At 73.1% G+C, this 55,684-nt stretch carries 50 protein-coding genes and 1 pseudogene (1 of these 51 running past the window's edge); 27 read left to right on the forward strand and 24 right to left on the reverse strand.

Annotation, left to right across the window (positions count from 1 at the left end; genetic code table 11):
- The 4 genes from BM242_RS06980 to BM242_RS06995 form a co-directional block, all read right to left on the reverse strand.
- Positions 1 to 14, reverse strand: partial view of an MMPL family transporter gene (locus BM242_RS06980; protein WP_245833874.1) — the beginning only. 2,197 nt of this gene lie to the left of the window's left edge; the window shows 14 of its 2,211 coding nt (coding positions 1-14); its start codon is at positions 12 to 14; its stop codon lies off the left edge, out of view.
- Positions 15 to 290: 276 nt separating this feature from the next.
- Positions 291 to 1,358: a 2-oxoglutarate and iron-dependent oxygenase domain-containing protein gene (locus tag BM242_RS06985; protein ID WP_093837763.1), complete on the reverse strand. Its 1,068-nt coding sequence runs from the start codon at positions 1,356 to 1,358 to the stop codon at positions 291 to 293.
- A 216-nt stretch (positions 1,359 to 1,574) separates the two neighbouring features.
- A complete protein-coding gene (locus BM242_RS06990; protein WP_093837764.1) occupies positions 1,575 to 2,255 on the reverse strand; it encodes a response regulator in 681 nt (226 codons plus the stop codon).
- Positions 2,252 to 3,526, reverse strand: coding sequence for a sensor histidine kinase (locus tag BM242_RS06995; RefSeq protein ID WP_093837765.1), 1,275 nt, complete (start codon positions 3,524 to 3,526; stop codon positions 2,252 to 2,254). Before BM242_RS06995 ends, BM242_RS06990 begins: the two co-directional genes overlap by 4 nt.
- A 117-nt stretch (positions 3,527 to 3,643) precedes the next feature.
- Between BM242_RS06995 and BM242_RS07000 the strand changes: the two genes are divergently transcribed.
- Complete coding sequence (locus BM242_RS07000) at positions 3,644 to 4,060, forward strand: ankyrin repeat domain-containing protein (protein WP_093837766.1); 417 nt, start codon at positions 3,644 to 3,646, stop codon at positions 4,058 to 4,060.
- Between the two features lie 37 nt (positions 4,061 to 4,097).
- On the opposite strand, the gene BM242_RS07005 is transcribed toward BM242_RS07000, so the two are convergent.
- Entirely contained in the window at positions 4,098 to 5,171 is a 1,074-nt protein-coding gene (locus tag BM242_RS07005; RefSeq protein ID WP_093837767.1) for a DMT family transporter, read from the reverse strand.
- Between BM242_RS07005 and BM242_RS07010 the strand changes: the two genes are divergently transcribed.
- The 7 genes and pseudogenes from BM242_RS07010 to pdxR form a co-directional block, all read left to right on the forward strand.
- On the forward strand, positions 5,170 to 6,621 hold the full coding sequence (locus BM242_RS07010) for an aminotransferase-like domain-containing protein (RefSeq protein WP_093837768.1): 1,452 nt from the start codon (positions 5,170 to 5,172) through the stop codon (positions 6,619 to 6,621). The genes BM242_RS07005 and BM242_RS07010 overlap by 2 nt on opposite strands.
- 338 nt (positions 6,622 to 6,959) lie before the next feature.
- Positions 6,960 to 7,379 carry a helix-turn-helix domain-containing protein gene (locus BM242_RS07015; protein ID WP_093837769.1) on the forward strand — a complete coding sequence of 140 codons (420 nt, stop codon included), beginning with the start codon at positions 6,960 to 6,962 and terminating at the stop codon, positions 7,377 to 7,379.
- A 24-nt stretch (positions 7,380 to 7,403) separates the two neighbouring features.
- Complete coding sequence (locus BM242_RS07020; RefSeq protein ID WP_093837770.1) at positions 7,404 to 7,859, forward strand: hypothetical protein; 456 nt, start codon at positions 7,404 to 7,406, stop codon at positions 7,857 to 7,859.
- A 121-nt stretch (positions 7,860 to 7,980) separates the two neighbouring features.
- The gene (locus BM242_RS07025; protein WP_093837868.1) at positions 7,981 to 8,313 is read left to right on the forward strand and encodes a DUF2516 family protein; all 333 of its coding nucleotides are present in this window, start codon (positions 7,981 to 7,983) and stop codon (positions 8,311 to 8,313) included.
- Positions 8,314 to 8,442: 129 nt separating this feature from the next.
- Positions 8,443 to 9,066, forward strand: coding sequence for a DUF47 domain-containing protein (locus tag BM242_RS07030; protein ID WP_093837771.1), 624 nt, complete (start codon positions 8,443 to 8,445; stop codon positions 9,064 to 9,066).
- 4 nt (positions 9,067 to 9,070) lie between these two features.
- The gene (locus BM242_RS07035) at positions 9,071 to 10,069 is read left to right on the forward strand and encodes an inorganic phosphate transporter (RefSeq protein WP_093837772.1); all 999 of its coding nucleotides are present in this window, start codon (positions 9,071 to 9,073) and stop codon (positions 10,067 to 10,069) included.
- A gap of 233 nt (positions 10,070 to 10,302) precedes the next feature.
- Positions 10,303 to 11,685: pseudogene (gene pdxR / locus BM242_RS31110) on the forward strand (MocR-like pyridoxine biosynthesis transcription factor PdxR); the annotation flags it as partial.
- 95 nt (positions 11,686 to 11,780) lie between these two features.
- Here pdxR and BM242_RS31115 read toward each other — a convergent pair.
- Positions 11,781 to 12,413, reverse strand: a complete 633-nt coding sequence (locus BM242_RS31115; RefSeq protein ID WP_425443818.1) for a B3/B4 domain-containing protein — start codon at positions 12,411 to 12,413, stop codon at positions 11,781 to 11,783.
- On the opposite strand from BM242_RS31115, the gene BM242_RS29815 reads away from it, so the two are divergent.
- Positions 12,355 to 12,537 (forward strand): hypothetical protein, encoded by a 183-nt coding sequence (locus BM242_RS29815; RefSeq protein WP_217652391.1) that lies wholly within the window; start codon positions 12,355 to 12,357, stop codon positions 12,535 to 12,537. The two genes, BM242_RS31115 and BM242_RS29815, sit on opposite strands and share 59 nt — an antisense overlap.
- 173 nt (positions 12,538 to 12,710) lie before the next feature.
- On the opposite strand, the gene pstB is transcribed toward BM242_RS29815, so the two are convergent.
- The 4 genes from pstB to pstS form a co-directional block, all read right to left on the reverse strand.
- A complete protein-coding gene (gene pstB / locus BM242_RS07050) occupies positions 12,711 to 13,490 on the reverse strand; it encodes a phosphate ABC transporter ATP-binding protein PstB (RefSeq protein WP_093837774.1) in 780 nt (259 codons plus the stop codon).
- Positions 13,491 to 13,564: 74 nt separating this feature from the next.
- On the reverse strand, positions 13,565 to 14,590 hold the full coding sequence (pstA, locus tag BM242_RS07055) for a phosphate ABC transporter permease PstA (RefSeq protein ID WP_093837869.1): 1,026 nt from the start codon (positions 14,588 to 14,590) through the stop codon (positions 13,565 to 13,567).
- A 266-nt stretch (positions 14,591 to 14,856) separates the two neighbouring features.
- A complete protein-coding gene (gene pstC / locus BM242_RS07060) occupies positions 14,857 to 15,813 on the reverse strand; it encodes a phosphate ABC transporter permease subunit PstC (protein WP_093837775.1) in 957 nt (318 codons plus the stop codon).
- A gap of 67 nt (positions 15,814 to 15,880) precedes the next feature.
- Positions 15,881 to 17,005: a phosphate ABC transporter substrate-binding protein PstS gene (gene pstS, locus BM242_RS07065; RefSeq protein ID WP_093837776.1), complete on the reverse strand. Its 1,125-nt coding sequence runs from the start codon at positions 17,003 to 17,005 to the stop codon at positions 15,881 to 15,883.
- A gap of 355 nt (positions 17,006 to 17,360) precedes the next feature.
- Here pstS and BM242_RS07070 point away from each other — a divergent pair, with 355 nt between their 5' ends.
- Entirely contained in the window at positions 17,361 to 17,699 is a 339-nt protein-coding gene (locus BM242_RS07070; RefSeq protein ID WP_093837777.1) for a metal-sensitive transcriptional regulator, read from the forward strand.
- 51 nt (positions 17,700 to 17,750) lie between these two features.
- Here the strand turns inward: BM242_RS07070 and BM242_RS07075 are convergent, their stop codons facing one another.
- Positions 17,751 to 18,545 carry an SCO4651 family lipoprotein gene (locus BM242_RS07075; RefSeq protein WP_245833875.1) on the reverse strand — a complete coding sequence of 265 codons (795 nt, stop codon included), beginning with the start codon at positions 18,543 to 18,545 and terminating at the stop codon, positions 17,751 to 17,753.
- A gap of 245 nt (positions 18,546 to 18,790) precedes the next feature.
- Between BM242_RS07075 and BM242_RS07080 the strand changes: the two genes are divergently transcribed.
- Complete coding sequence (locus BM242_RS07080) at positions 18,791 to 19,102, forward strand: hypothetical protein (RefSeq protein ID WP_093837778.1); 312 nt, start codon at positions 18,791 to 18,793, stop codon at positions 19,100 to 19,102.
- Positions 19,103 to 19,110: 8 nt separating this feature from the next.
- Here BM242_RS07080 and BM242_RS07085 read toward each other — a convergent pair whose 3' ends face one another.
- Together BM242_RS07085 and BM242_RS07090 are read right to left on the reverse strand one after the other, a co-directional pair.
- Complete coding sequence (locus tag BM242_RS07085) at positions 19,111 to 19,785, reverse strand: phosphatase PAP2 family protein (RefSeq protein ID WP_093837779.1); 675 nt, start codon at positions 19,783 to 19,785, stop codon at positions 19,111 to 19,113.
- 172 nt (positions 19,786 to 19,957) lie between these two features.
- Positions 19,958 to 20,953: a C40 family peptidase gene (locus tag BM242_RS07090; RefSeq protein WP_093837780.1), complete on the reverse strand. Its 996-nt coding sequence runs from the start codon at positions 20,951 to 20,953 to the stop codon at positions 19,958 to 19,960.
- Positions 20,954 to 21,347: 394 nt separating this feature from the next.
- On the opposite strand from BM242_RS07090, the gene BM242_RS07095 reads away from it, so the two are divergent.
- Positions 21,348 to 21,656, forward strand: coding sequence for a hypothetical protein (locus BM242_RS07095; RefSeq protein ID WP_093837781.1), 309 nt, complete (start codon positions 21,348 to 21,350; stop codon positions 21,654 to 21,656).
- On the opposite strand, the gene BM242_RS07100 is transcribed toward BM242_RS07095, so the two are convergent.
- Entirely contained in the window at positions 21,653 to 22,789 is a 1,137-nt protein-coding gene (locus tag BM242_RS07100; RefSeq protein WP_175541296.1) for a PQQ-dependent sugar dehydrogenase, read from the reverse strand. The two genes, BM242_RS07095 and BM242_RS07100, sit on opposite strands and share 4 nt — an antisense overlap.
- A 528-nt stretch (positions 22,790 to 23,317) precedes the next feature.
- Between BM242_RS07100 and BM242_RS07115 the strand changes: the two genes are divergently transcribed.
- Positions 23,318 to 23,917 carry a hypothetical protein gene (locus BM242_RS07115; RefSeq protein ID WP_093837785.1) on the forward strand — a complete coding sequence of 200 codons (600 nt, stop codon included), beginning with the start codon at positions 23,318 to 23,320 and terminating at the stop codon, positions 23,915 to 23,917.
- Positions 23,918 to 24,011: 94 nt separating this feature from the next.
- On the opposite strand, the gene BM242_RS28825 is transcribed toward BM242_RS07115, so the two are convergent.
- Positions 24,012 to 24,362: a hypothetical protein gene (locus tag BM242_RS28825; protein ID WP_139238282.1), complete on the reverse strand. Its 351-nt coding sequence runs from the start codon at positions 24,360 to 24,362 to the stop codon at positions 24,012 to 24,014.
- Positions 24,363 to 24,590: 228 nt separating this feature from the next.
- On the opposite strand from BM242_RS28825, the gene BM242_RS07125 reads away from it, so the two are divergent.
- The 8 genes from BM242_RS07125 to BM242_RS07160 all read left to right on the forward strand — a co-directional run bounded on the left by BM242_RS07125 (position 24,591) and on the right by BM242_RS07160 (position 37,353).
- Entirely contained in the window at positions 24,591 to 25,301 is a 711-nt protein-coding gene (locus tag BM242_RS07125) for a class I SAM-dependent methyltransferase (RefSeq protein WP_093837871.1), read from the forward strand.
- 267 nt (positions 25,302 to 25,568) lie between these two features.
- Entirely contained in the window at positions 25,569 to 26,633 is a 1,065-nt protein-coding gene (locus BM242_RS07130) for a hypothetical protein (protein WP_093837787.1), read from the forward strand.
- Positions 26,634 to 26,752: 119 nt separating this feature from the next.
- Positions 26,753 to 27,037, forward strand: coding sequence for a DUF397 domain-containing protein (locus tag BM242_RS07135; RefSeq protein ID WP_093837788.1), 285 nt, complete (start codon positions 26,753 to 26,755; stop codon positions 27,035 to 27,037).
- Positions 27,038 to 27,151: 114 nt separating this feature from the next.
- Positions 27,152 to 27,460, forward strand: coding sequence for a trypco2 family protein (locus BM242_RS07140; protein ID WP_093837789.1), 309 nt, complete (start codon positions 27,152 to 27,154; stop codon positions 27,458 to 27,460).
- 22 nt (positions 27,461 to 27,482) lie between these two features.
- Entirely contained in the window at positions 27,483 to 31,532 is a 4,050-nt protein-coding gene (locus tag BM242_RS30755) for a S1 family peptidase (RefSeq protein ID WP_093837790.1), read from the forward strand.
- Positions 31,533 to 31,606: 74 nt separating this feature from the next.
- On the forward strand, positions 31,607 to 36,187 hold the full coding sequence (locus BM242_RS07150) for a DUF6531 domain-containing protein (RefSeq protein WP_139238283.1): 4,581 nt from the start codon (positions 31,607 to 31,609) through the stop codon (positions 36,185 to 36,187).
- A 23-nt stretch (positions 36,188 to 36,210) separates the two neighbouring features.
- The gene (locus tag BM242_RS07155) at positions 36,211 to 36,621 is read left to right on the forward strand and encodes a hypothetical protein (protein ID WP_245833876.1); all 411 of its coding nucleotides are present in this window, start codon (positions 36,211 to 36,213) and stop codon (positions 36,619 to 36,621) included.
- Between the two features lie 171 nt (positions 36,622 to 36,792).
- A complete protein-coding gene (locus BM242_RS07160) occupies positions 36,793 to 37,353 on the forward strand; it encodes a hypothetical protein (RefSeq protein WP_093837792.1) in 561 nt (186 codons plus the stop codon).
- A gap of 28 nt (positions 37,354 to 37,381) precedes the next feature.
- On the opposite strand, the gene mqnP is transcribed toward BM242_RS07160, so the two are convergent.
- Entirely contained in the window at positions 37,382 to 38,293 is a 912-nt protein-coding gene (gene mqnP, locus BM242_RS07165) for a menaquinone biosynthesis prenyltransferase MqnP (RefSeq protein ID WP_281254666.1), read from the reverse strand.
- Positions 38,290 to 39,741: a menaquinone biosynthesis decarboxylase gene (locus tag BM242_RS07170; protein WP_093837794.1), complete on the reverse strand. Its 1,452-nt coding sequence runs from the start codon at positions 39,739 to 39,741 to the stop codon at positions 38,290 to 38,292. Before BM242_RS07170 ends, mqnP begins: the two co-directional genes overlap by 4 nt.
- 85 nt (positions 39,742 to 39,826) lie before the next feature.
- On the opposite strand from BM242_RS07170, the gene BM242_RS07175 reads away from it, so the two are divergent.
- Complete coding sequence (locus BM242_RS07175) at positions 39,827 to 40,279, forward strand: PLD nuclease N-terminal domain-containing protein (protein ID WP_093837795.1); 453 nt, start codon at positions 39,827 to 39,829, stop codon at positions 40,277 to 40,279.
- 73 nt (positions 40,280 to 40,352) lie between these two features.
- Here BM242_RS07175 and ccsB read toward each other — a convergent pair whose 3' ends face one another.
- From ccsB to hemL, 6 genes are all read right to left on the reverse strand, one after another.
- The gene (gene ccsB, locus BM242_RS07180; protein ID WP_093837872.1) at positions 40,353 to 41,402 is read right to left on the reverse strand and encodes a c-type cytochrome biogenesis protein CcsB; all 1,050 of its coding nucleotides are present in this window, start codon (positions 41,400 to 41,402) and stop codon (positions 40,353 to 40,355) included.
- A 56-nt stretch (positions 41,403 to 41,458) separates the two neighbouring features.
- Complete coding sequence (resB, locus tag BM242_RS07185) at positions 41,459 to 43,306, reverse strand: cytochrome c biogenesis protein ResB (protein ID WP_093837796.1); 1,848 nt, start codon at positions 43,304 to 43,306, stop codon at positions 41,459 to 41,461.
- A complete protein-coding gene (locus BM242_RS07190; RefSeq protein ID WP_093837797.1) occupies positions 43,303 to 44,067 on the reverse strand; it encodes a cytochrome c biogenesis CcdA family protein in 765 nt (254 codons plus the stop codon). The genes resB and BM242_RS07190 overlap by 4 nt, the downstream gene beginning before the upstream one ends.
- Before the next feature lie 8 nt (positions 44,068 to 44,075).
- Positions 44,076 to 44,702, reverse strand: coding sequence for a TlpA family protein disulfide reductase (locus tag BM242_RS07195; RefSeq protein WP_093837798.1), 627 nt, complete (start codon positions 44,700 to 44,702; stop codon positions 44,076 to 44,078).
- A 125-nt stretch (positions 44,703 to 44,827) separates the two neighbouring features.
- Entirely contained in the window at positions 44,828 to 45,457 is a 630-nt protein-coding gene (locus tag BM242_RS07200) for a histidine phosphatase family protein (RefSeq protein WP_245833893.1), read from the reverse strand.
- Positions 45,458 to 45,655: 198 nt separating this feature from the next.
- Positions 45,656 to 47,005 (reverse strand): glutamate-1-semialdehyde 2,1-aminomutase, encoded by a 1,350-nt coding sequence (gene hemL, locus BM242_RS07205; RefSeq protein WP_093837799.1) that lies wholly within the window; start codon positions 47,003 to 47,005, stop codon positions 45,656 to 45,658.
- A gap of 437 nt (positions 47,006 to 47,442) precedes the next feature.
- On the opposite strand from hemL, the gene BM242_RS07210 reads away from it, so the two are divergent.
- The 4 genes from BM242_RS07210 (at position 47,443) to BM242_RS07225 (ending at position 51,490) form a co-directional block, all read left to right on the forward strand.
- Complete coding sequence (locus tag BM242_RS07210) at positions 47,443 to 47,877, forward strand: hypothetical protein (protein ID WP_245833877.1); 435 nt, start codon at positions 47,443 to 47,445, stop codon at positions 47,875 to 47,877.
- 101 nt (positions 47,878 to 47,978) lie between these two features.
- Positions 47,979 to 48,899, forward strand: a complete 921-nt coding sequence (locus BM242_RS07215) for a hypothetical protein (protein ID WP_093837801.1) — start codon at positions 47,979 to 47,981, stop codon at positions 48,897 to 48,899.
- 130 nt (positions 48,900 to 49,029) lie between these two features.
- Positions 49,030 to 49,830, forward strand: a complete 801-nt coding sequence (locus BM242_RS07220) for a hypothetical protein (protein WP_093837802.1) — start codon at positions 49,030 to 49,032, stop codon at positions 49,828 to 49,830.
- 157 nt (positions 49,831 to 49,987) lie between these two features.
- A complete protein-coding gene (locus tag BM242_RS07225) occupies positions 49,988 to 51,490 on the forward strand; it encodes a DUF2637 domain-containing protein (protein WP_093837803.1) in 1,503 nt (500 codons plus the stop codon).
- An 80-nt stretch (positions 51,491 to 51,570) separates the two neighbouring features.
- Here BM242_RS07225 and lysS read toward each other — a convergent pair whose 3' ends face one another.
- Positions 51,571 to 53,301 (reverse strand): lysine--tRNA ligase, encoded by a 1,731-nt coding sequence (lysS, locus tag BM242_RS07230; protein ID WP_093837804.1) that lies wholly within the window; start codon positions 53,299 to 53,301, stop codon positions 51,571 to 51,573.
- Between the two features lie 279 nt (positions 53,302 to 53,580).
- Between lysS and argS the strand changes: the two genes are divergently transcribed.
- A complete protein-coding gene (gene argS, locus BM242_RS07235) occupies positions 53,581 to 55,368 on the forward strand; it encodes an arginine--tRNA ligase (RefSeq protein ID WP_093837805.1) in 1,788 nt (595 codons plus the stop codon).
- Positions 55,369 to 55,684 lie beyond the last annotated feature (316 nt).

Consider the following 55,684-nt stretch of genomic DNA (forward strand, 5'->3'; position numbering starts at 1 on the left):
ACGGGGGTTGTCACGGTTCTGCGCTCCTGTGCGAGAGGCGGGCCGGCGGCCCGGATGCGGCGACCGTGACGAGCCTGCGGGGACGGCCTGCGGCGGCGCGTCGCCCGGCAGTTGCGTCCGGGCGTACCACGCCGGTGGTACACCGGGGCGCGGCGGCCGTCCTCCGGGAGGAGACCGGCGGCGGGCGCCCTCGGGGACATCCCGGAGCCGGGGCAGGAGGCAGAACGGGAGGAACGCCGGGTGGGCCGCCCGGCTGGAGCGGCCCACCCGGCGTCCGGCCGGGGAAGGGATCAGCAGACTTCGAAGGCGGGCCGGCCCGCCGTGTACCGCAGATCGTCGAGCACGGCCAGGCGCTCCTCCGCGATGATCCGGCGGGTGGTGCCCCGGTCCGGATGGCGCCTGGCGAACAGGTGTGTGAAGTGGGAGCCGTAGTGCAGAAACGGCGGGGAAGCGGCGCCGCCGGTGGCAGTGGCGGCGGCGGTGCCCAGCGGTCTCAGGCAGGCCGCGAAGTTGGGCTCGTGGAAGTAGTCCAGGACGATCCGCCCGGCCGCCCGGGGCAGCATCCGGTACGGGGTGGCCGGCAGGGTGCCGTGGGTGAGGTACTGCATCAGGTCGCCGGGCAGCACGGTCAGAGTGCGGGGACCGGGACCGGGCTCCGGATCGACCTCGGTCCAGGGCGGCTCGTCCTCGTACATGCCGGTGGTGGACTCCTCCGCCAGCCAGTTGCGGTACCGCTTCTCACCCCTGACCGGCGGCCGGACGGCCAGCCCGCCCGGCCGCTGCTGGGCGGTGAGCATCAGCAGCCCGTGGCCGGTGCGGGCGCCGGTGCCGGCCGGGGGGTGGCGGACCAGCCGGGCGTGGTGCCAGCCGTCGAAGGTGCACGAGGTCAGCTCCTCCCCGTCGGCCGTGCCGAGGCCGAGCGCGGCCAGCTTCAGCAGCCGGTCGCCCAGCGAGCCCAGCACCGCCAGGCAGGCGTTCACGGCCCGGCGGTGTTCCGGATCGGCCGGCCAGGGCACCGGGCCGTGGCAGGGCCAGCGGGCCAGCACGCGGGCATCGTCCAGCGGCACGTCCTTGCAGACGGTGAAGGACTCGGGCAGGGCTTCGGCGGCGGTGGTGGCGGCGGCATAGCCACTGTAGGAGAGGTCGCTGACACAGCGGTTCTTGACGGACTCCGGCAGGGCGAAGAAGCGCCGGCCGGCCGCCAGGGCGTCCCGCACCGCGGTCTGCCGGCCGGCGGGGAGCACGATCTGGAAGACGCCGTCCACCCGCCAGGCGCGGATCATCGCGCGGCCCAGCCGGCTGTCGTACCCGGTGCCGGTCACCAGCTCCGGCACCCGGAACGTCTGAAGCAGCGTCATATGGCCGTCCCCACTCCCGCATTGCGTCCCCCTCACTGTGATGGAGGACGGCCCCGGGGAGTTCCAGAGCGGGGCGCGGGCCCTGCGGCGAACGGCCGTGCTGTGCGCCGAACGGACCGGCGAGCGGGCGGCCGGAGGCGCCCCGCGACGGGCCGCCGAACAGCCGCCACCATGTCGAACGCGGGCATGTACCCGGACCACAAAGGCGCTCCGGGGTCAGGAGCCGTCGCCCAGCCAGCCGGGGGTGACCATCCCGGTCTCATAGGCGACGATCACCAGCTGGGCCCGGTCCCGGACGTCCAGCTTGGTCATGATCCGGCTCACATGCGTCTTGGAGGTGGCCGGCGAGACGACCAGCCGCCGGGCGATCTCGTCATTGCTGAGCCCCTCCCCGACCAGCACCAGCACCTCCCGCTCGCGCTCGGTCAGCGCGTTCAGCCGGGTGCGGCGGGCCGGATCCGGCCGCCGCGCCCGCCCGGCGAACTCGGCGATCAGCCGCCGGGTGACGGCCGGTGCGATCAGGGCGTCGCCGCGCGCGCAGACCCGGATGCCGTGCAGCAGTTCCGCCGGGTCGGTGTCCTTCAGCAGAAAGCCGGAGGCCCCGGCGCGCAGCGCCCCGTAGACATAGTCGTCCAGGTCGAAGGTGGTCAGGATGACCACCCGCACGCCGTCCAGCCGGGGGTCGCCGGTGATGTCCCGGGTGGCCTCCAGGCCGTCCGTCCCGGGCATCCGGATGTCCATCAGCACCACGTCCGGCCGCAGTTCGCGGGCCAGCCGGACGGCCTGGCCGCCGTCCCCGGCCTCGCCGGCCACCTCGATGCCGTCCTCGTACTCCAGGATCGAGCGGAACCCGGCCCGGACCAGCTTCTGGTCGTCCGCGAGCAGTACCCGGATCACGTCGTTGTTCCCTCGTCCCTTCCGGGCGGCCGGGCCGGGCCGGACCCGTCCCGCGCCGCCAGCGGCAGCCGGGCGGTGACCCGGAAGCCCGTACCGGTGTTCCCCGCGGCCAGCTCGCCGCCCAGCGCCCGGGCACGTTCGGCCATGCCGGCGATGCCGCTGCCCGCCTGCCCGGCGCCGCCGTCCCCGCCGGTGCCGTCCCGGCCGGCGGCGGTGCCCCGGCCGTTGTCCTCGATCAGCAGCCGCAGTTCGCCGGGCGCGTAGCCGATGCTGATCCGGGCCCGGTCGGCGCCCGAGTGCCGGGTGATGTTGGTCAGCGACTCCTGCACGATCCGGTACCCGGCGAGCGAGATCTGCGGCGGCAGGGCACGGACCTCGCCGCTGGACTCCAGCCGGATGTCGAGCCCGCCCGCGCGGGCGCGTTCGGCCAGCTCCGGCACACGCTCCAGCCCGGCGGCCGGTGCGGTGGGCGCGTCCTCGCCGGCCTGCCGCAGCGCGCCCAGGGTGGCGCGCAGTTCGCGCAGCGCGTCCCGGCTGATGTCGCGCACCGACGTCAGCGCGTCCAGCAGTTCGGCCCGGTCGCCGGGGCGCTTGGCGCTGCGGTGCAGGGCGGCCCCGCACTGCACATTGATCAGCGAAATGCTGTGGCCCAGCACATCGTGCAGCTCGCGGGCGATGCGCAGCCGCTCCTCGGTGGCGGACTGGCGGGCGCGCAGGTCCCGTTCCCGCTCGGCGGCGGCGGCCCGCTCGCGTGCCTCGCGCAGATAGGCCTCCCGCACCCGGGCGGCATGCCCGAACGCGATCAGCCCGCCGAACCACCCGAGGAGCAGCACGAAGGACATGTCGTCCACATTGGTCTCGCCACGGGAACGGGTGACGGCCTCGCCGAGCGCCAGCGCGCTCATGGTGAGCGCGGCGAGCACCACGGCCGCCCGCAGCCGCCCCAGGGCCGCCAGGTTGTACAGCGCGAGGGCGTAGAGGACCATCGGCGTGGCGCCGTCCAGCTCGCCCAGCGGGTAGTAGACCGCCATCACCCCGGTCACCCAGAGGGCGGCGGTGAGCGGCCGGCGGCGGCGGAGGGCGATGGCCGCGCAGCCGGAGGCGGCCAGCAGCACCGCCACGGCCGTCACCCACGGCGGATCCGCGGGACGGCGGGCCAGCGCCAGCGCCGTGTCGAGAACGAAGAAGACCACGGCCGCCGCCGGCACGCGGTCCCGGGACAGGGACACCGGCCCGGGCGGCGGGCGGAGTCGCGTGGGCGTGGCGGCCATGGGAGAAAGAGTACGTAGGCTGACCCGTGCCGCGGGACCGCCGCGGCGGTGCGCACCGGCGGCGCCCGCCGGCGGCGCCCGCCCGCGGCAGTGACCCACAGGACACGGAGGAGACGGATGACCGGCCCGGCACCCGAGAGCAGCGAACCGGCGCACGACCCCGAGGTGCTCCAGCTCGCCTCGAAGGTCTTCGAGCTGGCCCGGCAGGGGGACACCGAGACGGTCGCCGCCTATGTGGACGCGGGGGTGCCGGCCAATCTCGGCAACGACCGCGGCGACACCCTGCTGATGCTGGCGGCGTATCACGGGCACGCGGACACGGTGCGGGCCCTGCTGGACCGCGGCGCCGACGCCGGGCGGGCCAACGACCGGGGGCAGACGCCGCTGGCCGGCGCGGTCTTCAAGGGGCAGACCGAGGTGGTGCGGGCGCTGCTGGAGGCGGGTGCCGATCCGGCGGCCGGGCAGCCCTCGGCCATTGACACCGCCCGCATGTTCGCCCGCCGGGAGCTGCTGGAGCTCTTCGGCGCGGCCTGACGCCGCCCGCCCGGTGCGGCCCCCCCGCCGCGGTGGCTCAGACGCCGGGCCGCGCGCCGGGCGGCTCCGGGGGTTCCCCACGGGCGCCCGCGCGCTGGGTCACGGCGATGCAGACCAGCACCACGGCCGCGGTGGGCAGCGCGGCGGCCGGCAGCCGCTCGCCCAGCAGCAGCACCGCCCAGACCAGGGTGAGCAGCGGCTGGGCCAACTGAATCTGGCTGGCCCGCGCCACCCCGATCAGCGCCATCCCCCGGTACCAGAACACAAATCCGCCGAACTGCGAGACCGCCCCCACATAGGCCAGTCCGAGCAGCGCGGTGGCATCGGGCCGGGCCGGCTCCAGCGGCCAGGCCACCGCGGTGACCAGCAGGCCGGCCGGCAGCGCGGCCACCGCCGCCCAGCCGATCACCTGCCAGCCGGGGAGGTGCCGGGCCAGCCGCCCGCCCTCCGCGTAGCCGGCCGCGCAGAGCAGCAGCGCGGCGGCCAGCAGCAGATCGGCGGCGGTCGGCAGACCGCCGCCCCGGTGCAGTGCGAAGAGGGTGACGGCCGCGCCGCCGGTGACCGCCCCGGCCCAGAACCGCCGGGACTGCCGGTGCGCAAGGCGGGGGCGGTGCGGATGGTGCGGATGGTGCGGGCGGTGCCGGGTGCGCAGTGCCGCCAGCGCGGCGGTGGCCAGCGGCAGCGCGCCGGTCACCACCGCGGAGTGGGCGGTGGAGGCGGTCTGCAGCGCCAGCGTGGTGAGCAGCGGGAAGCCGAGCACACAGCCGGCCGCCACGGTCGCCAGTCCGGGCCAGTGGCGGCGGTCGGGCGGCCGTACCCGGCAGAGCGCCAGGCACAGTCCGGCCAGCAGCGCGGCGATCACCCCGCGCAGTCCGGCGACGGTCCAGGCGCCGAAACCGCCGAGCGCGCCCACCGTCGCCGGAAAGGACAGCGAGAACCCGGCCACGCCGAGCGCGGCGGCGGCGGTCCCCACCCGTCCCGGAGCGTGCCGGGTGCGGTTCTCGCCGCCGCGGCCCGGTGGCGCCCCGGGCCCGGCGCGCCGTGCGGCGGGCCGCTCCGCAGCGGATGGCGCTATCCTTACCCGTCCAGTAGCGCTATCGTTATCTCTCATGAATGATGGTAGCAGTGCCGAGCAGCTGGCCGGTCTGCTGCGGGAATCACTCGGCCGCTACTCGGTCGGGGAAAAGCTGCCGTCCAGCCGCACCCTGCGGGAACGGTACGGAGTCGGCCCGGTGACGGTCAGCCGGGCCATCGCCCTGCTGACCGCCGAGGGCGCGGTGGTCTCCCGGCCCGGCGCAGGGGTGTTCCGCGCGCCGCCGCCCCGGCGCCCCGCGGCCGGGGACCTGTCCTGGCAGGAGGTGGCGCTCGGCGCGCATCCGCGCTCGGCCCCGGCCACCGGGGCCGACGGCATCACCGCCACCCTGGCACCGTCCCCGCCCGGCGTCATCGATCTCAACGGCGGCTATCCCGCGGTCGCCCTCCAGCCCGAGCGCGCACTGGCCGCGGCGCTGGCCCGGGCCGGCCGCCGCCCCGGCACCTGGGGCCGCCCTCCGCTGGAGGGCCTGCCCGAGCTGCGAAGCTGGTTCGCCCGCCGGATCGCCGGACCCGAGGGACCGCTGACCGCCGCCGACGTCCTCATCACCACCGGCGGCCAGGCCGCCCTCACCACGGCGCTGCGTTCCCTGGCGGCGCCCGGCGCCCCCGTTCTGGTGGAGTCCCCCACCTACCCCGGCATCCTGGCCGTGGCCCGCACCGCCGGACTGCGCCCGGTGCCGGTCCCGGTGGACCGCGACGGCCTCCGCACCGATCTGCTGGCCGAGGCGTTCCGCGTCACCGGTGCCCGGCTGCTGGTCTGCCAGCCGCTGTTCCACAACCCCACCGGCGCCGTGCTGTCCCCGGAGCGCCGCGCCGAGACGCTGCGCATCGCCCGGGCCGCCGGCGCGTTCGTGGTGGAGGACGACTTCGCGCGCCGCCTGGCGCACGCCGACGCCCCGCCGCTGCCCGCCCCGCTGGCCGCCCAGGACCCGGACGGCGTGGTGGTCCACATCGCCTCGCTCACCAAGGCGGCATCGCCGAGCCTGCGCGTCGCCGCGCTGGCCGCGCGCGGCCCGGCCATGGAGCGGCTGCGGGCCACCCATGTGGTGGACAGCCTGTTCGTGCCGCGCCCGATCCAGGAGACCGCCCTGGAACTCGTCGCCTCCCCGGCCTGGCGGGCCCATCTGCGGCGGCTCTCGGAAACCCTGCGGCAGCGCCGCGAAATCCTGGCCGCCGCGCTGCGCCGGGAGCTGCCCGGGCTGGTGCCGCCCGTCCCGCCGTACGGGGGTTTCCACCTCTGGCAGCGGCTGCCGGACCACACGGACGACACCGCGCTGGCCGCCGCCGCGCTGCGGGCCGGGGTCGCGGTCACGCCCGGCAGGCCGTACTTCCCGGCCGAGCCCCCGGGCCCGTATCTGCGGCTGAGCATGATCGCCGCGGCGGCGCCGGAACACCTCGGCGAGGGCGCCCGGCTGCTGCGGAGGGCGACCGACACCCTGACCGGTCAAGGGCCTTCCATGTTATGATCATGATGACCGCGCGGGGTACAACAGCTTCCCGGCGAGTGCCCGCCGGTCAGCGTTTCCCAGGCTCCAGGCCCTTTGGCCCGGAGCCTTTTCCCATGGCAGCGCACCCGGCGCACCCGGCGCACCCGGCATCCGCGACCGCTCCGGCGGCATCCCGACATCGACCGCCGGCCCCGGCCGGGCGAGACAGGCCGCATCGCGGAGCGGTCTGCCGGCGCAGCGGACCGAGCGCCCTCACCGCCCCCGGCCCGGTGGCCGGCATCTGGCCTCCGCCCTCGCACCGGGACACTTGCAAGCAGTTGCTTGCAATAGTTAGCAGTAGGTGGCAGGCTTGCCGCATGGTTCCGTTCGATATGCACGGCCTGGGAGAGTTTCTGCGGGAGCAGCGCCGTCAGGCGCGGCTCTCCCTGCGGCAGCTCGCCGAGGCCGCCGATGTGTCGAACCCGTACCTGAGCCAGATCGAGCGCGGGCTGCGCAAGCCGAGCGCGGAGATCCTCCAGCAGATCGCCAAAGGGCTGAGCATCTCCGCCGAGACGCTGTACGTGCGGGCCGGAATTCTCGACGAGAGCGTGCGTGAGGAGCGGGACGGCGAGCTGCCGGGGGTGCGGGATGCCGTGCTCGCCGATCCCGAGCTGGACGATCAGCAGAAGCAGGCGCTGATCCAGATCTACGACGCGTTCCGCCGGGAGAGCGCCGGGGCAGCCGCCGACGGCCCGCCCGCGCGGCCGGAAGCGCCCGATCACGGCCAGGAAGACTGACCGACCCTGGGAGGGGCGAGAGCAATGGCTTTCACCGACGAGATCCGCAAGACCATCACCAGCAGCACCCCGTTCTACGCGGTGGCCGGCGCGACCGACCTGGCCGCGGAGAAGCTGCGTGACCTGCCCGGCAGGCTGACCAAGCTGCGCGAGGAGGCACCCGGGAAGCTGCACAGCTTCCGCGAGGAGGAGCTGCCCAGGCTCCGGGAGCAGGCCCAGCACCTGGCCGGGCAGGGCGTGGACGCGGCCAAGGAGTACGCCGTCAAGGCGCGGGAGACCTACGACGAGCTGGCCGCCCGCGGCCGGACGGCGGTGGTCGAATGGCGCGGCCAGGACAAGCCCGGCGCCGGGCCGGACGGCGCGGGAACCCCCGAGGTCACCGTCGAGCGGATGGACACCGCCGCCGTCACCGATGCCAAGAACGAGGCCGAGGACGAGGCCGGGGCCGCCGGTGACAGGCCCGCGGCCGGGCAGAGCTGACGCCCGCCGGACACGGGAAACGCACGGCTGTGCGGTCGCCGGGAGTACCGAGGCACCGCACAGCCGTTAGCGTGGTAGGGAACTGCCGGGGAAACCGGCCTACGGACAGGTGGTGAACAGCATGCTGCTGGCGGGGTTCAGCACATTGGTGAACCTGATCTTCCTGGCGCTCCTGGTGCTCAGCATCTATGCGCTGGTGCACGCCGCGCTCCAGCGGGAGGACGCCTTCCGGGCGGTGGACAAGCAGACGAAGCCGTTCTGGCTGATCATTCTGGGCGTTTCGGTGGCGGTGCAGCTCTTCCTGCCGGCCATGCTGCTCATTCTCGTCGGGGTCATCGCCACCGTGATCTATCTGGTGGACGTGCGGCCCGCGGTGAGCGGGGTGAGCCGCGGCAGGGGCGGCGGCTGGAGCAGCAGTGACGGCCCGTACGGGCCCTATAACGGAGGGCGGTGAACCGGCCGCCGAGTCCGCAAGGATCACATATCGCTTCGATCAACCCCGCGCCGGGGAGGTTCGTCGTGGCTGGAATGTGCCCGTAGCATCTTCGGGTACGACCATTCGATGAACCGCAGAGGAATTCCAGTGCGCTTTCGCCTGACGCCGCGGGATACGAGCTTTTACGATCTCTTCGCCGCCTCTGCGGACAACATCCTCACCGGGTCGAAGCTGCTGCTGGAGCTGCTGGGCGCGGAACCGGAGTCCCGGCCCGACATCGCCGAGCGGATGCGGGCCGTGGAGCACGCCGGTGACGACGCCACCCACGCGATCTTCCACCAGCTCAATTCCTCGTTCATCACGCCGTTCGACCGCGAGGACATCTACCGGCTGGCCTCCTGCCTGGACGACATCATGGACCACATGGAGGAGGCCGTCGATCTGGTGGTGCTCTACGAGGTGGAGGAGCTGCCCAAGGGCGTGGAGCAGCAGATCGAGGTGCTCGCCCGCGCCGCCGAGCTGACCGCCGAGGCCATGCCGCAGCTGCGCACCATGTCCCACCTCACCGAGTACTGGATCGAGGTGAACCGCCTGGAGAACCAGGCGGACCGGGTCCACCGCAAGCTCCTCGCCCACCTGTTCAACAACGGCGCCTACGACGCCATCGAGATCATGAAGCTCAAGCAGATCGTGGACGTGCTGGAAGAGGCCGCCGACGCCTTCGAGCGGGTGGCGAACACGGTGGAGTCCATCGTGGTCAAGGAGTCCTGACCCCTTGGACGCCCTTGCTCTCGGCGCGGTGACGGTCTGCGCGCTGCTCTTCGCCTACACCAACGGTTTCCGCGATGCCGCCAACGCCATCGCCACCTCGGTCTCCACCCGGGCGCTGACGCCCCGGGTGGCCGTGCTGCTGGCCGCCGTGATGAACCTGGCCGGCGCCTTCCTGGGCAGCGGGGTGGCCCGGACGGTCAGCGAACGCCTGATCGACCCGCCGGACGGCGGCCCGGGCCTGACCGTGCTGTTCGCCGCGCTGGTCGGCGCCCTGGCCTGGAACGCCCTCACCTGGACCCTGCGGCTGCCCTCCTCCTCCACCCAGGCGCTGCTCGGCGGGCTGCTCGGCGCGGCCCTGGCCGGCGCCGCCACCGTGCACTGGGACGGGGTGCTCGACAAGATCGTCCTGCCGATGGTCGTGGCCCCGCTGGTCGGCCTGGTGGCCGGCTACGGGGTGATGGTCGCACTGCTGTGGATCTTCCGCCACGCCACCCCGGTGCGGGCGCAGCGCGGCTTCCGCATGGCGCAGACGGTCTCGGCGGCGGCCATGGCGCTGGGGCACGGCCTCCAGGACGCGCAGAAGTCCATGGGCGTGATCATGATGGCGCTGGTGGTCGCGGAGAGCGAGCCGGCCGGCGGCGCCATCCCGCTGTGGACCACTCTGGCCTGCGCGCTGATGCTGGCACTGGGCACGTACACCGGCGGCTGGCGGATTCTGCGCACGCTGGGCCGGCGGGTCATCGAACTCGATCCGCCGCGCGGCTTCGCCGCCGAGACCACGGCGGCCTCGGTGATGTACACCGCGTCCTACGCGTTCAGCGCCCCGGTCTCCACCACACATGTGATCACCTCGGCGATCGTCGGCGCCGGAGCCACCCGCCGGATATCGGCGGTGCGCTGGGGGGTGGCCAGGAACGTCCTCACCGGCTGGTTCCTCGCCCTGCCCGCCGCGGCGGCCATCGCCGCCCTCGCCTTCTGGCTCACCCGCCTCGCCGTCGGCTGACCCCGCACAGCCGCTCCCGCGCAGACGGCGCGGAGCGTCGCGGCAGCCGCCGCCCGGCCGGCCGCCGCCCGGCCGCCTCGGTGACCGACGCCGGGGAGACGGCGCGGCGGCGTGGCAAGCCACGCGCACCGCACCGCACCGCGCACCGCGCCCACCGCCCCGCGGCCGGGGAAGGCAGAATCGGCGGTGTGGGATCTTCGGAACTGCTGATCAACCTGGACCGGGCCAGCCGGGTGCCGCTGCGGCAGCAGCTGTGCGACGAGATCGCCGCCGCGGTGCAGGCCGGACGGCTGCGGCCCGGCGGCCGGCTGCCCGCCACCCGGGAGCTGGCCGGAGAGCTCGGCGTCTCCCGCACCGTGGTGGTCGGCGCCTACGAGCTGCTGCGCGCCCGGGGTCTGGTCATCGCCCGTCGCGGCTCCGCCACCACCATCGCCCCGCACGCCGCCGACCCGGCCCCGGCCGCCGCGGGTGCGCCGCCGCCCGCACCCCGCACCCCGCTGCTGCCCAAGTCCCCGCTGGCCGGCGGCACCGACGGCGCCGGCGGCCTGATGTGGCGGCCCTGGCCCGCGCCCGGCGCCGCCGGGGACACCGGCCCGGCGATCGACTTCCGGCACGGTACCCCGGCGCTGGCCGAGTTCCCGGTCTCCCGCTGGCAGCACGCCCTGCAGCGGGCGCACACCCGGGCCTCCACCGCCTCCCTGGGCTACGGTCCGGCCGAGGGCTCGGCCGAGCTGCGCGCCCGGATCACCGAGCTGGTGCGGCGCAGCCGCGGCCTGGACGCCCCGCCCGGCCGGGTGGTGGTCACCAGCGGCGCCACCCAGGCCACCGACATCCTGGCCCGGCTGCTGGCCTCCGGCCCCGGCGATGTGATCGTCATCGAGGACCCCGGCCACACCGTGCTGCGGCAGATCTTCGGCTCCTCCCCGGCCGCGGCCGTGGTACCGGTACCCGTGGACCACGAGGGGCTGCGGGTCGCCGAGATCGACGGCCGGGTGCGGGCCGCCGGGCACGATCCCGGCCGGGTCACCCTGGTCTATGTCACCCCGTCCCACCAGTTCCCCACCGGCCATCTGCTCTCCCCCCGGCGGCGGCGCGAGCTGCTGGCCTGGGTGCGGCGGCGCGGCGCGGTGGTGCTGGAGGACGACTACCACAACGAGTTCTCCTTCACCGGTGCCCGGCTGCCCGCGCTGGCCGCCGAGGACCGGCACGGCAATGTGGTCTATGTCGGCAGCTTCAGCAAGACCCTCTTCCCGGCTCTGCGCCTCGGCTACGCCATCCTGCCGGAGCGGCTGGTGCGGCCGTGTCTGGGCGTCAAGTGGATCACCGACCGGCTCAGCCCCACCCTGACCCAGGAGGCGCTGGCCGACTTCATCGCCACCGGCGCCTACGCCCGGCACATCAGCCGGATGTCCCGGCTCTACCGCCGCCGCCGCGGCCATCTGCTGGACACCCTGCGGGACCGCTTCGGCGACCGGGTGCGGATCTCCGGCGAGGCCGCCGGGCTGCATGTGCTGGTCACCTTCACCGGACTGCCCCGGGACCTGGACGAGGAGGCGATCACCGCGCGCGCCGAACGGCACGGGGTGCGGGTGCACCCGGCGGCCGGCTATTACCATGCTGGGCACGCCGCCCGAGCCGTCCTTCCTGATGGGCTACGCGGCGCTGCCCCCGCCCCGGATCACCGAGGGCGTCACCCGGCTGGCCGCCGCACTCACCACCGCCGCCCGCTGACCCGGGTCCACGACGCCGGCCCGGCATCGTCCGAGCCGCCGGCCGGCGCGGCGGGCACGGCGGGCAGCACGGCCCCGCTGCGCCGGTCCGGGTGCAGCACCACGGTGTGCGGCGCCGTCCCGGCCGTCATCCTGGGCGCGAGCACCCGCCGCAGACTCTCCAGCACCTCCGCCACATCCTGCCGTCCGCCGGGATGTGCCGACTCCACGGAAATCATCAGCCGCCGCCGTCCGGGCCGGGTGGCCACCACATCACTCTGCCGCCAGTTCCAGCGCCGGGAGTGGGCCCGGCCCCGCTCGTCCAGAAAGGCGACCTCCCCGGGCTCCGGCCGCTCCGGCGCATCGGGGCTGCCCAGCGGCAGGAACTCCTCCGCACCGCTCGCGGGGGCCAGCCGGAACGCGCCGATGCCGGCGACATCGCAGCAGGCGATGGGCAGCCGCGACGCGAGCGAGTGGGCGTTGCACAGATCCACCAGATCGTTGATGCGCGGCAGCCGCTCGCCCTTGGCCGGGCGCCGCAGCAGGGACTCGGAGGCGCAGGGATAGCGGCCGGGGGTGATCGCCACCGCCCGGTGGGCCTCCCGCCACTCCCTGATCCGGGGCAGCGCGGCCACCCCGGACCGGCCGCGGATGCCCGCGGCCAGCGCTTCGTCCTCGGCGGCGGCCAGCAGCCGCGCCACCTCCGGGTCGCCGGTGCCCACCTCGATCTCCGCCACCCCGAGCAGGCCGATCACATAGTCCGGCACCCGCTGGAACACCGTGTCGTCCACGGTGAAGGTCAGGGCAGCCCTCCGCTGCGTCCTCGTCGTCTGCGTCATCCGGCAAACGCTAGGCAACCCTGCCCCCGCCGCGGAGACCAATCCCGCCCCGCTCCCGCAGACCACTTCCCGGGGCCGGCCCCGGGCCGGGGCTCAGCCGAAGCGGCCGGAGATGTAGTCCTCGGTGGCCTTCTCGCTCGGGTTGGAGAAGATCTTGTCGGTCGCGTCCACTTCGATCAGCCGGCCCGGCTGGCCGACCCCGGCCAGGTTGAAGAACGCCGTGCGCTCCGAGACCCGGGCGGCCTGCTGCATGTTGTGGGTGACGATCACAATGGTGTAGCGCGACTTCATCTGGTCGATCAGGTCCTCGATCGCCAGCGTGGAGATGGGGTCCAGCGCCGAGCAGGGCTCGTCCATCAGCAGCACATCCGGCTCCACCGCCGTGGCGCGGGCGAGGCACAGCCGCTGCTGCTGGCCGCCGGAGAGTCCGGCCCCCGGCTTGTGCAGCCGGTCCTTGACCTCCTTCCAGAGGTTGGCGCCGCGCAGGTTCTTCTCCACGAGGTCGTCGAGCTGGGACCGGCTGTAGCGGATGCCGTTGAGCCGCACCCCGGCGAGCACGTTGTCGTAGATCGACATGGTGGGGAACGGATTGGGCCGCTGGAAGACCATGCCGACCGTGCGGCGCACCTGCACCGGATCGACCCCGGGTCCGTACAGGTTCTCGTTGTCCAGCAGCACCTCGCCCTCGACCCGGCCGCCGGGGGTGACCTCATGCATCCGGTTCAGGGTGCGCAGGAAGGTGGACTTGCCGCAGCCGGACGGCCCGATGAAGGCGGTGACGGACCGCGGCTCGACATGCAAGGTGATGTCCTCGATCGCCTTGTGGCCGCCGTAGTAGGCGTTCAGCCCGTTGACGTCGATGCGCTTGGCCATGGTGGGTGTGTCTCTCTTCTGCAGGGCTTCTGCGGGGCTTGCGCGGGGCTCGGCGGGGGTTGCCCGGTGCAGCCTCAGCGGCCGGTCTTGGGGGCCTTCCAGCGGGCGACGCCGCGGGCGACCAGGTTCAGGATCATGATCAGGACGATCAGCACCAGCGCCGCGGCCCAGGCCCGGTCGTATGCCTCCTCGGTGCCGTAGCCCCACTGCTCGTAGACGAACAGCGGCAGTGAGGACTGCGGCCCCTCAAAGGGATTGGCGTTGATCAGATTGCTGCCGAAGACCAGCAGCAGGATGGGCGCGGTCTCGCCGGCGATCCGGGCGATCGCCAGCATCACCCCGGTGGTGATCCCGCCGATGGCGGTGGGCAGCACCACCTTGAGGATCACCCGCCACTTGGGCACGCCCAGCGCCAGCGCCGCCTCGCGCAGCTCGTTCGGCACCAGCTTGAGCATCTCCTCGGTGGCCCGCACCACGATCGGCATCATCAGGATCGACAGCGCCAGCGCGCCCGCGAAGCCGGAGTAGCCGAAGTCCAGCGCCATGATCCACAGGGTGAGGACGAACAGGCCGGCCACGATCGAGGGGATGCCGGTCATCACATCGACGAAGAAGGTGATCGCCCGGGCCAGGGAGCCGCGCCCGTACTCCACCAGATAGACGGCGGTGAGCAGGCCGATCGGGATGGCGATCAGCGAGGCCAGCGCCACCTGCTGGAGGGTGGCCAGCAGCGCGTGATAGATGCCGCCGCCCTGCTGCCAGCTCAGCACCCCGTTCATGGAGTGGGTGAGGAAATCCCAGCTCACGGTGGGGATGCCACGGGCCACGGTCTCCCAGACCAGGGAGGCCAGCGGCAGCACGGCGACCAGGAAGCTGGTCCAGATCAGCGACAGGGCCAGCTTGTCCACGGCCTGCCGCCGGCCCTCCACCGCGGCGGTCAGCGCGAAATTCGCGGCCACGAAGACCAGCGCGGCGATCAGGCCCCACTGGACCCGGCTGTCCAGGCCCGCCACCAGGCCGACGGCGACGGCGAAGGCCAGGGAGCCGACCGCCAGGCCGAGCGGGGTCCAGCGCGGCAGCCGGGGCCGGCGCAGCCCCATCGTGGGCGGACGCACCGGCGGGGTGATGATCACCCGTTCCTGGTGCTCCTCCACACGGGTCTCGGAGGGCACCTCCGCCGGCCGGGCGGTCTCCGGGTGCACGGGCACGGACTGGCCGGAGACCATGGGCGCCACCGCGGCCAGCTCATGCGCGGCCCGGTCGTGCTCCTGCGCCACCCCGCCGTTCTCGGGGGCCACCTCGGGCGGGCGGGGCGGACCCCCGCGGCGCTCGGGGCCGGGCTCGTTGCGGGTGCGGTCGGTGTCGCTCATGCGGCGGCCCCCGAGTATTCCTTGTGGCGGGCGATGATCAGCCGGGCCGCGCCGTTGACCACCAGGGTCAGCAGGAACAGCACCAGGCCGGAGGCGATGAGGGCGTCCCGGCCCATGGAGCCGGCCTCCTTGAACTGGCTGGCGATGTTCTGCGCGAAGGTCGCGCCGCCGGATTCCAGCAGGCTCAGGTTGATCAGGAAGGCCGGGGAGAGCACCGTGGCCACCGCCATGGTCTCGCCCAGGGCGCGGCCCAGGCCCAGCATGGAGGCGCTGATGACGCCGGAGCGGCCGAAGGGCAGCACCGCCATCCGGACCACCTCCCAGCGGGTGGCGCCGAGCGCCAGCGCGGCCTCCTCATTGGCCTTGGGCGTCTGGAGGAAGACCTCCCGGGTCACGCTGGTGATGATCGGCAGGATCATGATCGCCAGCAGAATGCCCACGGTCATCAGGGAGCGGGCCGGGGAGCCGTCGTAGGACAGCACGCCGGTCCAGCCGAAGAACTGGTCCAGCCATTCGTACAGCCCGGTCAGCCGGGGCACCAGGAACAGCGCGCCCCACAGGCCGTAGATGATGCTGGGCACGGCGGCCAGCAGATCGACGACATAGCCGATCGGGGTGGCCAGTCTGCGCGGTGCGTAGTGCGAGATGAACAGCGCGATGCCGACGGCCACCGGGACCGCCAGCAGCATGGCGATCAGCGAGCTGGCCACCGTGCCGAACAGCAGGACCGCGATGCCGAAGACGGGCGGGTCGGCGTTGGCGTTCCATTCGAAGGTGGTGAGGAAGTTGCCCTCGTTGGCCCGGATGGCGACGACGGCGCGCGCCGTGAGGAAGACGGCGATGGCCGCCATGATCGCCAGCAGGGCGATGCCCGCGCCCTTGGACAGACCGCTGAAGATCCGGTCCCCCGTGCGGCCGGTCGAGGGCGGGGAGGCGGTGGTTGTCGGTGACATTCCTGGATCTCTCGGTCTGGGGAGCGGCAGGCGGCGGCCGGCCGGCGGCGGGAGCCGGGCGCGGCGGTCAGCCCAGGTCGGCGATGCGGTCGCGGACCTGCGTGATGATCTCGTCGGGGATGGCGGCGTAGTCGATCCGCGTGATCTTCTGCTGGCCCTCCTCGCTCGCGATGTAGCGCAGGAAGGCCCGCGTCAGCTCGACGGTCTCCGGGTCGTTGCCCCGGTCGCAGACGATCTCGTAGCTGACCAGCACGATCGGGTAGGCCCGCTCGGCGGTGGTGGTGTAGTCCAGCTCCATGGCCAGGTCGGCGCCGGTGCCGATGACGGTGCCGGAGGCGATGCCGGCGGAGGCGTTCTCCACGGTGGCCGCCACGGGTTCGGCGGCGCCGGTGTCGATGAGCACCGTGTCGATGCCGTTCTGGTGGGCGTAGGAGAGCTCGAAGTAGCTGATCGCGCCCTCGTTCTGCTGCACCATGCCGACCAGCCCCGAGGAGCCGTCGGCGGACTGGCCGCCCTTGCCCCGCCAGTTCTTGTCCGGCTCGTAGGGCCAGGCGTCGGGCGCGGCGCCGTGCAGATAGGAGGTGAAGTTGTCGGTGGTGCCGGAGCCGTCGGAGCGGGAGAACGGGGTGATCCGCGTCTCCGGCAGGTCGGCGTCCGGATTGAGCTCGGCGATGGCCGGGTCGTTCCAGGCGGTGATCTCGGAGTTGAAGATCCGCGCCAGGGTCTCGGCGTCGAGCACCAGGTCCTGCACGCCGGGCAGGTTGTAGCCGATGGCGATCGGCCCGGCCACCATGGGCAGGTGGATGGCCCGGCCGCCGTCCCGGCAGACCGAGCGGGACTGCTCGACCTCGGCGGGGCTCAGCAGCGAGTCGGAGCCGGCGAAGGCGGTGGTGCCCTGGAGGAACTCCTGGATGCCGGCCCCGGAACCGGTGGGCTTGTAGTTCACCTGTGCGTCAGGGCAATTGGCCTGATAGACGTTGACCCATACCTCCATGGCGTTGGCCTGCGCGGTGGAGCCGGAGGCCAGCAGGGTGCCGGGGGGACCGCACTCGATGGTGTCCGACGAGAAGTCGACGGCACCGGGAATCCCGGTGTTGTCGTCGGTGCCGCAGGCAGTGAGGAGCAGGGCGGCGATGGCCGTTGCCGTGCCCAGTGTGCGGGTGCGGCGTACGGTCGCGCGCGAGAGCTTCACTGACGTCCTTCCCACATGTCAGGTGAATCAATGTCCACGTTCAAGGTGAAAAGTAAAGTGAACAAGGCGATCGACCGGCAAGCGTGAGGTGAACGCAGGGTAAATCAAGGGCGGCGATGACATGACGTAGCCCTGCGCGGTGTCGGAGAGTGACGAGCCCCGTCGTCAGCCCCCGCCATCGGCCCTCATCCAGCACGGTAGGCCCGCGCGGCGTGACGCGCCGCTCAGGCGTGCGGGATACTGCCGCGGTGCGGACCGCGGCAGCAGGTCCGGCCGGGACCGACCGGTTTCCGGATGGATTCGGTACTCTATACGGGTTGGGGGTATTTGCGCCCGCAGGCCCAGGGAGGACGTCATGAGCACCGTCCAGCCGACCGTCGGCCCGCTCGACCGTGAGCACGACCCCGAGCACACCCACGGCTACAGCAAGGACAAGGACGCCCATCTCAAGCGGCTGCGGCGGATCGAGGGCCAGGTGCGCGGCCTCCAGCGGATGGTGGAGGAAGACGTCTACTGCATCGACATACTGACCCAGGTGTCGGCCTCGACCAAGGCGCTGCAGTCCTTCGCCCTGCAACTGCTCCAGGAGCATCTGCGGCACTGCGTGGCCGAGGCGGCGGCCGAGGGCGGGCCGGAGGTGGACGCCAGGGTGGAGGAGGCCACCGCGGCCATCGCCCGCATGCTCCGCACCTGAGCCCGGGCGCGCGGACCTCCGCCCGCCGGGTGCCCGCCGACTGCCCGCCGACTACCCGCCCGGGTACGCCACCGCGCCGGTGAAGATGTGCTCGGCCGGCGGCATGTCGATGACCACCGGCGTGCCGAAGTCGTACAGCACGGTGGTGGAGCTCACCTGCACGGGCACGCCCGGCGCCGGCGGCGCGGTGGAGGCGAAGCTGAAGTGGTGCCGGATACGGCGCAGCACCCCGTCGTCGTCGAGATAGGCGTCGAACCGCACCGCGGTGTCGGTGAAGCCGTCCACCGCGGCGGCCAGTTGCTCCCGGCTCTCCCGGTCGTCCGCGGCCCGGGCCGCCTCCGCGATGTCCGTGATCCCGCGGAACCGGCGCAGCGTCTCGCCCTCCACCTCGACCTCGCCCAGGTCGTCCGCGTGCTGCACGCCGCGCAGCAGCTCGGCGGCGGTGATCGGGTCGGTGGCCCCGCCGGTGACCAGATTCCCGTCATGGATGGCGGCCACGTCCAGCCGCACCCATTTGTCCGGCGGAACCCCCTCGCCGCGGTTCTTCAGATACAGCTCGCCCGGCAGGAACAGCTCGGTGACCGGCGGCTGTTCGGCCGCGGACGGATCGGCGGGCAGGGTCACGGCGAGTTCGCCGACCCGGCGGCGGTAGTCGAAGCCGCCCCGGCCGTGAATGGTGATGCGGGTGCCGCCGGAGGCCAGCTCCACGGCGGTGCGGGCCCGGGAGGAGCCGGCCTCGGCCAGCAGATCGGGCACCTGGCGGATCAGCTCCACCGCCTCCCCGGCGGTGCGGGTGTCGGCGGCGGCGCCCACCATGGAGCAGCCCGTCACGGCCAGGCCGAGCACCAGCAGACCGGAGGACGCCAGCAGCCGGGGAGATGCGTTTCTGCGAAACCTCCGGGGGTGGCCGCCGCCCCGCCCGTCCCGTCCGCCGCCGCCCGAGCCTGCCCTTTGCCGACGTCGCGCCCTCATGGCCTGTCGACCCCCAAGCATCTTCGCGTCTCAGTTCACCGCACTCACTGACCCGCTTAACGAAGCCTTCGGACACCCGTCACGGGCTGACCGGGGGCATAGCCCGATACGGTGGTGACGTGCGCAAGGCGACTGGCAGGAGGGCCTGGAAGATACTCCGCGGGGGCCAGGATCCGGCGTCCGGCGCGTCCTCCACGGGGGACGGACCGGCCCTGCCGGACATCCCGGGCCACCGGATCGTCCTGGTCGAGCGCGGCCCGTTCCTCTCGCCGCGCTGCGACTGCGGATGGTACGGCCCGGCCCGCCGCTCCCGGCCGCTGGCCCGCGAGGAGGCCGCCGCCCATCTGGCCGCCCTCCACCCCGCCCCCACCGACATCCCCGCCGACACCCCCGCCGACGAAGGCCGCGGCTCCCCGGCCGGGGACGGCTGACGCACCCGCTAGGCGGCCAGATCCTTGTCCCCGTGCCCACGGAACGGGATACGGAAGGTGCCGGTGCGGAACTGGCCGCCCAGCGGCAGCCGCGACGGCCGGGCGCAGCGCGCGGCGAGCGGCGTCAGCAGCGCCATGGCACCGGGCTGGAGCAGCAACGCCACCGCGGCGCCCAGCGCATAGCCCCCGATCACATCCGTCGGGTAATGCGTGCCGGCCAGCAACTGGGCCGGGCCGGCGGCCAGCGCCAGGCCCAGCGCCCAGCAGGCGGTGCGCCGGTGCACCAGCAGCAGGGCCACCGCGATCGCCATGGCCGCGGCCGTCTGGACGCTGACGAACGAATAGCCGGCCGCCACCGCCTCCGGCCCCGCCGTCACCTGCACGTCCCCGTCCTGCGCTCCGGCCGGGCCGGTACGGGCGACCAGCTCACGCACCGGCAGGGCGGTCAGCGCGGCCAGGCCGCCGGCCAGCGCCGCCCAGAGCCCGCCGGGCAGGGCCGCGGGCCCGGCGGCATCCGCCCGCAGCGCACGGCGGACGGCCAGCGCGCAGATCAGCAGCAGCACCGGGAACAGCGCGAAGCCGGTCAGCGCGGAGAGCACCGGCTGGGCCCAGCCGGGCACCGCCTCACCCAGTCCGCCGACGGCGCGGAGCACGTCGGCATCGGGGCCCGCCATCACGGTCATCCGCGTACTCCTTCCTTTCCCTGGTGCCGCCCGGGAACGGGATCGCTGCCTCCAGTAGAAACCAGAAAACGCCCCGCCGAACAGGGCGCGTTCCGTCGCGGCCCACCTGGGGCCGAGGCGTTACGCAAGAGAGATGCACCCCCGGGCATCCTCACTCACCGCGATGATAGCGTCACCCTGCGACAGGGCGGGTGGCACCGAAGTAGTCGGCCCCGTCGATCGGGTCGAAGCGGATGACCGCACCGGTATAGGGCGCATTGATCATGTAGCCGCCCCCGACGTACAGGCCGACATGGTGGATGGTGCGCGAATTGGACCGGTCGGTGGCGAAGAAGACCAGGTCACCGGGGAGGAGCTCGTCCCGCGAGGGATGCGGCCCGGCGTTCCACTGATCGTTGGCCACCCGGGGTATCTCGATGCCCACGCTGGCATAGGCCGCCTGGGTCAGTCCCGAGCAGTCGAACCGGCCGCCGTCCTCGGGCGTGCCCTCCCCGCCCCAGAGGTACGGCTTGCCGAGATGGTCCTGGGCGAAGTTCACCGCCCCGGCGGCGGCCCGGAGGGGCGGCAGCCGCTCGCCGCCCTGCTCCGCCTCCGCCCGGGCCGCGAAGCTCTGCTCGGCGGAGCGGATGATCCGCACGTAGTTACGGGTCTCCTCGTACGGCGGCACGCCCTGGTACTTGATCACCGCATACGGACCGGCGTTGTACGCGGCGAGCATGTTGTCCACCGGATCGCCCGGCACATCCTTGACATACGAGGCCAGCGAGCAGTCGTAGGAGGCCGCCGACGGAATCGCGTCCTCCGGGTCCCACACATCGGCCACCCCGTCCCCATTGGCGTCCAGGCCGTGCACGGCCCAGGTGCCGGGTATGAACTGCGCTATCCCCTGCGCCTCCGCGTGGCTCTGGGCGTTGGGGTTCCAGCCGCTCTCCTGGTTCAGCTGGGCGGCCAGCAGGGCCGGCGAAAGCGTCTCGCAGAGATTCCCCCAGCGCTGCACCAGCGGGGCGTAGCGGCCGGGCACGGTATGGGCGGCCAGCTGCCCGCCGCCCCTGCCGCCGCCCCCGCCGCCCAGATTCGCGGCGGTGCTGTACACCCCCACGATGAGCAACGCCATGAACAACGCCAGCCCGCCCAGCCCGATCCCGGCCGCCGCCAACCCCTTGCGCATGTCCTCAACGATGCCTCATCCCCACCCTGTTGTCCGCCCCCGGCGGACTCCCCGGCCGCAGCGCCCAGTTCCGCCCACACCGCCTTACCACCACTCGGCGTCCCGTACCGCCCCCAGCCCACGGCAACCGCCAGATCCTGTTCTCGGAGACGTAGCCTGAGCGCCATGCAGAGAATGGCTCACTGGCAGAAGTCCAGCTTTAGCCGGACGGCAACAACTGCATAGAACTGGCCAGCTCGGCGCACGGTCGTGCACTCCTCCGCGAGTCCGGCATACCGGACACGACGCTCACCCGCAACGTCCTGCCGCTACGGGCTCTGGCGGCGCGTCACACTTGCCTCCGGCCCATGGCACAATCCGAGTGAGGCAGCACTGCGGAAGGCGGTGAGCGAGGATGTTTCTGGCAGCAGAGGAAGCCGACATCACCGAGATCATCGGTGGTATCGCACCCGACTGGGGTCCCTTTGCGTCGCTGGGCAGCGAGGCCCGCACGATGGTTCAGGTGATCATGGCGCTGGCCATCATCATCTGCCTGGCGATTGCCATCTGGGGAGCGGCCAAGCAGCGCATCGGCGCAACCGCGCTGCACGACAGCTTCAGCGCCGAGCAGGGCAAGGGGCTTATCGTCGCCGGGCTGACCGGAGTCTTCATCATCGGTTCCCTCGGCACACTCTTCACCATCGTCTACGGCATGGCGATCTAGCTGACAGACAGCTTCAGCAAGCTGGTGCCGCCCCCGCCGGTGGCCAGCACCCAGAGCGTGTCCTCACCGACTGCTGCGGGCGATCGGAGGCCAAGGTACTCGCCGCTCAGCTCGGGCGGTGGATCGGTCGCCACATTGAGCACCACTTGGGGAGTGGCCACCAGCTCTGTGTTGTCCAATGGCACACGCCAGAGGGATCCGTCCGCCATGGAGACCCAGAGACAGCGCTGCGGAGTGTAGGCAAGGCCGCTGGGGACTGCCCCGCCGGTCCAGAGATGGAGCGTTTCTTCCGAACCGGCCAGGGCGAGCACGGCCGAGTCGTCCTCTCCCCGGCCGACCTCCCAGACGTGACCGCCCGCATCGAACGCCAGGCCTTCAACGCTCCCGTGTGTGCCGGCGAGCACCTCTGTGTCGGGCAGTTGAGGGTTCCAGGAAGCGTCGAGAGCATCAGGGGACTTGAGGATCTTCCCGGCGGAGGAATCGCCAAAGTCCCCCACCCCGGCGTACAGCGTTCCGTCCGGCGTCAGGAGCAGTGCGCCACCGACTCGCATGTCGCCCCACGGCAGTCCGGTCAGCCGCCCCGACGTCTCCATCTGCTGACCTTCGGGTTTGCCTTCCTGGTACGCGGAGCGCACCACCCGGCTCTCGGATTCCGTTGTGTAGTACGCGAAGAAGAACGAATTGTCTGCCGCCGCCAGGCCGAGCAGGCCGCCCTCCCCGGCAGCCTGCGAAGCAGCCGTCCCGATCTCGGTGATGTCACCGGTGTCCTGGGCGACTCGGTAGATCTTGCCGGTGGTGCGACTTCCCACCAGGAGATCCCCGCTGGTGGGCAGAACGGTCAGGCCCCAGGGATCGGCGATGTCCGTCAACGGGTGCTCCGCCACCACGGTCGCCGTGCCGGTCGCTGCGGCCGGTTCGAGCTCTTCCTGAGTGGGAACTGGAGCGGGCGTGGTTTCGCCGGGTTCGTTGTCCGGGGGTGGGGTGGTGGTTGTGGGGGGGGAGGAGGTGGTGGCGTCTTCGGTGGGGGCGGGGGTGTCGGATGCGCGGTTGGCGGCGGGGCCGCCCGCGCAGGCGGTGACGGCTGCGCCCAGCAGCAGGGCGACCGCCGCCCGCCGGATGCGTCTGTGCACCATCTCCCGCGCCTCCCCGCTGCCTTGGACCCGGTCCGGCACCTAGCCTGCCACAGCGGTCGCATCCCGCTGCGCGCAGCATGATCCACACAGCATGCGCGGGAGCCCGGCGCCGGTCCGCAGGCTGGACCGGCCGGACAAAGCCGTCGGCGATTCGGGGGAGGCAGTGGTGCGGGGCACCGTCGCTGGGGTATCCGGTCGGCGGCCGGGCCGCCCACGGCAGGTCGCCGCGCTTCTTCCGTGGCCACGGACGCTCCTTCAGCGTGGCCGGGGAGAGCCGGTGCGGTGGGAGGGAGCCGATGGTATGCGTGGGACGGCGGGCACGCGCCGTTGGTGGCCGGGCACGGTGCAGACCTACTGGTGGGGGATGGGGGGCATGGGGACGCTGCTGCTCTTACTGGCCGCCCAGACGGGCGTTGCGCTGTGCTGCGTGCTGCTGGTGAGTGCCAGTTTCCTGTGGTTCGACGGCTCAGGGACGCTGGTCTGGCCGCCTTCATGCTTCTGCCGGTCCTTCTCGGAGTACCGTTCGGCGTGGCCGCCTCGCGTACCTTCGACCGGGCCGTGATGCAGGGTCTGATGATCGGGGCGTCCGCGGGGCTGATCGTTCTGACTGTCCTGGTGATGGGTGTCGCCATGGCCTCCGGCCCGCAGCTTTACCACGCGGCTTTCGGAGAACGCACCGAGGCGGTGGTGACCTCGAACTGGAAGGTCACGTGGTCGTCCAGGGCCTCCGGCCCGACCGTGACGACGGAGAGCAGCCACGAGTACGGGGTGGGCCCGGCGGACTGCGACGGCCAGATCCACTACCGGGTGGAGGAGACCGGTACCGGGCGAGGGCTCGGCTTGATGTACCGCGGCCCCGGGCAGTGCGCGCCGGTGGGGGCCCGGTTGGAGGTGTCGGTGGATCCGTCCGGGCGGGTCGCTACGGTGGCGGCCGACCGGCTGGGGCATGTCGCGCTGCCGGGCATTCTGCTCGGGGGCGGCCTGGCCGGGATGTTCCTGCTCCCGGCCGCAGCGGCGATGGCGGAGCATCGGGCCCGCCCCGCAGCGGTCGCGGAGCATCAGGCCCGGGTGGCGGCCCGGCGGGAATGGAACGGGTGGGCGGAGGACGAGTCCGGCAGGGAGAAGTGAGGGGCCGGAGAGCGGAGCCGGTGCGATGAAAAGGCCCGGCCCTGCGGCAGCAGGGCGCTGAACATGCCGTCGACCCGCTCCTGGCCGGGCGGGGTCACGCGGAAGCGCGCAGCATGATCCGCAGGCCGTGGCCATCGGACAGGTGGACCGCGTAGTCACTGCCGCGGCCGTAGTCACGGCCCGTCACCTGCCAGCCGTGCCGCTCGGCCCTGGCCGCCACCGTGTCCACCGCGGCGGGACCGCCGGGCATGGCGAAGGCCAGGGCCGGGGAAGGGGCGTCATCGCTCAGGTCCAGGGTGATGCCGTCCACGCTCCAGCCATAGGGGTCCGGAGCGGCGCCGAGGGTTTCGAGCAGCCGGCCCCGTGTGGACGCCGGATCCCCGCCGACGTGGACGGAGGCGAGAGTTCCGGCCAGATCGGGCGGCGAGGGGGGCCTTCCCCGCACGGTCGGCGGCCGGGCCGCCCGCGCATGCCACGGCGGGGACCAGGGCCAGCAGCACCGCTGCCGGCAAGAACGTACGACGCGTCGCGCCCGTGATCGTCTCCTCCGGGTGGTGCGGAAGTACAGGCGCGATCGGTGCCACCGCGGGAAGTCGCCCTTTCAACGTCCGTAACGCCGAGAGCCGGAAAATGCGGTGGCGGGGGAGCCCGTTGGGTGGGGATGGTGGGGGGCATGGAGAGCTGGGAGGACGCGGACTGGGTGGTGGACGAGCTGGTCCATGCGGGGCCGGAACATCTGGATCCGGAGTTCGTGGCGGGATTTGACGCCAAGCAGGGCCATCCGGACCCGGGGCCGGATGTGGCCGCGCTGCGGGCCCGCGGCCTGGACCGCTCCGCGCGGGTGGTGGATCTGGGAGCCGGGACGGGACGGTTCGCGCTCGCCGCGGCCCGGGAGTTCGGCGAGGTCACGGCCGTGGACGTGTCCCCCGCCATGGTGGACCGGCTGCGCGCGGCGGCCACCGCGGCCGGGCTGTCGAACCTCACCTGCGTGCGCGCCGGGTTTCTGAGCCACCGGCACACCGGCCGCCCACTGGACGCGGTGTACACCCGGCACGCGCTGCACCAGTTGCCGGACTTCTGGAAGGCGATGGCGCTGCACCGGATCGCCGCCATGCTGCGCCCGGGCGGCGTGCTGCGCCTGCGCGACCTGATCTTCGACTTCCGGCCGGCGGAGGCGCCCGAGGTCCTCCGGGCCTGGATGGCCGGGGCGGCGGCGGACGGCAGCCGCGGCTATACGCGGCAGGACTACGCCGAGCATCTGCGCACGGAGTTCAGCACCTTTCGGTGGCTGCTCGAACCCATGCTGGAGGCGGCCGGGTTCGAGATCGCCGATGCCTCCTGGCAGGGGCGGATCTACGGGACATACACCTGTGTGCGGCGGTGAGGGCACAGCGGCCCAGGGCCGCCGGAACGTTCCTGCTGGTGCACGGGAAGGGAACCGCTTGCCGTCGGTGTTGAGAGCCGGGTGAGGCCGTTCGGACCCACGCCGGGCGCGGCGGCGACCGGCCGGAAGACCGCAGGAGAGGCCGGACGCCACCGGAAGCGGCCGGTTCCGTATACGTTCGGCTACGAGACGTCCTGACCATCTGCCCATATGAGCACAGTTTCGGGCAGACTGTGTGCACGCCGCCTCCCGCCAAGGAGGAGTCCCATGGCCGACCGCATCCACGACCTGGCTCCCGGGGTACGGCGCGATGGTTTCCTCACCGCGCCGTACCGCTGGTATGCCGTCCGGACGGTGCGGCCGGGGGATGATCCGGGCCCGGCCGATCCCCATTCGCTGCGCTGGCCCCCCGGCGACCGCCCGCTGCGCTACTGGGACGGTCCGCATCCGGCGGCCGAGTGGCATGCGGCGCTGTCCGACGACCCGGTGCTGTGGCACGAGTTGCAGGAGGTGCCGGCGCCGCAGCCGGAGGAGGAGCCCTGGGAGACGGTGCTGCCGGCGCTCGGCCACGAGGCCCGCCGCTGGGAGAGCGCCGCCCGCCGGTTCCGCGAGGACGAGGAGTGGGAGCGGTATCTGCTCCAGTCGGCGCGCCGCCGCCTGCGCGCCAGGGTGCCGTTCCTGGGGCGGCTGCTGGTGCGGCTGGCCGCGCGCCGTTACCGGCAAGGAGTGCTGGAGTCGCGGGAGCACTATCTGCCGGTGCGGCGGGAGATCGAGCGCCGGCTGCGCCAGGCCGCCGCCGCCCGCGCCGCCTGGCAGCGGGAACGGAGCCGGGAGGTGGAGCGGATCCGGCTCTCCCGGGCCGCGGCGCAGCGCGCGGCCTGGCAGTACGCGGTGCTGCCGCGGCCCCGGCAGCGTGCGGTGCTGGTGTTCCGCACCGATACGCCGGGCGAGGCGCCGCTGCCGGCCGGCGCCGGGGCCGGGGGTCACCCGCTGACGGCCCGCCAGGTGGTGAACGACCTGCTGGCGTTGTTCGAGGAGCGGCGGCGATGGCGCGCGGTGCCGGAGGTGCTGATCGATCCGGCGGCGGTGGCTCAGGTGCTGCGGGACTGCCGGGCGGACGGCGGCCCGGACGCGTCACCGGCCTGGCCGGCCGAGTGGGACGAGGACCAGCGGTTCGCGCACTGGTGGCGGACGAGCGTCAGCGTGCAGTGGCGGGTGGAGCCGCGCGGCCGGGGGTACGGGCCCCGGCTGGTTCCGCCGCACCGGCTGCTGCGGCGGGCGCGGCAGGGCGGGGCCGGGTCTGCCAGGGGCACGACGGGCGCCCGCACGTGACGACAGATTCCTGATCGTCCTTTCCTGAGTGGTCCGACGGCCTCTCCCTCTTCTAGGGTGGGGCCGTCGGCGCCCGGCCGTGTTGTTCCGGGTGCGGGTTGTGACCGAAGGAGGCGGGCGTGGCGGCGGAGATCGACTACGAGCGGCTGGACTGGGTCCGGGCCGAGGTGGAGGACGGCAGCGACGAGCACTGCTTCGAGGTGGCCGCCGAGGGCGACCTGGTGTTCATCCGGCAGACCGACGAGCCGGCGAAGATCGTCACCACCACCCGCGCCAAATGGGACGCCTTCGTGCTGGGCGTGCAGAACAACGAGTTCGACCACTTCGTGGCGGACGTCCCCGGCTACCGGGCCGGGGTCCCCGGCCCGCCCGGCGGCGGCCCGCACCACACCACCGGCGGCTGACGGAGCCGAACCACCGTGGAACCAGGGATGGTTGCTGCATAAACGCGGCGGTAGCATCCCAAGGACGCCCGGTCATGGGCAGGTCCGGGCCGTGAGCAACCAGGTGGAGGACGCATGATCGAGCTGGCCGAAATGATCCGTGCCCTGCGCCAGGAGCTGAACCGGGCGCACGCGGACGGCCGGGACGAGGCCATCCAGTTCGACGTGGGGCCGGTTGAGCTGGAGTCCTCCGTCGTCGTGGACCGTGAGGCCGGCACCGGGGGCAGAATCCGCTTCCTGGTCGCCGAGGCCGACGGCAGGGGCCGGCTGGCCGACTCGCGCACCCAGCGGATCGCGCTCACCCTTCACCCCAGGTCCGTCGGCGCGGACGGCACCGTGAGAACCTTCCGCCTCACCGGCGACGCGCTGGCCGGCGAAGACTGACCCCCGCCGGGCAGGCCGCACCGTGCTGGAACCCCGGCGGATCGCCCAGATCATCGTCAGGCACCGGAATCAGCCCGAGGGACGCGGCTCCGGATACCTGTTCTCCGCGAACACCGTCCTGACCGCGGCCCATGTCGTCGCGGGCGGTGACCCGCCGCAGGTGACCGCCCGCTTCGACGCCGGACGCCCGCAGGAGCGCGTGGCCGAGGCCAAGGTGGTCTGGCAGCACCCCGACCTCGACCTCGCCGTTCTCGCCCTCGCCTCCCGGCCCGGCGGGGAACTGCCGCCCGCGCCGATCGGCCGGATCGGTCCGCACGACGCCATGGTGCCCTGCCGGCTCTCCGGCTTCCCGCTCTACAAGGCACGCACCGTGGGCGGGGTCACCTACCGCGACCGGGAACATCTGGAGGCGGTCTGCCCGGCCCTGGCCAACTCTCGCGAGGGCACCCTGGCGCTGCGCATCGACAACCCTCCGCACCCGCCCGGCCCGCTGTGGAAGGGCATCTCGGGAGCCGCCGTGTTCGGACACGGCCGGCTGGTCGGCATCGTCACCTCCGCCCGCTCACTGGAACACGGCGCGCTCACCGCCAGCCACATCGGGCGCTGGGCCGAGATCCTGCTCCAGGAGGACGACGGCGAGAACCTGCTGCGGCGGCTGGAGGAGCTGCTCGGCGGCCACCGCCTGGAGCCCGGCCGACTGCCGGACGTGGCGGACGCGGCGGCCCGCGCCGCCGCCCGTCTCCCGCCCGGTATCCGGCCGCACTGGCGGCTGGCCCAGCTGCCCGGCCCCCGGCTGCGCCATCTGACCGAGCAGCGGCTGAGTTTCGTCCGGCCGGAGGACGGACGGCACCGGGCCGATCCGGACCGGCTGTGGGAGTGGCTCTCCGGGGCGGCACCGTCCGGCTCCGGCTATCAGGAGCCGGTGCGCGGCCTGATGGTCGCCGGCCTGCCCGGCAGCGGCAAGACCCGCACCTGCTTCGAGGTCGCGAGCCGCGCCGAGCGGGACGACTGGCAGGCGTTGCATGTCGCGGCCGATGCCCGGGTCTCCGCGGACGACCTGCTGGCCGCCGTGGACGCCGTCCGGGGCCACGACGTGCTGCTGGTACTGGACGATGCCGATGCCCTCAGCGGGCTCGATCTGGAACGTTTCGCCGAGGAGGCGCCGGAGGTGGTGACGCCCGGCGTCCGGGTGGCCTGCATCGCCGCCGCCCGCTCCTCCGCGGCGGGCACCGTCGCCACCCAGACCCGGTTCCCGGAGAACTTCGAGACCGTGGCGCTGTGTCAGGACGACGAGCACCAGCGCAGGGTCCACCATCGCATCCTGGACACCGTGGCCCCGGGCGCGATCAAGGTCTTCGGCCGGGCGGCGGTGGCCGACCACTGCCGGGACCGCCCGGCGCTGGCGGTCATGCTGGCGCAGCGGGCGGAGGAGGCGGCCCGGGCGGGCCGGCCCCTGGAAACCGCCACGGCCCCCGGTCCCGGACCCGCCGGCGCCGCGCCGCGCCGGTGGATGCGGCAGAACATCGACCGTGACCGGGCCCAGCTTTCCCGCTACGGCGGCAACGCCGAGAACACCATGCTCGCCGCGGCCGTCGCCGCGCTGTCCTGCCCGCAGCCCTCGGCGGCGGTGCACGCCGCGGTGCGTCACTTTCTCGGCCGGCCGGGCGGCCCCGCGCTGGACACCGGCGCCGAGGGGCTGATCAGCAGCCTGGTGAAACTGGGCTGGCTGGTGCGCTCCGGTGCGGAACTGGACGTGATGCACCACCTGACCATCGACGAGTTCATGCGTCAGGTCTGCGTCCCCGACGACGTCTGGTTCCGCGGCGAGACCCTCGGCAAGCTGCTCAACGCCCTGCTGACCGACGTGACCACCTTCCGGCTCGCCGCCCGCCAGTTGCGCCGCTGGGCGGGCGACCTCCCGGAACCGGACCGCCAGGCGGTCGGGCAGGTATGCGATAACTGGCTCGGTACGCGGGGTTCCGCCGTCGGCGTGCTGCTCACCGACGCACCGGACCACGCCGAGGCGCGCGCCGCCCTGCTGACCCTGCTGACCGGCGCCCCCTGGCAGTCCGGCACCGTGGCGCAGTGGGACACCGTGGTCGCGCCCTGGCTCGGGGCGGCCGGGCAGGAGAGTCCGGAGCAGGTGGACGGCCTGCTCACCAGCGCCGTCCGGGACACCGCGGACGCGGTGCCCGAGCCGCTCGCCGCCGCCGCGCTGCAACGGCTGGGGGAACTGGGCGACCCGGCCGGGGACCCCACCCGGGACCCCACCCGGGGCCGGGGCCGGGGCCGGGGCCTGATGGAGGCACTGCTCCGGGCCAAGGGCATCTCCGGGCCACTGCGCGACAAGGTCCTGCGGGCCGCCCACGGTCGGCTCGGCCCGAGCGTGGCACCGCAGAACCGTCCGGTGTTCGCGGCTCTGGTGGACCGGTCCGACCTGTCCGACGGGGCCCGGCGTGAGGTGCTCGGCCTCGGTCTGACCGGAGCCGAGCGCTGGCTCCCGTCGACCGGGGCGGCCCTGCTGCTGTGGGAGATGCTGCGGCGCCACGACGGCCTGGGCCGCACGGGACTGCGGGACGCCGTGCAGCTGGCCCACCGGTGGCTGCGGGTGCATGGGGACGATCCCCGCGCCAGCTTTGTCTACACCCCGCTGCTGGAGCTGCCGGACCCCGGGGCGCACGGCGCCGGTTTCGCGGTCCCCGGGGCGCTCAGTTGGCTGGAGCACCGCGAGACCTCTCCCGGCGCCGGCTTTGTGCTCCGCCGCCTGCTCCCGCACCCCGGGCTCGGACCGGGGGAACGGGAGCGGGCGGTGGGGCACGCACTGCGCTGGCTGGCGGACCGCGGTCGCGGGAAGGAGGCATCCTTCGTGCTCGCCCCGCTCCTGTCCCAGCTCGGCGCGGGGCACGACCGGCTGCCCAAGGTGCGGGATCACACGCTGGACTGGCTGCGGCGCCACGGCCTGTCCACCGCGGCCTGCTTTGTGTACAAGGCGCTGCTGGAACGCACGGATCTCCCGGAGATCCACGACGAGGCCGCCGGTCAAGCCGTCGGCTGGCTCGGACTCCACTGCCGCCGCCGGGACGCCGGCTCCGTGCTGCCGCTGATGCTGGGCCTCAGCGGGCACGCACCGGAGACATGTGCCGCCGCACTTGACTGGCTCGAAGAGCACCGCACCTTGCCGGAGGCCACCCACACCCTGGCGCCCCTGCTCTACCAGCGCGCACTGGACCCCGGGCAGTCCGGGCGCGCCGCCGGGTACGCGCTCGACTGGCTCGACCGCCACCGCACCGCGAGCGAGGCGTCGTTCGTGCTCAAGCCGCTGCTGACCCGGCTGCCCGCCGACCGCCTGCCGGAAGCCGTCGCGCACGGGCTGGCCTGGCTTGAGCTGCACGGCGGTCAGGAGGAGGCACGGTTCGTCCTGGGTGCACTGCTCGACGCGGCCCGTCCCGAGGAGGAACTGCCTGCTCCGCTGCTCGACCACGCGGTCGACTGGCTGCACGGCCGCCCGGTCGGCCAGGATACCCACCGGGTGCTGCTGCCGTTGCTGGCCCGCCGGGAACTGAACGCCAAACAGCGCAGGCGGGCGGTGCGGACAGCCAGGGAACTCTCCGAACTCGCACCCGACGCCGCCTGGCAGCGGGAGCTGGTGAAGAAGCTGGCGTGGCTGGGCCCACTGCCCGCCGAGCAGGCAGACTATGTCGCCGAACGGGTACGCACGGCGCTGGCGCCGCCGATCAGTGGCTCGCTCGCCAACGACCTGCTGCCGCCCGCGCTGCGCCGCCGCGATGTGCGCCCCGAGGACGCCCGGCGGTTCGCGGATCTGGCCCAGGAGTGGCTGGAGCGGAACGTCACCTCCCGCAACCGCGGGCGGGTACTGGCCGCACTGCTGGCCGCGCAGAGCCTCGACCCGGTCAGGCGGCAGAAGGCCGTGCGCGCCGCCCGGCTCTGGCTGGACGCCGCTCCGGACGACAGCACCCGCATGGCAGGGCTGATCCGCGACCTGACCGCCGGTCATCAGCCGGGCAGCGCAACGACGGGCGGCGGAACCGACGGGGCCGGTGACACGTCCTGAATCCCAGGAGAAGCCCGGCGCACGGATGCGCCCGTTCTCCCGCACATCAACCCCGCTGCTGAGGAGAGTCGGACATGGGCCGTGCCTCCGACTGGTCGCCGTTGGACATGGACTCCGATCCGACTCCTGGTGATCCGTCCCGGATCGAGCGGTTGGGGAACAAGTTCTCCACGTTCGCGGACGATGTGTTCGAGGCGCTGGGGAAGGTCCGCGCGCTGGGGGAGGACGGCACCCTTGCCTCGTTCGTGGGGGAGTCGGCCGATGCCTATCAGGACAAGTTCGACAAGGTTCCGCCGAATCTGGAGAAGCTGTACACCTCCTACGATCTGGCGGGGCAGGCGCTGCTGACGTACGCGCCGAAGCTGGAGGACGCGCAGCGGGACGCGGACCAGGCGCTGACGGACGCGGAGGACGCGCGGGCGGAGCTGTCCACCGCCCAGTCCTGGCTGGAGCGGGCGACCTCCACCCTGGAGGACGCGGAGGAGGAGGCCGAGCCGCCGGACGAGGAGGAGGTCTCCGCGCAGGTGCGCCGGGCGCTGTCCGACGCGCAGCTCGACGCAGGCAACGCCCGGACCGCGGTGGACGACGCCCAGGAGAAGCTCAACGCCGCCATCGCGCTGGCGCAGCAGGCCAGGGAGGCCCGCGAGGAGGCGGCCGAGCGCTGCATGCGGGATCTGGAAGAGGCGTCCGACGCGGGGATGCAGAACAAGAAGTGGTGGCAGAAGGCCGTCGACTGGGTGGTGGACAACTGGGACACCATCGTCGATGTCTGCAAGGTCATCGTCGCCGTCGTCGGCATCATCGCCATGATCATCGGCGGCCCGCTGGCGCTGCTGGTGCTGGCCGCCGCCCTCATCGTCCTCGCCGACACCCTCATCAAATACGCCAATGGGGAGGCCTCACTGTGGGATGTCGCCTTTGCGGCACTTGACTGCATCCCCGGCATGAAGGGCCTCACCACCGCCGCCGGACTCCTCAAGGGCATCAAATCCGGCATGAAGGGCCTGGCCGCCGGGGCCAAGGGCCTGGGCCAGGCCCTGCGCCGGGTCGGGCGGGCGGCGGGCGGCAAGGTGTGCAAGACGGACCCCGTGGACATGGCCACCGGTGAGGTGATCCTGTCCGGCGTTGATATGGAACTCCCCGGCGTGCTGCCCCTGGTGATCGAGCGGCACCATGTCTCCGGCTACCGCGACGGCCGCCTCTTCGGGCCGTCCTGGGCGAGCACACTCGACCAGCGCCTCGTTCTGGACCCGGACGGGGTGCGGTTCTTCGCCGCAGACGGCATGATTCTCGATTTCCCGGTGCCGTCCGCGGACCCGGAGCAGACCGTGCTGCCGGTGGAAGGCCCCCGTTATCCGCTGTCCTGGGATGGCCGCCAGGGCGGCACGATGACTGTGCGTCAGCCGGAGACCGGCCGCGTCCTGTCCTTCGCCCCCGTGCCCGGCCGCCCCTCCGGACAGCTTCCGCTCACGGCGGTCACCGACCGCAACGGCAACCGTATCGAGCTGCGCCACGACGACCAGGGGGAGCCGTGCGAGGCCGTGCATTCCGGCGGCTACCGGGTGGGCATCACGGTGGCGGACGGGCGCGTCACCGGCCTGCGGCTGCTCAGCGCGCCCGGTTCCCCCCACGTCGTCGGATACGGCTATGACCCGGCAGGCAACCTCTCGGAGATCTTCAACTCCTCCGGCCTGCCGTTGCGCTTCCGCTACGACCGGGAGCACCGGATCACCGGCTGGGAGGACCGCAACAACACCTGGTACCGCTACACCTATGACGCCGCGGGCCGCTGTGTCGCCACTGATGGCACGGGCGGCTACCTGGCCTCCCGCATCGCCTACGACGACGAAGGCCACCGGACCCTCTTCACCGACGCCCTCGGCCACACCACCGTCTACCGGTTCAACGACAGCTTCCAGCTTCTCGCCGAGACCGACCCGCTCGGCAACACGGTTCACCGGGAATGGGACCGCTACGACCGCCTGCTGTCCCTCACCGACGCCCTCGGCCGCACCCAGCGCTACGAGTACGACGACGAGGGCCGGCTGTCGGCGATCGTGCGCCCGGACGGCACCGCCGGCCGTTTCGAGTACAACGAACTCGGCCTGCCCACCCGGTTCACCGGCCCGGACGGGGCGCCCTGGCGGCAGGAGTACGACCCGCGGGGCAACCGCACCGCCGCCGTGGACCCGGCCGGCAACCGGACGAGTTTCGCCTATCACCCCGGCGGCGGCCCCGCGGCCATCACCGACGCGACCGGCCAGGTGACCCGCATCCGCTGCGACCGCGCCGGCCTGCCGGTCGCGGTGACCGACCCGCAGGGCGCCACCCGCCACTGCCAACGGGACGCGTTCGGCCGCCCGCTCCGGGTGACCGAGCCGGACGGCACCGCGACCGCATTCGAATGGGACATCGAAGGGCTGCTGCTGCGCCGTACCGACCCGCTCGGCGGTACCCACCGCTGGGAGTGGGACGCCGAGGGGAACCTGCTCGCACGTACCGACGGGAACGGTGCCACCACCCGCTACGAGTACGGACCCTTCGACCTGCCGACGGCCCACATCGGCCCGGACGGCGCCCGTCACACCTTCCACCGCGACGGCGAGCTGCGCCTGGTCAGAGTGACGGACCCGCAGGGCCGGAGCTGGGACTACTTCTACGACGCGGCAGGCCGGCAGAGTGCCGAGTCGGACTTCGACGACCGGGTCACCACCTTCGACCGGGACGCGGCCGGGCATCTCACCGCCCGCACCGCTCCCACCGGGCAGAGCGTCCACTACACCTACGACATCTGCGGCCGGCTGACGGCGAAGACCACATCGGACGGCGCCACCACCCGCTACACCCTGGACGCCGCCGGACGGGTGGTCTCCGCCTCGTCACCGGGCACCGAGCTGCGGCGCACCTTCGACGTCCAGGGCAACATGCTGTCCGAGACCGTCAACGGCCGCACCCTGACCTTCGACTACGACGTCCTCGGGCGGCCCCTGACCCGCACCACCCCGTCCGGGCACACCACCGGCCGCGGCTACCGGCCGGACGGCGCCTCCGCCTGGCTGGCCACCGGCGGCCGGCGGCTGGAGTACGATCGCGACACCGCGGGCCGGGAGACGGCCCGCCGGATCGACGACGCCCTGCTGTTCACCTGGGACCGGGACGCCGCCGGGCGGCCCGCCGGGGAACGGATCGTCCTCGGCGGGCGGACCCTGTACCGGCGCGGCCATGTCTTCCGCGCCGACGGCGCGCCGGCCGCGCTGACCGAGCCGGCCGGGGACACCCGCTTCTCGCTCGACCCGGCCGGCCGGGTCACCGGGGTCGCCGGCCCCGGCGGACGGCAGGAAAGCTACTCCTACGACCCGTCGGGCAACCAGCTCGCGGCACACTGGCACATCCCCGGCCCCCCGGAGGGGAACGGGGAACCCACCGAGGACCCCGCGGCCGGCCCCCGGGAGTACACCGGAACCCTGCTGACCCGGGCCGGCCGGTACCACTACCGGCACGACGCGGCAGGGCGGATCACCATGCGCCGCCGCACCCGCCTCTCCCGCCGCCCGGATGTGTGGCGCTACGAGTGGGACGCCGAGGACCGCCTGACCCGGGTCACGACACCGGACGGCACCACCTGGACCTACCTCTACGACCCCTTCGGCCGCCGGATCGCCAAACAGCGGCTGGCGTCCGACGGGAGCGTCGCCGAGCAGACCCTGTTCACCTGGGACACGGTCACCCTCGCGGAACAGACCACCCGGCACGCGGACCGGCCCGGCACCGAGACGGTCACCTGGGACCACGAGGGCCTGGTGCCGGTTGCCCAGACCGAGCTTCGGTCGTCCGGCGACAGCCGGACGGACCGCGAGGAGCAGGAGGAGTTCGACCGCCGCTTCTACGCGATCGTCTCCGACCTGGTGGGCGCCCCTACCCACCTGATCGACCCGGACACCGGCGAGATCGCCTGGCAGAGCGGGAGCACCCTGTGGGGGGCCGACACCCGGGCCGCCGACCCGCAGGCCGCCGGCACCCCCCTGCGCTTCCCCGGCCAGTACGCGGACCCGGAAACCGGCTGGCACTACAACTTCCACCGTCACTACGACCCCGCGACGGCCCGGTACACCGCCCCGGACCCGCTGGGCCTGCTGCCCGCCCCCAACCCGCACTCCTATGTCACGAACCCCCACACCGCCGTCGACCCCCTGGGGCTCTCGCCGTGCATGGTCGACCTGTACCACGCCACCCTGTCCAACCACGCGGCCACCATCCGGCGCAATGGCATCGACCCCGGCTTCAGCACCCGTCCGACCGACTTCGGACGCGGCGGCTTCTATGTCACCAACGACCTGGGCCAGGCCTCGGACTGGGCCCGCAAGCTGGAGCAGCGACGCGGCGGCACGGGCGAGATCCTGCATTTCCGGGTGCCGAGAAGCGAGCTGGAGGCGCTCAACCGCAAGGTCTTCGACGGCGCAAGCGCGGAACTCGCCGACTTCATCAAGCATCATCGCAACGGCGGCGGCATGCACAACTTCGACCTGGTGGAGGGACCGATGGTGATGAACCCCAGGCCCTTCGCCTCCGGCCGCGCCGACCCGGTCTTCGAAGGGCACCAGATCGCCATCTTCTCGCCCGAGGCCGCCGCTCTCTTCAACCGGAGCCTGCAGTGACGACAAACCGCGAGGATCAGCGCATGAGTGAGTTCCTGATGGACCTGGACGACGGCATGACGGAGTTCTTCCGGGACATCGCCCGCTACCTGGTCAAGGAGTCCGGGATGCCTTATGCCGAGGCCGTGGCCCGGCTCAACGCCGCCTTCCGCGATGCGACCTTCGGTCCCTATCCCGACATCATGTGCCACGAGGGAGAGGACTACTGGGCGTCCGGCGTGTACTACGAGCCGCTGCCCGATGGGCGCGAGGTCCCGTGGTGGGAGCCGGACGCCGACCGCTCCGCCTGGCGGACCAGGCCCGCGCCGCCGCGCGACTCCCCCGCGTGGACGCTGCCGCTGGACGCCGAGGCCCCGCCGCCGCGCCCCGAGCTCCACGAACTGCCGCCCGACGACCCGCGAGTTTTCCGGATGCCCTCCGGGGAGGATTCCTGACGACGCCCGGCCGTGTTGCTCCGGGGGCGAGGCGTGACCATCGAGCAGCCAGGTGGCCTTCGGCCATTCTTGGGCTTCCGCCCTCGGCCGGCGGCTCGTGCTGGACGCCGACGAGATACGGTTTCCTTCGCCGCCGACGGCATGACCCTCCTCCATCCCGACGGAAGCGGCATGTGGCACGAGGCACAGGACATCGCCGAGGAGCGCGAACGGGTCCTGGAGCGGCCCCGGCCGACACCCGGGGTGCCGCTGCTGGACGCGTTCACCGTCGAGCCGCTGATTCCGGCCGAGGAGTACGCCGCCCATCTGCGGGCGGTGTTCGCCGCCGCCCTGCGGCTCGCCGTCACCGAGCCGTTCGACGGCCCGCTGCCCACCGCCACACTGCCCTCCTGGTTCGCCCGGGCCGACGGCCCCCCGGAGGAACTTCCCGGGTTCGCCCGCGCCGGACGGGAGCACTTCCTGCGCCACCCCGGCGCCGACGGCCTCTGGGAGATCCAGGACTGGCTGGGCCGGTTCGAGCCCGAGGACGGCATCCGCGGCTGGGCCTGGTGGGACGTCACCCGGCCCGCCGCGGGCGGCGCCCGGATCTGGGTCAACTGCGAGGGCGAGGCGCACTACTCGCATCTGGATCTGCTCTGGGCCGCCTATGTCAGCGGCGCCCGCGCCGTCGGCGGCCCCGAGCCGTACCGCGCCGCGGAATGGTCCGCCGAGCCCTCCCTCTTCCAGCAGTAGCCCAGCAGTTGCCCAGCGGCAGCCGCGCTCAGCCGCGCAGGCCGCGCACGATCAGGTCGAGGAGCGCAAAGACGAACAGGCTGATCCCGACAAAGCCGTTGACGGTGAAGAAGGCCCGGTTCAGCCGGGACAGGTCGTCCGGCCGGACCAGCCGGTGCTCATAGCCGAAGGACACCGCGACCACCGCCAGCCCGGCCCAGAAGAACCCGCCCGCCCCGGTCAGGATCGCGAACCACACCAGCAGCCCCAGGGTGACGGCGTGGCAGGCCCGTGCCCCGTACAGGGCCGCGGCCACCCCGAACCGGGCCGGCACCGAGCGCACCCCCTGCGCCCGGTCGGCCGCCACGTCCTGGCAGGCGAAGATCAGGTCGAAGCCGCCGATCCAGATGCCCACCGCCAGCCCCAGCACCACCGCGGGCCAGGACCATGCCCCGGTCACCGCCAGCCAGGCCCCCACCGGGCCGATGGCCTGCGCCAGCCCCAGAATGGCGTGCGGATAGGTGGTGAACCGCTTGCCGTACGGATAGACCACCATCGGCACCGCCGCCACCGGGGAGAGCAGCAGGCAGAGCGGATTGAGCAGGGCCGCCGCCGCGAAGAAGACGGCCAGCGCGATCAGCGCGCCCGTCCAGGCGGTGCGCACCGAGACCGCGCCGGTCACCAGCTCGCGCCCGGCGGTGCGGGGATTGCGGGCGTCGATCTCCCGGTCGATGATCCGGTTGGCCGCCATGGCGAAGGTGCGCAGCGCCACCATGGCCGCGGTGACCAGCAGCAGCGTCCACCAGTCGACGCGCCCGGCCGGCCGGTCGCCGCCGTCCACCAGCATCGCGGTCAGGGTGGCGGTATAGGCGAAGGGCAGCGCGAAGACCGAGTGCTCGATCATCACCAGCCGCAGGAACGACCGCACCGCCCCGGGCTCGGTGGCCGTCGGCGCGGTCACAGCCCGTACTCCTTCCAGCGCCGGGTGACCCGCTCCGCGGTCTCCGGGTCCGAGACGATCATCCGGGGCCAGCCGCCGTCCCGGGTGTAGCCCTCCTCCGGCCATTTGGCGGTGGCGTCGATGCCCGCCTTGCCGCCCCAGAACTGCTGGTAGGAGGCGTGGTCCAGATGGTCCACCGGCCCCTCGGTGAGCAGCAGGTCCCGGGCGTAGTCGGTGTTGCCCAGCGCCCGCCAGGCCACCTCGTGCAGATCGTGCACATCGCAGTCCGCGTCCACCACGATGATCAGCTTGGTCAGCGACATCATATGGGCGCCCCAGATCGCCGACATCACCTTCTGTGCGTGCTTGGGGTACTTCTTGTCGATCGAGACGATGGCGCAGTTGTGGAAGCCGCCCGCCTCCGGCAGGTGGTAGTCCACGATATCCGGCACGATGATCTTCAGCAGCGGCAGGAAGAACCGTTCGGTGGCCCGGCCCAGCGGCCCGTCCTCGGTGGGCGGCCGGCCGACCACGATGGACTGGAACAGCGCGTCCCGCCGCATGGTGACGCAGTCGACGGTCAGCGCCGGGAAGGGCTCCTGCGGGGTGTAGAAGCCGGTGTGGTCGCCGAACGGCCCCTCCGGCAGCATCCGGCCCGGCTCCAGCCAGCCCTCGATCACCACCTCGGCCCTGGCCGGCACCTGGAGCGGCACGGTCCGGCAGTCCACCAGCTCCACCCGCTTGCCGCCGACGAAACCGGCGAACAGATACTCGTCGATGTCGGCCGGCAGCGGGGCGGTGGCGGCATAGGTGACGGCGGGCGGGCAGCCGAAGGCCACGGCCACCGGCAGCCGCTCGCCGCGCCGGGCCGCCACCTGGTAATGGTTGCGGCTGTCCTTGTGGATCTGCCAGTGCATGCCGATGGTGCGGCGGTCGTGGCGCTGGAGCCGGTACAGGCCCAGGTTGCGCACGCCGGTCTCGGGATCGCGGGTGTGGGTCAGGCCCAGGTTGAAGAACGAGCCGCCGTCCTCGGGCCAGGTGAAAAGCGCGGGCAGCGCCTCCAGATCCACCTCCTCGCCCTCGCGGACCACCTCCTGGACCGGCCCGCTCCTGACCTTCTTCGGCGGCACATGGCTCATGGTGCCGAGTTTGCCGAAGGCTTCCCGCACCCCGGTGAAACCGTGCGGCAGCTCCGGCTTGAGCAGTCCGGAGAGCTGCTCGCCGAGCTGGGCGTAGGAGTGCAGGCCGAGTGACTTCAGCAGCCGCCGGTCGGTGCCGTAGACGTTCATCGCCAGCGGCAGGTCCGAGCCCTTGACGTTCTCGAAGAGCAGCGCCGGGCCGCCGGCCTTGTTGACCCGGTCGGTGATCTCGCCGATTTCCAGATGGGGATCGACCTCCGCCTTGACCCGCTTGAGATCCCCGTCGCGTTCCAGCGCCCGCAGCAGTCCGCGGAGGTCGTCGTATGCCATACGCCTCAGTATTCCGGACGCATTACCCTTGGCCTTGTCAGGGGGCCGCCACGGTGGTCCCGCCCGCCTCTCCCCGGGGGACGACATGCTCAGGGTACTGATGTTCCTGGTGCCGCTCGCGCTGGCCATCTACGCCCTTGTGGACTGCATCAGCACCAAGGACGACGAGGTCAGGCATCTGCCCAAGATCGTCTGGATCCTGCTGATCGTCTTCGCCTGGATCATCGGACCGGTGGCCTGGATCCTGGCCGGCCGGCGACGGCTGACCGCGGGCGGCTCCGGCGGACGCGGCGCGGGCGGGGCGCCCCGCGGGCGCCAGACCCGCTGGGTGGCGCCGGACGACAACCCCGAGTTTCTGCGCTCGCTGGGCGATGAACGGCCGCGCAAGGAGGAGTCCGAGGAGGACCGGCAGCTTCTGGAGAGCTGGGAAGAGGACCTGCGCCGCCGGGAGGACGAGCTGCGCCACAACGAGCCCCGCGACGACGACGGCGGAGCCGCCGGCGGCGGCCCCAAGGGCGACGAGCCCCCCAAGAGCTGAGCGCGGCGGCACCGGCGAGGGGGCCGGGGCGTCCCGGTGGGGATGCCCCGGCCCCCTCGCTCGGTCCGGCGGCTCAGTCCTCGACGCCGGCGTAGCTGTGCAGGCTGTCGTCGACGAACATGTTGACCCCGTAGTAGTTGAACAGGAAGCACAGGAAGGCGGCGATCGCCAGATAGGCCGCCTTGCGCCCCCGCCAGCCCGCGGTGGCCCGGGCATGCAGATAGCAGGCGTAGCCGAGCCAGGTGATCAGCGACCACACCTCCTTGGGGTCCCAGCCCCAGTAGCGGCCCCAGGCGCTCTCCGCCCAGATGGCCCCGGCGATGATGGTGAACGTCCACAGCGGGAAGACCACCGCGTTGATCCGGTAGGCGAACTTGTCCAGGGAGACCGAGGACGGCAGCCGCTCCAGCACCGAGGCGGAGAACCGGCCGGGCGTGCCGCCGTCCGCCAGCCTGCCCTCGTAGCGGTCCCGCAGCAGGAACGCCACGGTGGCCACCATGCCCAGGTAGAACATGGCGCCGCAGACGATCGCCAGCGAGACATGGACCCACAGCCAGATGGACTGGAGCGCGGGCGGAAGCTGGTCGGTCTCGGTGTAGAGCACCGTCACGGCCAGGCCGAGATCCAGCAGCACCGTGGTCACCAGCGGCAGGCCCAGCCAGCGCACATTGCGGCGGGCGGCCAGGAAGCCGAGGAAGCCGCCGACCGCCACCAGGGAGAAGGTGGTGGAGAACTCGTACATATTGGCCCAGGGGGCCCGCTGCACGGCCAGCGCGCGCAGCAGCACCCCCCCGGCGTGCAGCAGGAAGGCCAGCACGGTGAGCGAGACGGCGATCCGGCCGTAGGTGTCGCCGCGCTCGTCGCCGCCGGCCGCGCCCGGGCCGTCCGGGACGCCGTCCCGGGCGGGGGTGGCGGAGCGGGTGATCACCCGGGGCCGGGTCAGCACCCGGGTGGAGCCGCCGGCCGCCCGGACGGTGACCCGCACCGCGTCGCCGTCCGCGGCGGCCGGCTTCCCGGGCGGCGCCCCGGCGCCGAGCGCGGCGGCGGTGCGGGCCACCTTGCTGCGGCTGCCGAAGGTCCATTCCGCGATGTACGCGAGAAAGGCGACGGTGTAGACCGCCATCGCGCTGTAGACCAGCAGCTTGCCGAAATCGGCAAGCCCTGGCTCGGCGGCAAGGATCACGGCACTGCTCCTTCTCGGTGTCCGGCGGACGGTTGAGCGGGCATCTCCGAGGACGCCACGGACTTTTCGGACGTTCCAGGGGCCGCGGCGGCCTCCGCGGGCGTGTCCCCGGGGCCGGGCAGCGGCGGGGCATGGGCCTGGAGGGCGGCGGCCAGATCGCCGAGCTCCTCGGGGATCTTCGCGGACTCGGTACGCCCCAGCGAGGCCATCTCCACCAGCGTGGTCCCGGGCGGCCCGTCCCGGTCGGGCACCGCCCGCACCCAGATCCGCCGCCGCTGGATCAGCAGCGACGCGGTCAGGCCCAGCACCGCGCCCACCGAACCGGCCAGCGCCCAGCCGTTGGCCGCCGGGGTGGAGATCTGGAAGCTGGCCCAGCGCTCGTACCCCTCGAAGGTCAGGGTGCCCCGGCCGTCCGGCAGTTCCCAGGAGTCACCGGGCCGCAGATTGACCCGGAGCGGATCGCCGCTCCCGTCGGTGAACTGCTCCAGGTGGCGGGTGTTGAGCTGGTAGACGTTCTGCGGAATGCCGGAGTCCAGGCCCAGATTGCCGTGGTAGCCGGTGAGGGTGAGCACCGGGTCGTCCGGGTCCGGGAACGAGGAGTGCGGCCCGCGTTCGGCGTTCAGCCGGAAGGTGGGGCTGAAGAAGCCCTGGAAGCCGAGCTGGTCCGGCTCGCCGTCCCGGTTCACATAGTCGGTGACCTTGATCACCCCGGACGAGGTGAGCGCGCTGTCCTGCGGCAGGAACGGCACCGGCCCGCCGAAGGCCACCTCGCCCTGTCCGTCGGTGACGGTGACCACCGGAGCGAAGCCGTGGCCGATCAGATACACCTTGGCGTCGCCGACGGACAGCGGATGGTTGACCCGGATGGTGGCCTCGCGGCCCTCGTCCTCGTCGTCCCCGGCCCGCCAGTAGGTCACCTCGGCCCGGAAGTCGATGGGGGTGCCCAGGTCGGGACCGGAGCGGTGGAAGGAGGCATGGAACTCGTCGAGGTCGAAGTGGAACGGCTCCAGGTCCTCCGCGTCGAACAGCGCCCCGGAGCGGAAGTCGTCGTACTGGATCAGGGTGTTGGCGAAGCCGCCGCCGGCCATCACCAGCTTGCCGCCCTCGCTGCGGTAGAGCTGGCCGGCCGCGAAGGCCAGCAGCAGCACGATCAGCGCCCCGTGGAAGAGCAGGTTGCCGGCCTCGCGCAGATAGCCCTTCTCGGCGGCGACCGACCCGGCGGCGCGCGCGGTGCGGAACCGCCCGCGGCGCAGCAGCCCGTGCGCCGCCCGAAGCACATCGTCGGGGTCCCGCGCGGTGCGCCAGGAGGTGTAGGCGGGCATCCGGGTCAGCCGGCGCGGGGCGCGCGGCGGACGGCCGCGCAGCTGGCCGGCGAACTGCCAGGTGCGCGGCACGATGCAGCCGGCCAGCGAGACGAACAGCAGGATGTAGACGGCCGAGAACCAGACCGAGGAGTAGACCTCGAACATCTGGAACCGCTCGTAGAGATCGCCCAGCGTCGCGTGACGGTCCTTGAACTCGGCGACCAGCAGCGGATTGGCGTCCCGCTGCGGGATCAGCGAGCCGGGCACCGTGGCCAGGGCCAGCAGGAAGAGCAGGATCAGCGCCACCCGCATCGAGGTGAGCTGGCGCCAGGACCAGCGGGCCCAGCCGGTCAGCTCGCGGGCCGTCCAGGCGGCGGCGCCCAGCGGCCCGGGCGCCCGCACCCCGCCGAAGCTGCCGCTGCCCGGCGCCACCGCCGCCGCGTCCGCGTGCGAGTCCGCGTTCGAGTCCGCGTCCGGCGCGCCGTCGGTGTCCGGGCCCGTGGGCGGTGCTGCGTTGCCGGCGTCGTCCCCGCCGCTCATACGGCCACCTCGAAGGTGCTGGTCCAGTAGGTCATTTCGTAGACGATGCGGTCCCAGGCGCCGGTGACCAGCAGCAGGCCGGTGGCCACCAGCATCACCCCGCCGGTCCGCATCACCAGGGCGTAGCGCTGCTTGACCCAGCCGAACGCGCCCAGCGCCCGGCGGAAGGCCAGGGCCGCCGCGATGAACGGCAGCCCCAGACCCAGACAGTAGGCCAGGCCCATCACCGCGCCCCGCCCGGCGGTGGACTCGTTGAAGGCCAGGGCGTTGACGGCGGTCAGCGTCGGGCCGATGCAGGGGGTCCAGCCGATGCCGAAGACCAGGCCCAGCATGGGGGCCCCGGCCAGCCCGACCGCCGGCCGGTGGTGGAAGCGGAACTCCCGCTGGCCGACGCGGCGCAGCACGCCCATGAACGCCAGGCCCAGCACGATGGTGAGCGCCCCCAGGATGCGGGTCAGCACCTCCCGCTGCTCCTGGAAGACGTCCCCGACCCCGCCGAACAGGGCGCCGGCCGAGACGAAGACCACCGAGAAGCCGAGCACGAACAGGCCGGAGCCGGCCAGCATCCGGCCGCGCCGGGCGGCGCCCAGATCGGCACCGCCCACCCCGGTGACATACGACAGATAGCCGGGCACCAGCGGCAGCACGCAGGGCGAGAAGAACGACACCAGGCCACCGAGCACCGCCACCGGCAGGGCCAGCAGCAGGGCCCCGCTGAGCACGGTCTCGTTGGTGTCGGCGTAGGCCGCCAGCGCTTCCATCGCCGTCGTCACGCCCCCGGGGCGCTCTCGGCGATGACCGGGTCGAGGGCGGCGCGCAGCTCCTCCTCGGTGAGCGGCTTGAGCGCGCGCACCGCGATCCGCCCCTGGCGGTCCAGGATCAGCGTGGAGGGAATGCCGGCCTGCGCGGACAGGGTGCCGTCCGGGAACTCCAGGATCAGCTTGCCCTTGGGGTCGTAGAAGCTCGGGTAGGTGATGCCGAAGGTGTCGTCGAAGCGCTGGGCGCGCACCCGCTCCAGATCGCGGGTGTTGATGCCGACGAACTGCACGCCCTGGTCCGCGGTCTCCGCGGCGACCGCGGCCAGGCCGGGGGCCTCCGCCCGGCAGGGGGCGCACCAGGAGCCCCACACATTGAGCACCACCACCTTCCCGGCGTAGTCCGCCAGGGCCAGCGGCTCGCCGTGGGTGGACTCCCCGGTCAGTTCCGGGGCGGCCACCCGGTCCTCGGGCGCGATGGCGGTGACCACTCCGGTGCCCTCGACGAAGTTGGCGCCGCCGCCGCCCGACCGGCCGGCGCCCTCGGCGCAGGCGGTGAGCGCCGCGGCTGCGACGAGGGCCAGCAGGGCGGCGCCCAGCCGCCGGGCACGCGGCACCGTCCGGTCACGGGTCTCGATCATGTGAAAAGTTTCCCATGCCCTTCCCGGCGATCTTTGGCGCCCCCCTTGTCCGGAATGTAAGGAACGCATAAGCGTCCCTGACCGGCGCCGACGCCCCGCGGCGGGCGGCCGGCCCGCCGGGGGCGTCACGCTCCGGCGCCCCGGGCGCCCGCGGCGCGCAGATGCGCCGGCACCAGGTCGATCACCGGCTCCGAGTAGCCCACCGAGACGATCTCGTCGCCGAGATAGGTGAAGGAGGTCAGCGACCCCAGGGTGCACTGCCGCCGCCGCGGGTCGTGCCACAGCCGCCGCCGCTCGACAAAGCTGCGCAGAATCCAGATCGGGAGCTGATGGCTGACGGCCACCGCCTCGTGCCCGAGCGCGGCGTCCCGGGCGGCGTCCAGCGCGGCCTTCATCCGCACCACCTGGTGCACATACGGTTCGCCCCAGGACGGCCGGAACGGATTGCGCAGATGGCGCCAGTTGCGCGGCCGGCGCAGCGCGCCGTCCCCGACGCCGAACTCCTTGCCCTCGAAGATGTTGTCCGCCTCGATCAGCCGCCCGTCGGTGGCCACCGTCAGCCCGTGCGCGCGGGCGATGGGTTCGGCCGTCTCCCGGGCCCGGTCCAGCGGGGAGGACACCACATGAGTGATGTCCCGTTCCGCCAGATGCCCGGCCATCCGCTCGGCCATCTCCCGCCCCAGCTCGGAGAGGTGGTATCCGGGCATGCGGCCGTAGAGGATGCCTTCGGGGTTGTGCACCTCGCCGTGCCTCATGACATGCACCACGGTCTTGGGCCCGCCCGCCCCGCCGCCGGTGGCCCGGGCCGCCGCGACCGTGCGCCGCGTGCCGTCCGCCGTGCCCTCCGGCGTGCCGCCGCCGTTTCCGCGCTCGCTGCTGCTGCTCATGCCGTCCATGGTTGCCGACCCCTGCCGCGTCCCCTCAGCCACCCCACCGCTCAGCCGTCCCACCGCTCAGCCGTCCGCCCCGGGCCCGGCCTCCGCCGCGGCGCGCGCCGCCCCCGGCAGCGCGTCGGCGATCCGCTGCACCGCGCGCTCGTCGTGCGCGGTGGAGACGAACCACGCCTCGAACGCGGAGGGCGGCAGATACACCCCGCGCTCCAGCATGGCGTGGAAGAAGGCGGTGAACCGCTTGGTGTCCTGGGCCCGGGCGTCCGCGTAGTCGGCCACCGGCAGCTCCGGCGTGGCGGTGAAGAACACCGAGAACATGTTGCCCGCGGTCTGCACCCGGTGCGGCACGCCCTCCTTGGCCAGCGCCTGGGCCACCAGCTCCCGCACCTGCCCGGAGACCGCGTCCAGCGTGGCGTAGGCCGCCTCGTCCAGCAGCCGCAACTGGGCCAGACCGGCCGCCACCGCCACCGGGTTCCCCGAGAGGGTGCCCGCCTGGTAGACCGGCCCGGCGGGCGCGAGCTGCGCCATCACCTCGGCCCGGCCGCCGAAGGCCGCGGCCGGGAAGCCGCCGCCCATCACCTTGCCGAAGGTCATCAGGTCCGGCACCACGCCGTCGATGCCGAACCAGCCCCGGGGGCCGACCCGGAAACCGGTCATCACCTCGTCCGAGACGAACAGCGCGCCGTGCTCGGCGCACAGCTCCTTCAGCCCCGCGTTGAAGCCGGGCGCGGGCGGCACCACGCCCATGTTGCCGGGCGAGGCCTCGGTGATCACGCAGGCGATCTGGTCCGGGTGGTGCGCAAAGGCGGCCCGCACCGCCTCCAGGTCGTTGTAGGGCAGCACCAGCGTGTCGCCGGCCTGGGCGCCGGTGACGCCGGGGGTGTCGGGCAGCGCGAAGGTGGCCACCCCGGAGCCGGCCGCGGCCAGCAGGGCGTCCACATGCCCGTGGTAGCAGCCGGCGAACTTCACCACCTTGGGCCGGCCGGTGAAGCCGCGGGCCAGCCGGATCGCCGACATGGTGGCCTCGGTGCCGGAGGAGACCAGCCGCACCTGCTCCACCGGCGGGACACGGGCGGTGATCTCCTCGGCCAGCTCCACCTCCCCCTGAGTGGGGGTGCCGAAGGAGGTGCCGCGGGCCGCGGCGTCCCGGATCGCCTCGGTGACCTGCGGGTGGGCATGGCCCAGGATCATCGGCCCCCAGGAGCAGACCAGGTCCACATACTCGCGGCCGTCGGCGTCGGTGAGATACGGACCCCGCCCGGACGCCATGAACCGGGGCGTACCGCCCACCGCGCCGAAGGCCCGGACCGGAGAGTTCACTCCCCCCGGCGTGACAAGGGCGGCACGCTCGAAGAGTGTCTGCGAGACTGGTGCGGGAAAAGCAGCATTGTCGGAGTGGGTCACGCGGTCCATGGTGACAGAGACACGGTCCCCGACCGTCTGCCGGGCGTTTCGTTCCGCCGTGGCGGGGGAGGTCTCTGGAACGATGATCGGGTTACGCGGCGGGGGTCGCGGCTGAGTTGGGTGGTGACATGCAGCGCGGAGGCGGACTGGGCGAGGGAAGCGGGGACGTCTGGCGTGACGTGCCCTCGCACGATCCCTCGTCGCCGGCCGCCCCTTCCGCGTCACCGGCGTCGTCCTCCCCGCCGCCCTCTTCTCCCGCCCCCTCCTCGTCCGCTTCCGGGCCGTCGGGCCCACCGGGAGCCGGCGGGGGTGTGCCGCCCGGGCAGCCCGGAGCGTCCGGGCCGGTTCCGCGGGAATCGCCGCGCGAGACGCCGCGGGCCCGGGCCCGCGGTCGCCACCGGCGCCGCCCCGACCCCCAGGAACGCGAGATCCGACGGGCGGGCCGTATGGGAGTGACGTACAAGTACTTCGGCGCACCGGACGGCGCCACGGCCGCCCGGGTGCCGCTCTCCATGCGCCCGGAGGAGCTCGGCGGGGACGAGCTGGGCCAGGGCATGTTCACCCACATCAAGCCGGAGACCATGGCCGCCATGGTGCTGACCGGCATCGAGGGCATACCGCTGCACCGGGTGCCGCCGCTGGAGCTGGTGGTGCTGCACTCCGACTACGCGGTGGTCAAGCTGCCCACCACCACCGTGGACCCGCTGCACGGCGTCGGCGAGGAGGCGGTCGGCGCGGCGGCCTTCATCTGGTCCACCGTGCCGGACCGCAACGGTCCCAGCGACGCGTTCGGCGTCTACCGGCTGCTCTCCGAATGGCAGGACTTCTCCCGCCGGCTGCACGAGGCCGGCCACCAGCCGTACTGCCTGGTCTGGCCCTGACCTGCGGCCGTCGCACGGCACAGTAGACTCCCCCGGGTCGGAGGGGACCGGACCGGACCGGCGGAGCGAGGAGACGGCCAGTGCGACGCAGAAGGACGAGCATGCCCCCCGTGCTGCCCGCCGGAGTGCTCGCCCTGCTGCTGGCCCTGCTTCCGGCCGCGGCCGGCTGCACCTCGGATCTGATGGACGACGACCCGGACGGCACCGCGCGCGGCGCCGCCGCCAGCCCGGCCGCCTCCGGCCGCCACTCCGGGCTGCCGGAGCCGTGCGGCGCGGTGGAGGAGGACCGGCTGCGGGAGCTGCTGCCGGAGGCCGGGCCGGAGGAGCTGACCGGTGAGCCGGCGCTGACCTTCGACACCGGACGGCAGGCCGCCTGCTCCTGGCGGAGCCCCGGAGAGTCCGGCACCCGGGAGCTGTCCGTGGAGTTCGTCCGGGTGGTCTCCTACGACCCGGAGATCAGCGACGACGACCAGGCCGCGCTGGATTTCGCGCGGAGCGCCGCCGAGCGCGACATCCCGCCGCTCGCCGGGCAGGACACCGCCGGGCAGGAGGAAGACGGCGACGGCGACACCCCCGGCAGCGCGGACGGCACCGACGACACGGCCGGATCTGCCGATTCGTCTGATCCGTCTGATCCGGACAACGCCGCCGACGCCGGCGGCACGGACAGCACCGACGGCACCGGGGAATCGGCGGACCCGGGGAGCGGCGACGGCACGGGCGGCCCGGCCGGCTGGTCCGGCCCCGCCGCCGGCACCAGCGCCCCCACCTCCCCCGTCGGCGAACTGGCCCCCCGCTCCCTGGAGGGCATCGGCCACGCCGCCTTCATCGACGACCAGCTCACCCCCACGAACTCCGGCTCCCGCCGGGACATCGTGCTGACCTTCCACAACGCCAATGTGATCGTGACCATCAGCTACCGGGAAACCACCGGCGAGGACGACGGCGAGCCGGACAGCGCGGTCCTCCAGGAACGCGTGCGGAAGCTCGCCGGTCAGCTCGCCGGCCTGCTGGACGAATAGCCCGGTCGGGGCGCCGCGCACGGGACACGGCAGCGGGAGGAGACCTCCTCCCGGCTCGGGGGCCGCTACCGTTCCTGACGTGGGCAAAACGCCCAGGCCGCCCCCGAAGGACCGGAAAAAGCGAAGGACCATGGACCGTACCGCTTCGACACCTGGCCGCAGCCGACGTGCCCGCCGCGCGCTGGCCTGGGCCATCGCCCCCGCACTGATGATCGGCGCCTGCTCGTCGCCCCCCGAGGACAACGACTCCCCCAAGCCGTCGGCGAGCGCCACCCCGGCCCCCGAGCCCGTGCGCTTCAGCACACTCCCCAACCCCTGCCGCACGGTCAGCGAGGAGACCGCCGAACGAGTGGTGCCGGGCACCGAGAACCCCGCCGGCGAGGAGCTCAGCTCCGCGGACACCACCCGGTCCGGCGCCTGCCTGTGGACGGGTCTGAAGGAGAACAAGGAGGAGCAGACATACCACTTCCGCTCCCTGACCCTCTCGCTCAAGCGCTTCGACTCCGAGCCGTCGCTGGGCAGCGGCGACGACCGGGCCTCGCTCTACCTCCAGGACCAGGTGGCCGAGATCATGGAGGACGAGGCCAACACCGGTGCCAAGCCGGCCGAGCTGGCGGAGACCGGCGACGAGGCGGTCACCATCGCCTACTCGGTGAAGAAGAAGGACGGCGAGGAGACCAACGAGTACCGCCAGCAGCGGGTGGTGGCCCGCACCGGCAACGCGGTGCTGACCGTCGACCTCTACGGCGCGGGCATGCAGGAGACCAAGCCGCCGTCGGCGGAGTCGGTCAAGAAGTCCGCGGAACTGGTGATCGACGAGGCCCTGGCCGCGCTGGACGCCGAGGCCGACGCCCCCGCCGAGGACTCCACGGACGCCACGGACGCCACGGACTCCACCAACGAGGAGAGCACCGGGGAGAGCAACGCCTGACGCCTCCCCGGGGCCTCCCCCCCCATCCGGCACGAACAGAGCCCGGCGACTGCGCATTTGCGGAGGAACCGGGCTCTGACGCGTACATGGGCGGGTGAGTGTGCAAGGCTGGGGCCGCCAACCAGAACACACGTCCGACAGGGGAAGGAACCCGCGGGTGGCCACGATCAAGCTCACACGCGCGCATCGCCTGCTGGTCGGCATCGTGCTCACCGGCGCGGTGGTGATCGCCGCCATCGGCTTCGCCGGATCCTACGCGGCCGTGCGCGACCTTGCCGCCCGCAAGGGCTTCGGCGAGTTCGCGCCCTTCTTCCCGATCGGGATCGACGCCGGCATCGTGGTGCTGCTCGCCCTGGACCTGCTGCTGACCTGGCTGCGCATCCCGTTCCCGCTGCTGCGCCAGACCGCCTGGCTGCTGACCGGCGCCACCATCGCCTTCAACGGCGCGGCGGCCTGGGGCGACCCGCTGGGCGTGGCCATGCACGCGATCATCCCGGTGCTGTTCATCATCACCGTGGAGGCCGCCCGGCACGCCATCGGCCGGATCGCCGACATCACCGCCGACAAGCACATGGAGGGCGTGCGGCTGTGGCGCTGGTTCCTGGCGCCCGTCCCCACCTTCCGGCTCTGGCGCCGGATGAAACTGTGGGAGCTGCGCTCCTACGACGAGGTGATCGCCCTGGAACGCGACCGCCTGGTCTACCGGGCGCAGCTGCGCGCCCAGTACGGCCGCGCCTGGCGCCGCCGCGCCCCCGTCGAGGCCCGCCTCCCGCTGCGCCTGGCCCACCTCGGCGTGCCCCTCGACGACGGCCGGCAGCTCGCCGGAGCCCCCGCGCCGGTACTTCCGCGCGCGCTCGCCCTGCCTGCGCAGCAGGCCGAAACGGAGCCCGCCACAGCGGCCGGCGGCCCGTCCCCGGAGCAGCGGCGGCCCGCCGCGGCCTCCGCCCGGCCGGCCCGGACCCCGGCTCCGGCCGGAGAGCCGGACCGGGAGCGGGTCCCGGCCCAGGCCGCGCCGGAGACTCCGCCGGCCGAGAACCCGCCGGCCCCGGCGGCCAACGGCACCGCCCGGCCGGCCCGCCACGCCGCCCTGACCGGCCCCGATCCGGCTCCGGCACCGGAACCCGGGCCGGAGCCCGCGCCGGAACCGGAACCGGCACCCGCGCCCGACCCCGGACCGGAAGCGGTCTGGGGGCAGGAACCGCTGCCCGCCGTCGCCGGGGAACCGCTCCCCGAGCCCGAGTCCCCGCCCACGCCCGCGCCGGAGCCCGGGCCCGGCCGGCGCCGCTCCCGGCGGCGCGACCCCGTCTACGCCGAACCCGCCCAGCCCGCCGCCCCCGCGGTCACGGTGCCGGTCACCGCCAGCCGCACCCGGAACCTCACCCCGCCCGAGCCGGAACCCGAGCCCGGGACGCCCCCCGATGAGGAAGAGCCCGCCAACATCCCCGACGGAACCTCACCGGGCGAGCTGTTCTACCACGCCTACCGCGAGCATCTGGCCCGGACGGGCGAGTTCGCCAACGCCCGGCAGCTCTCCAAAGTGCTCTACGACCGATACGGCGTCACCGATGGCGACGGCAATCTGCTGAGCGAGGGCTACCTGCGCAACTACCTCCCCGACCTCCGCCAGCGCTACCGGGCCGAGGCCGGCACCGCCGTCTGACGCCCGGTGCCCGGGGATGTCCCGCAGCGTCCCGCGGCGTCCCCATCCGGGCGGCAGACGGAAAAGCGCGGCGCCCGGCGTCAGCCGCCCAGCAGGGCGCGGGTGCGGCCCGCGCCGACCGCCATCAGCAGGGTGGGCAGCCGCGGCCCGGTGTCCCGGCCGACCAGCAGCCGGTACAGCAGGGCGAAGAACTCCCGCTGCGCGGCCTTCAGCTCCGGCGTCGGCCTGGCCTCCGGCGCCAGCCCGGCCTGCCGCTTGGGCACGCCGTACACCAGCTCCGTCAGTCCCTCCACCGACCAGTGCGACTCCAGGCCCTCCAGCAGCAGCCGCAGCGCCTCCCGCTGCCGCTCGTCCAGCGCCGACAGCAGCTCCTTGTCCGGTTCCTCGCGCACCCGGGTCCGGGACTCCGCCGGCAGCTGGGTGGCCACCCAGTGCGCCGCGCAGTCCAGCCGCGGCCGGGCCTCGTCCAGCGAGCCGAGCGGATGCTCCGGGTCCAGCTCCCGCAGAATCCGCAGCGTCTGCTCCTCGTCCCCGGTGGTGATGTCCAGCACCGAGGTCAGCGTCCGGTACGGCAGCGGGCGCGGGGTGGCCGGCAGCTCACCGGCGGCCGTGGACACCGCGCGCCGCCAGGCGGCCAGATCGCCGGGCAGCGCCCGGCCCTCGCCGACCTTCCGCCGCAGCGCGTCCCACTCGTCGTACAGCCGCTGGATCTCCTGGTCGAAGGCGACCTTGAAGCTCTGGTTGGGCTTGCGGCGGGCATACAGCCAGCGCAGCAGCGCGGGCTCCATGATCTCCAGGGCGTCCGCCGGGGTCGGCACCCCGCCCCGGGAGCTGGACATCTTGGCCATGCCGGTGATGCCGACGAAGGCGTACATCGGCCCGATCGGCTGCCGGGCGCCGAAGACCTCGCGCACCAGCTGCCCGCCGACCACGTAGGACGAGCCGGGCGACTGGTGGTCCACCCCGGAGGGCTCGAAGATCACGCCCTCGTAGGCCCACCGCATCGGCCAGTCGACCTTCCACACCAGCTTGCCGTGGTCGAACTCGCTCAGCCGCACCGTCTCCGCCTGCCCGCACGAGGCGCAGGTGTAGGACAGCTCGGTGGTCTCGTCGTCGTAGCGGGTGATGGCGGTGGTGTCACGCTCGCAGGCCGTGCAGTACGGGCGGTAGGGGAAGTAGCCCGCGCCGCTGCCGCTGCCGTCGTCCTCGCCCGCCGCGCCGGAGCCCTCCACGGCCGCCAGCTCCGCCTCCTCCATCGGCTTCCGCTGCGCCCCCGGGGTGCGCGTCTTGCCCTTGGTGCGGTACTGGTCCAGCACGGCGTCGATGCGCAGCCGCTCGCGCATGGCGAACAGGATCTGCTCCCGGTAGGCGCCCGAGGTGTACATCGCGGTCTGGCTGATGCCCCGGTACTCCACGCCCAGCGCCGCCAGCGACTCCTCCATCCGGCGGCGGAAGTGCTCGGCCCAGTTCGGGTGCGGCGATCCGGCCGGCGGCGGCACCGAGGTCAGCGGCTTGCCGATGTGCTCGGCCCAGGACTCGTCCACCCCCTCGATCCCGGCCGGCACCTTGCGGAACCGGTCGTAGTCGTCCCAGGAGATGATGTGCTCCACCGGCACGCCGCGCCGCCGGATCTCGTCGGCGACCAGGTGCGGGGTCATCACCTCGCGGAGATTGCCCAGGTGGACCGGTCCGGAGGGGCTCAGGCCCGAGGCGCAGACCACGGGTTTGCCCGGCGCGCGGCGCTCCGCCTCGGCGATGACCTCGTCCGCGAACCGGGAGACCCAGTCGGTCTCGGGTGTGGTCTGAGCCACTTCGGCTACTTCCTTTTCCTGTTTCCCGTGCGCTGCTTCTGACGTGACTTCTCCGGCCCCGCCGTGCGGTGCCGCCGCACCCGGAGGGGAGGCCCCCGCCGGGTGGCCGTCCCATTCTTCCACCCGCCCCGGACAGCCGGAAAAACGGTGGCGCCCCGGCCCGTGGAATACTTGAGTGGCTCTTACGGCAGCACGGCGGCGGTCCGTCCCGGCCGTCCACCGGCCCGGCCGGCAGCCGTCGTGCGGCGACCATCACCCCAGACGGAACGGCACACATCCATGGCCACGGTCCCCTCCCTCGCCGCATCGGTCCATCAGCGTCTCGCGGACGCCCTCTCGGCCGCCGTGCCGGAGGCCGCCTCCGCGGACCCGCTGCTGCGACGCAGCGACCGGGCGGATTTCCAGGCCAACGGCATGCTGGCGCTGGCCAAGAAGCTGGGCACCAACCCGCGCGAGCTGGCCGCCCGGGTGGCGGAGCGGCTGCCGGAGGGCGGGCCCGGGCCCATCGGCCGTGTCGAGGTGTCCGGCCCCGGCTTCCTCAACATCACGGTCGCCGACGCCGCCATCCTGTCCACCCTGGCCGCCCGCGCCGCCGACGACCGGCTGGGCGTGCCCTGTGCCGCGCACCCCGGCACCACGGTGGTGGACTACTCCCAGCCCAATGTGGCCAAGGAGATGCATGTCGGCCATCTGCGGTCCACGGTGATCGGGGACGCCCTGGTGCGGCTGCTGGAGCACCGCGGCGAGAAGGTGATCCGGCGCCACCACATCGGCGACTGGGGCACCCAGTTCGGCATGCTGATCCAGTATCTGACCGAGCATCCGCACGAGCTGGACCACACCGGGGGCGAGCAGGGCGCCACCGCCCAGGGCGAGGCCGCGATGTCCCGGCTGAACCGGCTCTACAAGGCCGCCCGCGCGCTGTTCGACAGCGACGAGGGCTTCAAGGAGCGGGCCCGGAAGCGGGTGGTCGGCCTCCAGGGCGGGGACGAGCCGACCCTGGCCCTGTGGCACCGGATCGTGGACGAGTCGCTGCTCTACTTCCACGCCGTCTACGAACGGCTCGATGTGGAGATCCGGGACGCGGACGTGGTCGGCGAGTCGGCCTACAACGACGCGCTGGCCGAGACCTGCCGGCTGCTGGAGGAGTCCGGGGTGGCGGTCCGCTCGGAAGGCGCGCTGTGCGTGTTCTTCGACGACATCCGCGGCCAGGACGGCCGGCCGGTGCCGCTGATCGTGCAGAAGGCGGACGGCGGCTACGGCTACGCCACCACCGATCTGGCGGCGATCCGGGACCGGGTCACCGGGCTGGGCGCCGACACCATTCTCTATGTGGTGGACTCGCGCCAGGCGCTGCACTTCAAGATGGTGTTCGAGACGGCCCGCCGGGCGGGCTGGCTGACCGACGAGGTGACCGCGCTGCACATCCCGTTCGGCACGGTGCTGGGCAAGGACGGCAAGCCGTTCAAGACCCGGGAGGGCGAGTCGGTGCGGCTGATGGATCTGCTCCAGGAGGCGGTGGACCGGGCCGCCGCGGTGGTCCGGGAGAAGGACCCGTCGCTGAGCGGGCCGGAGGTGGCCGAGCGGGCCGCCGAGGTCGGCATCGGCGCGGTCAAGTACGCCGACCTGTCCACCTCGGTCGGCCGGGACTACGTCTTCGACCTGGACCGGATGGTCTCGCTCAACGGCGACACCAGCGTCTACATCCAGTACGCGCACGCCCGGATCAAGTCGATCATCCGGCGGGCCGCGGCGCAGGACACCCCGCTGGCCCCTCAGGTGCACCCGGAGCTGGAGCTGGCCCCGGCCGAGCGGGCGCTGGCGCTGCATCTGGACGAGTTCGGCGCGGTGGTGGAGGCCGCCGCCGAGTCCCATGAGCCGCACAAGCTGGCCGGCTATCTCTACGGGCTGGCGAGCGCGTTCACCCCGTTCTACGACCAGTGCCCGGTGCTGAAGGCGGAGCGCAGGGAGGTCGGCGAGAACCGGCTGTTCCTGTGCGAGCTGACCGCACGGACTCTGCGCGAGGGCATGCGGCTGCTCGGCATCCGCACCCCCGACCGCCTCTAATGGGGCTCAGCGGGCCGTAGGAGAGACTACGGTCCGTAGCCGCCAGCAGGTGAGCACTCACCACCTCGGAACCACTGCGAGTTCTGCGGTCAGACCGTGCCCCAGCTGGTCGGCCGGGAGGCCTGACTGCTTATGGGATGGCGTGCCCGCCGGACAGATTGGCGTGAGCACTGGATCCATTAGGGCGCGAGCCGTGCTTTCCGCTGGCTGCGCGCAAGGATCGTATGAGAGCGAAGGGCTGGGGTGCTGGTGCTGTTCATCGGTGATGACTGGGCCGAAGACCACCATGACGTCGAGGTGCAGGACGCGACGGGCC

The sequence above is a fragment of the Streptomyces aidingensis genome, from assembly GCF_900112355.1.
GTDB classification, from domain to species: Bacteria; Actinomycetota; Actinomycetes; order Streptomycetales; family Streptomycetaceae; genus Streptomyces; species Streptomyces aidingensis.

Coding starts and splice junctions, on each gene's coding strand:
- BM242_RS06985 (WP_093837763.1), bottom strand. CDS start 1,358: ATGACGCTGCTTCAGACGTTCCGGGTGCCGGAGCTGGTGACCGGCACC.
- BM242_RS06995 (WP_093837765.1), bottom strand. CDS start 3,526: ATGGCCGCCACGCCCACGCGACTCCGCCCGCCGCCCGGGCCGGTGTCC.
- BM242_RS07000 (WP_093837766.1), top strand. CDS start 3,644: ATGACCGGCCCGGCACCCGAGAGCAGCGAACCGGCGCACGACCCCGAG.
- BM242_RS07010 (WP_093837768.1), top strand. CDS start 5,170: ATGAATGATGGTAGCAGTGCCGAGCAGCTGGCCGGTCTGCTGCGGGAA.
- BM242_RS07005 (WP_093837767.1), bottom strand. CDS start 5,171: ATGAGAGATAACGATAGCGCTACTGGACGGGTAAGGATAGCGCCATCC.
- BM242_RS07015 (WP_093837769.1), top strand. CDS start 6,960: ATGGTTCCGTTCGATATGCACGGCCTGGGAGAGTTTCTGCGGGAGCAG.
- BM242_RS07020 (WP_093837770.1), top strand. CDS start 7,404: ATGGCTTTCACCGACGAGATCCGCAAGACCATCACCAGCAGCACCCCG.
- BM242_RS07025 (WP_093837868.1), top strand. CDS start 7,981: ATGCTGCTGGCGGGGTTCAGCACATTGGTGAACCTGATCTTCCTGGCG.
- pstB (WP_093837774.1), bottom strand. CDS start 13,490: ATGGCCAAGCGCATCGACGTCAACGGGCTGAACGCCTACTACGGCGGC.
- pstA (WP_093837869.1), bottom strand. CDS start 14,590: ATGGGGCTGCGCCGGCCCCGGCTGCCGCGCTGGACCCCGCTCGGCCTG.
- pstC (WP_093837775.1), bottom strand. CDS start 15,813: ATGTCACCGACAACCACCGCCTCCCCGCCCTCGACCGGCCGCACGGGG.
- BM242_RS07070 (WP_093837777.1), top strand. CDS start 17,361: ATGAGCACCGTCCAGCCGACCGTCGGCCCGCTCGACCGTGAGCACGAC.
- BM242_RS07085 (WP_093837779.1), bottom strand. CDS start 19,785: ATGACCGTGATGGCGGGCCCCGATGCCGACGTGCTCCGCGCCGTCGGC.
- BM242_RS07090 (WP_093837780.1), bottom strand. CDS start 20,953: ATGCGCAAGGGGTTGGCGGCGGCCGGGATCGGGCTGGGCGGGCTGGCG.
- BM242_RS07095 (WP_093837781.1), top strand. CDS start 21,348: ATGTTTCTGGCAGCAGAGGAAGCCGACATCACCGAGATCATCGGTGGT.
- BM242_RS07100 (WP_175541296.1), bottom strand. CDS start 22,789: ATGGTGCACAGACGCATCCGGCGGGCGGCGGTCGCCCTGCTGCTGGGC.
- BM242_RS07125 (WP_093837871.1), top strand. CDS start 24,591: ATGGAGAGCTGGGAGGACGCGGACTGGGTGGTGGACGAGCTGGTCCAT.
- BM242_RS07130 (WP_093837787.1), top strand. CDS start 25,569: ATGGCCGACCGCATCCACGACCTGGCTCCCGGGGTACGGCGCGATGGT.
- BM242_RS07140 (WP_093837789.1), top strand. CDS start 27,152: ATGATCGAGCTGGCCGAAATGATCCGTGCCCTGCGCCAGGAGCTGAAC.
- BM242_RS07150 (WP_139238283.1), top strand. CDS start 31,607: ATGGGCCGTGCCTCCGACTGGTCGCCGTTGGACATGGACTCCGATCCG.
- BM242_RS07155 (WP_245833876.1), top strand. CDS start 36,211: ATGAGTGAGTTCCTGATGGACCTGGACGACGGCATGACGGAGTTCTTC.
- BM242_RS07160 (WP_093837792.1), top strand. CDS start 36,793: ATGTGGCACGAGGCACAGGACATCGCCGAGGAGCGCGAACGGGTCCTG.
- BM242_RS07170 (WP_093837794.1), bottom strand. CDS start 39,741: ATGGCATACGACGACCTCCGCGGACTGCTGCGGGCGCTGGAACGCGAC.
- BM242_RS07175 (WP_093837795.1), top strand. CDS start 39,827: ATGCTCAGGGTACTGATGTTCCTGGTGCCGCTCGCGCTGGCCATCTAC.
- ccsB (WP_093837872.1), bottom strand. CDS start 41,402: ATGGCGGTCTACACCGTCGCCTTTCTCGCGTACATCGCGGAATGGACC.
- resB (WP_093837796.1), bottom strand. CDS start 43,306: ATGAGCGGCGGGGACGACGCCGGCAACGCAGCACCGCCCACGGGCCCG.
- BM242_RS07190 (WP_093837797.1), bottom strand. CDS start 44,067: ATGGAAGCGCTGGCGGCCTACGCCGACACCAACGAGACCGTGCTCAGC.
- BM242_RS07195 (WP_093837798.1), bottom strand. CDS start 44,702: ATGATCGAGACCCGTGACCGGACGGTGCCGCGTGCCCGGCGGCTGGGC.
- BM242_RS07200 (WP_245833893.1), bottom strand. CDS start 45,457: ATGAGGCACGGCGAGGTGCACAACCCCGAAGGCATCCTCTACGGCCGC.
- hemL (WP_093837799.1), bottom strand. CDS start 47,005: ATGGACCGCGTGACCCACTCCGACAATGCTGCTTTTCCCGCACCAGTC.
- BM242_RS07210 (WP_245833877.1), top strand. CDS start 47,443: ATGGGAGTGACGTACAAGTACTTCGGCGCACCGGACGGCGCCACGGCC.
- BM242_RS07215 (WP_093837801.1), top strand. CDS start 47,979: ATGCCCCCCGTGCTGCCCGCCGGAGTGCTCGCCCTGCTGCTGGCCCTG.
- BM242_RS07220 (WP_093837802.1), top strand. CDS start 49,030: ATGGACCGTACCGCTTCGACACCTGGCCGCAGCCGACGTGCCCGCCGC.
- argS (WP_093837805.1), top strand. CDS start 53,581: ATGGCCACGGTCCCCTCCCTCGCCGCATCGGTCCATCAGCGTCTCGCG.